The following is a 53615-nucleotide window of genomic DNA, read 5'->3' as shown; positions in this document are numbered from 1 at the left end:
CCGGTTGCGGGGCCAAGCTCATTGTCCGCCAGCCACATAAGCCTGGCGGGACGCCGAAGTTATTGCTGCCTCCCCCGTCAGCTCTTTCTGCGAAGCTCACCCCGCAGCCGTGAACGAATTTTGGCTGGTTCGCGGTGTCAGCAAGTCGCGGCTCGCCGAGACCTCGCTCGCAAAGATGCGCTCGACCAATTGGCTCTGAGGGCGAGCCTCTACAGTATCAGGGTCGACGATCTTGCCGGCATTGCCGCCGAGTCGCCTGACGACCGTGCCTCCACTAGGCATCGAGCCCGCACCTTCCTTCCCCATCGAATAGATACAGGACCCGATGGGTTGCGCGGATTTTGCTTCAGCCCAAGCCAGCGGATGGCAGTCGGACGCAGAACGATTGGCATCGCGCTGCCACGGCGCGGGAAGCGTCTCGCGAATCGGCGAGCTGGCCGAATCGCAAGACGTCCGTTCAGTTGGAACTGGCGACGGGCGCTACAAGCGGCGTGATGCGGCGAATAGCGACACGCCGGTTTTGGCGTTCCGGCCCTGTCGTGTTCACCTTAAGATAGCGCTCGCCGTAGCCTTGAGTCGTCAGGTTCTCTGGCGCGATGCCAAAGGTGTTGGTAAGGGCCTCGGCAACTGCCTCGGCTCGACGGTCGGACAAGGCCAGGTTTGCGTTGTCGCTGCCGACCGCATCGGTGTGGCCCTCGATCAAAAAAGTCTCCGCCGGGTTCTTCTTCAGCAACCGCTCCATTGCGTCCGCGACACCTTGCAGCTTTTTGACTTCGCTATCCGAGATCGTTGCCGATCCGGACTCGAAATTCAACGTGTCGAGATCAACGCGCCGGGCGATGTCGCGCACACGGGCGGAACGCTTGACCTCGTCGACCGAATAGAGGCGCTGGACCTTTTCCACTGGGGGTTGTTCGAGGAAGGTGTAGTAGTCACCCGGATCTTCGACCAATTCCGAGTCCAGAATATACTGGTTGCGCGGGATGGCGAGGCGCATCGCTGGCAGGTCATCTCCGGGGTCGCGCCAATCGTGCAAATCCTGATAATACCGCTCGTCGACATAGCTCAAGACATACTCGTGGCCGTCAGGCGTGATGCGCGAGCGCTGGATGACGTCACCATAGCGGTTGCGGATGGTGACGATTTGGTTGCCGTTGTCGCGAATAATCGTCTCGCGGGTGCGGCCGCCCGGCAAATCCTCGTAGTACACGTCCTTGGCACCACGGTTCATTCGCGGAGCTTCGTTGCTCTCGACTATCGTTTGGTTGTTGAACTGGATGATAATCCTCCCGCCAATTTCCGTGAGGACATCAGCGCCTTTTGGGCGATCCGGCGCTTGGCTTTCTGGCGCCTTGTCACGGCGTGTCCCCTTTTCGTCCGTTACCGGAACGATCTTCTCCGGCTTAATCTCCTGCTGGGCTGCCTTATCGTCAGCAGGCGGTGGTCCGGCCTCTACTGGGGCAGCCGTAGGCGCGGTCGTCTGACCGCCATCGCTCTGAGCAGCCGGTTTGCCGTCCTTGCCCGGACGTTTTGCATCCTTTTCACTATCGAGGATGGGCGCGGCGTTCGGATTTGCTGGCGCCTCGCCCTGGACTGGCTTTTCGCTTTGGGCGGGCTTCGCCGGCTCGCCACTGGCTGGCTGCTCGGAGGATGAAGGCTGCTGACCGGTTGAAGGTTGCTCTCCAGTCACCGGCTGTTTTGGTGCAGGCTCGGCGGCCGGGGCAGGCTCGTCGACTGTAGCAGGGGCCGAGGCAGGCGGGTTGACCGCGGGCGCCTGACCGGCAGGCTCGACTTGCTTGGGCGCCGATTTGTCGGCTTCCGGCGCCTGTTGGTCGGTGGAAGCCGGCGCAGGCTGGGATTGTGGTGTGGTCACGGCCGGCTGGGCAGGCTGTTCCTTCGCGGACGGGTCAATTTGGGGAGCAGATTCTGGAACTGGACCTGCCTCAGGCGCTGGGGCTGCCTCAGGCGCTGGGGCTGCCCCCGGCTCCACCTGCGGTTCCTGGGCTGGCTGCGGTTCGGTCTCTGGAAGCGGAGCAGCGTTTTCGGCCGGAGCCTGCTGCCTCAGCGCGCAGGCTTCGGCGGACTCGCCCTCCTTGCAGTTTAGCTTGATCAAAATTGGCGGTTCAGATGCGACGAACCGTGCGGCACCAAACGCTATGCTGCTGAGCGACGGGAAGACCCCGAACGGCGTCGAGGCGATCACCAAACCGAGAGCGGTGCTGGCCAAAATCTTTGGTCGTCTTGTCATTTCAATTTCTCCGTGAGTGTCCCGTCGCTATTCAAACTAAGCGCCGCATTCGTTCCAGATCATTTCAAACGAAGCGCTGCCAAGGACGGTTTAGGGACTGCTAGGCAGCTGTCGCGTCACGACGAGTTGCCTGCCTTGACCCGCAAAGCGGACGGTCGTTTTCGATGGTACGCCGCAAGCTCGTCTCCTCTTGGTGGGACGGGCTTTGAGCCAATTTCTCACGTGTCGGCCAGCTCTTGAGAAGCCTGGACCGACAGATCCGCTACCGCTTCCTGTTCAAGCTTGGTCAGTTTGGTTTTGATCTCGTGCGGGTCGGCATGTTCGAGCCCAACCACGTCGTTGCGCGCTTCTGCCACCGCAATAATTAGCTCATCCAGCTTAGCGTGTATGGCCGCGGTGTCGCGATAGCCCTGAATCAGCACAACGCCCGTGATGATAATTGCCGCAACCGACAGCGCGTAGGTAACGGCATTTGTAAGACCGAACGGCACCAGAACCGTACAGAGAACCATAGCCACGACCAACACATAGAAGCCGGGCGGACGCGACAGAAAGTCAGCGGCAAGAAACAGAAATCGGTTCACGACAGCAAGAACCCTACAAAAAGCAACGTCCGCGCAAGTGACGCGTGCCCCGCCAACAGCCACGCTGCTCCGATAAGGCTGTTGGTTTCGCCACTGCTCGAGAAACGAAGCGCCAGGCGAAGACAATGAGGGTCGCTATCTCCCATGAGTTCCCGCTTTTGATCTTGAAAGTGCTGACAAAACGGCTGATTAGCGGGTTGGTTCCCGCCAAAGGCTTCAGTCTTAGGGGGCACGCGACTTAGGTCCTATGCGCTGTTGTGTCGGCTCAAGGTCCCTATGGGCCTTAAGGACTACCGCGCCTCGCCCGAAACCCACTTATGGAAGGCGATACGCCGTGTCGGTCTGATCCGTCTGATCCGCACGCGGAACTTAGCGCGGGCTCTGAAGTTCACACTGAGCCAGCCTGCTAGGTGTTCATTGGACAAGCACAACACGAAACTACAACCGCGCCGGTCCAAATTCGCTGGAAATCTGTGTTCGCCAGTGCTCAAGAAATTTGGAGCCAAGTTGATTAGCACGATCCGCCATCGCAAGGTGAATGGGACGGTGCCCGAGCCAAGCATGACAACATCTCAGTCCTTGATCGCTGAATGGCCCTTGCGGACATCCGCGACGCTCGGGTCTTCAGTGCGCGCCAAGGGGATCGAACGCGAAGTGCGGGCGCGCCTGCCATGGGCGGTGCGCAAGCACGTCAAGGCTGAGACTGGGCGCATTGCATTGCAAATGACGGAGGTCGAGGCGAGCGAGTTTGAGACCGCTTCGGCCGCCATTACCAAAACGCTTGAGGGGATCGACGAACTGCCCGTGTTGCCTCGCGAGGTCGAAGATGTCCTGACGATCTCGTCGCGCGAACGACACAAGTGGGTCAAGGACGGCAGGCTGCAAAGCATCGGCACGCGTACCGTGAAGATGCGCGGCCGATCAAAGAAAGTCACCTTCCACGTTTTCGATCCCCGCCACATCGAGGACGTCCTGGATCGCGACTTGCCTACCGTCTGGCGCGAGGAGGATGCGCGGCAAGTTGCCGAAAACAGGCGGCGAGGCGCCGGCAAGGCCGCGCGGACGCGCGCGGGAAAGGGCAACGCGAAAGCCCGCGTCGCCAAGAGTAACTTTCCAGCAGGTGACCCATCGCCAAGACTGGAGGGATGGGAGAAGTTCGAGGACGAAGGCCTGCTGCGCTAACCGTCGGGGTTGCGCCCTGACCGTCGCAACGCCAAGCCAGGCCTCAATTTGTCCTGTTGATCGACGTAACTGCAAGGTTCGTCAGCTTGTTGTTGGTGGCTTTCTCCTGGTCGAGGATTTCGCTAAGCAGCTTGTGCGCCTCGTCGTGCCCAAGGTCCTTTGCCCATTCCCGCAGCGAGCCGTACCGGGAAATTTCGTAGTGCTCAACTGCCTGGCAAGCCGCCAGCAAGCCGGAATCGAGAGCCGTCCCCGACGCTTCTTTCATCAGTCCGTCGGCTTCCTTGAGGAGCCCCTCGATAGCGTCGCACTTCTCACCAGAGGCCTTCTTGCCAATCGACTTGAACACCTGATCCAACTTCCTGATCTGCCCCTTCGTTTCCTCAAGGTGGTCCTCGGCTGCCTTCTTTAGCTTGGCGTCCTTCACGGCCGCGGCCACTTTCGGCAAAGCCTTGGTGATCGCGTTCTCCGCATAATACATGTCCTGAAGGGTATGCTCGAAAATGTCGGCCAGCGTTTTCATTACAATGCTCCTTGCCCGAATTGGCTTCAGAAGAAAGAGCGGGCGAAGCGAATGGTTCCGTCCGTAAAAGCAAACGGGACATCCTCCATGAGAGTTGCGCCGGCATTGCCCTAGCTGCCGCATGCTCAGCGGCGAAGACCCAGCATCAACGACGTCAGCGTTGCGCTCGCACATGCCACTGCAAGCAGCACGACAACGCCCGCACTGTTGGAATGTTTCTCTGTGCGAGATACGACAACGCGTCTGGCAGGCACATCATTGTGAACCAGCGCGTCAAGATCGGACCTGCTGCCGTGTCGAACGGAATAGGCGCGAGTGAATTCTGCCCCGAGAAGAAAAATTTCCGATGAGTAGTAAACCCAAAGCAGTATGACGAGCAGCCCACCGGCGGCCCCATATGAGGACGCGATCGCGCTGGAGCCGATATACCAACCGATAAGCGATTTTCCCATCGTGAAAAGGGCAGCGGTCACAACGGCCCCTATCGCGACATCGCGCCATTCCAGAGATCGATCCGGCAAGATCTTGTAGATGGCAGCGAACATCGCTGAGATCAGGACAAACGAAACCACCGCATTGATCACGCTGAGGACGATTGTGCCAAACGCCAACTGAGCGTTCATGACGTTGCTTAGGGCCGAGATCGCCGCGCTCGCGACGAGAGAGACGAGCAGCATGAAACCAAGGGCCGCGACCAGCCCCAAACTTGCAGCACGCGCGCGCACAAGGCGTGACAACGAACTGCCCTGTGGCTCAACCTTCCATATTGTGTTCAACGACTGCTGCATTTCGCCAAAGACACCAGATGCGGTCAGGAGCAAGGTAACGATGCCTACGACCGCCGCCCAGGTGCCGGATGATTTGACCGACGCGCTCTCGAGCGCGGTTTGAAGGAGACTTGCGCTTTCTGGACCCAATCATTCCTGATATCTGGGCAGACAACGCCAATTGCGCGGCTTCATGACCGAATGCGAGACTTGCGATTGCGACTACTATGAGCAGACTTGGCGCCAGCGATGTGGTGGCGTAAAAAGCCATTGCAGCGCCATGGCTAAGCGCATTGTCGGCCACAAAGCCCACTACGCTCTCCCGCAACAGATCCCATGCAATTTTGATCGCGCGTCGCATGTGCCCGTCGGCAATTCCATTGGCGTTCACCAGCAATGCACCAGCATCGCTTGTTCCACTTGCGAGCGACGCGTTCGAGGACGAGGACCTGGTGTTCCAAGCTAGCTTGACAGACGCGATGCCCTTTCGGAAATTTCGCAACGCCTCCGCCTCACCGCTTCTGTCGAGACACGAGCTCCGAAAAGACCGCTTCTCGATCTCCCTTGTGTTTTTGCAAGAGGGCCAATGCTTCCTGGTGATCGATGCGGCCGAGCTTGCCGATGAAATCCAATTCGTGCCGCGGCACGGACACGCGGGTCATCCGTCCAAGATCGAACCTTGCACCGCTTTCTGGCGCTGCTTTGTCAACCATTAAAGCCCTCTTGCTATCTTTTCATGGGAGTGTGGCCCGCCCCGACGGGTCGGCGCGGGCCATTTCGGCTACTGGCTGATGACGATCCGCTGCTTGTCGCGGTTCTGGGCGTAGGTGCCCTTGTCATAAGCGGTCTGCGCTTCCAGCTGGGCCTTGGTGAAATTGGTGTAGAGATAGCGGTTTCCGTCCTTGTCGGACATGAACTTCAATTTCTCCAGGCCCACGGCCACTTCCTTTTCCCCCATGCCGAGGAAGCCGCCGACATCGACGACTACTGCATCCACCTTCTTGTCGCCGCTGAGAACGACGTCGCCGATCTCACCAACTTTTGCATCGTCAGCGCCGTAGACGGTCGTGCCGATGAAGTCCTTGGTGCTGATTTTATCCATCGGCAGCTCGGTCAGCGACGCCTTGTCGATGGCAGCCGTTTTTGTGTTGTCCGTCGTGGTCGCAGCAGCCGGTTCGTTGTTGGCTGTGGTAGGGGCGGCACCATTCGAAGCCGTCGCCGGATCATAGACCTTGAGGTCGAAATCGGGCTGCGCCTGGAGGTCTTCCTTGGTGGTCTTGGCGACCAGCCAGCGTTCGCCCTTTTTTTCGACCCATTCAGCCTTGCTGAAATCATAGGCGACGTTCTTTTCGCCAATGCCCAGAAAGCCGCCAACGCCGATCACAATGTATTTGGCTTTGCCGTCGTTGGAGAGGACGATGTCTTTCACGTCGCCGATCTTCGCGGCATCGTCCGCAGCGCTGTCGTAGACGTCGGCGCCGATGATCTTGGTAGCAAGGCTTCCGTCCGCCATTGTCGACGGGACGGCCGTTGTTGTCTGCGTTGTGCTGGCAGGCTTTGCAGCGTCCTCGGCTGCGGCACCTGTGGCCCAGACTCCGGCGGTGAGGAGCGTTGCGACGGCTGTGGTAGCCAAAAGTTTGCGGATCATGATACGTTTCCTTGTGCGTTATGTTGATGCACGCCGCGTTCGGCTTAACCATTGCACCGGTGGCTGAACGCGGCACCGTTTGCGACTGCACAACGGGCCTTGCGGATCGAAGTTCCATCATTATTCGAGCCAAATGGGTTGCCTCGCATTCGGCTCGCAGTCCCGGCAAATCGTCGACCTTCTGGCGGAACTAGTTGGCCCACCAAGCGTTTCCGGCCGGAACCAATTGCGGTTCAAGGAAAGGGGAACACAATGCAGAATCCTGGCGTCGGTTGGATCGCAGCGATCATCATAGGCGGCCTTGCCGGATGGCTCGCCGAGATGTTCATGAAAAGCAACATGGGCGTGCTCATGAACATCATTTTGGGGATCGTGGGCGCCGTTATTGCCAACGTCCTTCTCGGGGCGCTTGGTGTCTCGCTGGCCGGCTGGCTTGGCTATCTGGTTGCTGGCTTTATCGGGGCTTGCATCTTGATTGCAGTGGCCAGGATGATCAAACGCCCAGGATGATCAAACGCTGAGCCAGATTTTCTTGCAGGGCCTCCCTCTCGGGAGGTCCTTAGGCGTGCTTGCCGTGGTAAAGATGATACCGCCTGAAGTCATGGCGGAACACAGGGCGGCGGCGGCCTTAGCCGTAGATAGACCCGTGAGCCGCGCCGCTGCGGTGATCATCGCTTGTATATGGGCCGGATCGGTCGCGCTGGCTGGGTGGCTGGGGTATCGATATTTCGTCGCCTAATTCTGGAGTCGCGCCCAACAGCGGTGGGCTGGCACAGCACAATCGTTCTAGAGGATTTTGGTCACTAGGTTGTCCAGCCGGGAGTTCTCGCGGTAGGTCAATCGCACCACAACGGCACCAATGATGCCGGTGATGGCACCGCCGATAACGTCGGTAAGGTAGTGGGTGCCAATGTAAATTCTCGACCAACAAATCAGAAATGCCAGCAGGGATAGCACCACCGTCCGGCGCGGCAGAGCTTGCATCGCAAAGGCCGCAACGATTGCAATGGCTGCGGTCGCATGATCGGATGGGAATGACCAGTCCGCGCTTGGCGCGATCAAAAGGTGCGTCACACCGGCGTCGTAGGGGCGGACGCGATGCACGAACAGAAGAATGAGTTGGTTGACCGCCAGACCGAGCAAGAACGCCAGACCGGCCGACACGGCGGCGTGCCGAACGTGGTAACGGTCGACTTTGGCCCACCATTGCAGAACCACAGCCAGCACCATGACCGGAACGCCGACTTGTGAGACGCCAATCATTGCCTGATCAAGCACCGGGTGAAATCCGGCTGACGCGTTGATCCACTGGGTGAGAGTTGCATCCATTCTTACTTGCTTCCGTTGTTGTCGATCGCGAGGTAAATTTTGTGAAAGCAATCGACGAACGCCGCATCCATCAGATTTTTGAAGTCAGCGTCTGGCTGAAGGGTGCGCACGCGCTGATCGAATGCCTTGGCGGTGTCCTGCTTTACCTCGTCACCACAGACACCATTGCCTCGTGGGTCAATGCTCTCACCCAAGACGAATTGATCGAAGATCCGAACGATTTCATGGCTGGCCATCTGTCGCAGATGGCCAGCCACTTTTCGATCGCGAGTAAGCAGTTCTACGCCTTCTATCTGCTCAGCCACGGCCTGATAAAGCTGCTCTTGGTCGTCGGGCTTCTGCGAGGCAAACTGTGGTCGTATCCGGCCTCCCTCGTCGCGCTGGGCGCATTTATGGCCTACCAGGTCTACCGCTATTCCTACACCCACTCTCCGGGCCTGCTCGTACTGACCGTCTTCGATGCGGTCGTCATGCTGTTGATCTGGCACGAATGGAGTGTAATGCGCCGGCACAAGCCCGCATAGCGATCGGTCCTGTGGGATTTTGTTGGTCTCACAAACATCGACTGGTTCCCATGAAACGTGGCAACCGTTGCCATCGATGGATCGAAAAACTCACTGGCGCATTTAATCTCCGGCTAATTAAAGCCCAGGAGAGTACGAATGAAAAAGACACTACTTTTGTTGAGCCTGCTCATTCCGCTGGGAGCATGCTCCCGTACCGAGCAAGGCGCTGCAGTGGGCGGCCTGGGTGGCGCTGCAATTGGTGCCGCTGTGGCCGGCGATCCCGTACAGGGAGCTGTTGTTGGCGGAGCGGTCGGTGCGATCGCCGGCGCGGTGATCGGCCACGCCAGCGAGGCCGGCCAATGTCGATATCGCGATCGCCACGGCCGCGTCTACATTGCACGTTGCCCTGACGGCTATTGAAATAGGGCGCGTGATCGGTTGCGATCACGCGCCTGCTCTGGTTAGGATAATTATATGCGCCGTATCACGAAGACGCTGATTGGTTTTGGATTTATCCTGGGCGGCGCTGCCACTATCAACATGGAACTCGCGCATGCGGTCTCAGCCGCACCTGTTGAGCCGCAGCAGATCGCCGATCATTTCTCATCAGTAAAATCGATGTCCGGCGACTTTGTTCAGTCGGGGCCGAAGGCGGAAAAGACAAGCGGCAGGTTCTTTTTCCAACGCCCAGGCAGAATACGATTCAACTATGCGGGCCACTCAGGGGTCAGCGTAATTGCTGATGGCAAGTCGTTGGTCGTTTACAACAAGAAGCTCAAGACATCGCGGCTCTATGCGCTCGCGAAGACGCCGCTCAAGTTGCTCCTCGACAACAAAGTCGACTTCTCTGGCAGGCGCTTCAAAAGCATTAAGGAAGACGGAAACCAGGTAACTGTCAGGCTCGCCGACAAGTCAGCCTTCGGCAATTCAGATATTACCATGACGTTCGACCGAAAATCGCTCGATTTACGCAAATGGAGCCTCACCGACGAGAGAGGACTGACGACGACGATAACTATCTCAAACGTGAAGCAGGGCGTTCGCGTTGCCGATGAAACATTCAAGATCGATTATGCGGCGAACCGTGAATACAACACCACAACGAAATCACGTTGAACTGGACATACCCCCTGCGGTCAGAGCGGAGTAGTCAATTTCGCTTGTTGATCGACGTGACCGCGAGGTTCGTCAGCTTGTTGTTGGTCGCCTTCGTCTGCATCACCACACCCATCTCCCCATGGTATTTAGCAAGCCCTTGCTTCTAGAAAAGGGCGGATCATGGGTTGGCCCGCGCCGTTTGGCGAAGACGCGGGCCGACCAAGTTTGCCGCCGTGGCCAGCAGCCCGAACCGGTACGAACCGCTGCTGCAGCTCAACAACCTTGGTTGGCGAAGTTCCCAGCCGCAGACAAAAAAAGCCCGCCTACCTAGGCCCTTGCCATACCGATTTATTAGCTGGCGGCGGCAGCCGATCGTCTGAAAACGATGGTGACCTTTGTTCCCTCGCCGGGGCTTGAAGTGACGTTAAATTCCGCCTTGGCGTTCTCGGTCAGCGAGCGCGCTATTAGTGCGCCGAGCTTGCCGGGTTTTGGCCATGTCTCGCCTTCCGGCAAGCCGACTCCATCATCGGCGACGGTGACCCGGCAGCCGTCGCCATTGACGATGCTGTGCAGTGTTATCGTGCCACCCTCGCGGCCCTGAAAGGCGTGCTTGAGCGCATTTGTCAGCAACTCGTTCACAACCAGCCCGGTCGGCATGGCGACGTTGATCGAGACCGGATAGGTGTCCACCTTCATATCAAGGCGGATACCTTCGACCGCATGTGAGCTCATCACCGCTGACGCGATCTGGCTGAGATAGACACCGAGATCGACCTCATCCTTCTGCTCGTCAGCCGAAAGCGTCTGGTAGAGGATCGCCAGAGCATCAACACGTCCCGCGAGCCTCTCGAAACGCTTCTGGTCCGGTTCGGTGGCGTTCCGGGTTTCCAGACGGATCAATGCAGTGATCATTTGCAAATTGTTTTTGACCCGGTGCTGCAGTTCGCGCAGTAGAGTGTCTTTCTCACGGACGCGTTCCTCGCCCGAGCGCGCATCCGCCGCCCCACCATGTGACGACACGTCGACCAGCGCTACCAGCCGGAAGCAGATCTTGCCGTTGTCGTCCTCGATAACGTTGGAATAAACGTCGACGATCGCCGGCTTTTCCTCGCCGCGCTCCAGCCGGAAAGTGCCGACGAAATCGGTTTCATTCGCCACCGCCTCGGCAAGTGGGCGGTCCTCCTGCTGGTGAATTCCGATGCCGGGCAGTGCTGCCCAGTTTTCCCGGGCAAGCCGTGCCGCCTTCAGGCCTGACAATTTCTCGAATTCCGGGTTGGCGTAGACGACGCGCTCCATCGCCCCAAGATCGGAAACAGCAATGGCGATCGGCACCTGATCAAGGAATTTCTTGAACTGCTCGCTCTCCAGCGCGGTCGCAAGATCAGGCGTATCGAGCAATTGCTCGATCGCCTCGGCCTTCTCGGAATCCGATGTCATCTGACCAGCCTAGCTATGCGCGGGTGCCATAATTGTACTGCGTGCCCCGACACCGACGCGCTGCCCATCACTTAATGCAAGAGAGAATAAATTCGGCAAGAAAGACCGTAAGCACGAACGAAACAGGCAACGCCAGCAGCCACCCGGCTTCCAGAATGTTCAGGCTATCGAAGCCCAAAAAAAGCTTAGCACCGCTATGAGAATGACAACAGCGCCGACCAACCAGACAATGTTGTTCATCACGCTCTCCCATTCCGCTGAGCATAGCTCGGCGACCCATCAAAACGTCCAGTGTGCGTGTTCGTTCCGCTTGCTGCATCGGGCGACGGGACGGCAACGGGCGAATGGAGATGTCTCAAGCTTTGCGAGTCGGTTTTGCAGCTTCAGTTGCAACGACTGCCTCTAGCGTCTGGGCATGTTCCGTCGCGATTTTCAAGAGAATTGCAATCGTTTCACGATGCGTCCAACCCTGCGCCTCCGAGGCGGCCACCAAGGCTTTGAACGCGGCCTCAAGCGCAACTTCGCAGTTGACTTCCCTGTCTGGGCTACCCTCTGGCAAAATCGGTGGTTCTACGGTTTGGGACATCAAATGGAAGCCTCCCGCGAACCAAAGGTTCCGACATCCGCAATAATTGATCGCGAATGCTGGGCCAGCGTGGCTGATGCTGCGCAGCCTGGCTCTGAAGGGTCATTCTGTCCGGCCGTCAAACCCGGCAGGCCGGCGCAAAAGTCCGCCTCTGACTACATCTGGTCGTTATATGGCTTTTGGTGAGGCCAACCATTTTCGCCAACTCGGAAAATGGCGGCACGTTAGATTCCGACTGCCCGTTGTTTGCAAGCTGCAGCAGGCTTATCGGAAAGCAGATTGCATCCCGGTTTGACGGGGCCATGTCCTCACGGATGCGCTCATCCCCAACCAACTATGCTTCAAGCCTTCCGCAGGGCAATGTCGGTGTCGTCGATCGACGGAGGCGATCGCCATAAGGGGCCTTCGAGCGGCAGGTTTGCCACGCTCATCTGGTCAATCCTCGGTTGGGCCACCCGGCCGCGTGGGAACGTTTTGGCCGTCGGATTGATGCGTCTTTTCTTCCACTTCGCCCCGTCGCCTGGTCAATCCGATCCCGTCTTTAGGTTTTTTGTTTCCGGCCGCATCTTGAGAAAACTGGTCGGAGGGATCAGAGCCAGTTCTCGCGGGATATTTCGTCGCACCGATTTCCCTGCGGTTTTCGCTGTCAGCCATTTTTTGCACTCCGGTTCAAAGGTTGGTGATTAACTTCCGCTCGCCCCAGTGGTTCCTCGGGCGCATGCACCATTGGCCCCCGGACGCGATCTGAATTCCTCCTGGTCGGACTCGCGGCGCGGAAGACTGGCGGCGATGCAGTTTCACGTTCACCCAGACCCGTGCCGCTTAAATTTTCGCAAGGCATGGTCGCGGCCTCGCGAAGGACCACAAAGCCAACTGCAACCTCGTCCCGGTTTGAACGTTATCACAGTCGGACAGGAGGGCTACATGGACGACAAACAGTTTGACAGGCCGGTCAAGGTTCGCCTCTCCGAGAGCGCGAAGCCGCTAACCGTAAGATCCGCCCACCAGGCGTCCGCGTTGCTTGCCAGCACTGACTGGCCAGGTCAGGGGACCGAACTCCATCGTGACGCATTCGAAACCACGGAGAAGGTGCTGGAAGGGAGCCGCTCCACGATCGACAGCCGCACTCGATTCGAAGAGGCCGCTCGTGAAGCCGGCATATTTGTGGAAAGCGACGACGACGATGACCGCAAAGCGAAGCGCATCCATTTCGAAAGCAGCGTAAAAATCCGGCCTTATGGCAGCTCGTCTGTGCGCGAGGTGAAATCCGTTCAGGGTGCGAGCGAAGTGCTCGTTGATTGGCCGCACTCAAAGCGGGGGCCTTTCTACCAATCAGCGAGAGAGATCGTCGAAGCCGCGATCGACGGTAAGTCATTGCCTTCCCAGGCGCGGGAGGCTTTTGTCGCTCTCGCCGAGCATGCCGGAATTCTAGAGTCGCGAGCCTGAGCCGCAGGCGCAAAGATCCGACACATCACCAAGCTTTCCGATGCCAACAACGAAAAGGGCCGCCGAGTGGGCGGGCGAGTTGGATGTGGAGAAGCAAGAGTAAGCCGGCGCTGGGGAAGCGGGCGAGGAACGATCTTGTTGGTTCTCTCAGGTTCCGTCGCGGCGCGATTATGTTTCGTATTTCCGAGCCGCCTACGCTTTTCACAGCCGTCGGCGCACCACAGTGCGGTCCGTTGCTGCTGACGTTAGGTGCGCTGCTTCAGTTGGTCGCCAGCGTCGGCTAATCTTATCGACGACCCGACGTGTCGGCATGCAGAGTTACTTTCGAACCACTCCAAATTCAGCGGAATGACTCCCCTGCTCCGCGGTCAAAAAGCCGTCGGCGGCCAGGCCCCTGCGGAGCAGCTCCCTCACAGCTGCAGCGCGGCTTGGCATTCGCTTGTCGAACCGCCAAGTGTCCAACGCCGCCAACTCTTCAGCGGTCAGCATCACTTGAAGACGCTCTTCTCTCTCCAGACCAGCCATTTTTAACCCCTGCGTTTTGCCTTGAGCAAAATGAGTAGGTGGTGCAAGCCGCTAAGAAATAGCCATTTGCGTGTTCGACTGCAACGGCTCGGCGCACTGCATCAACTCAATTGGATCAACCACAGTCACATGATCATATTAGCAACTCTGCTAACTAATTGAAAAAATTATATAATTTGCAAATTATATTTGCTTTTTTCGATCGTCAAGCGCATACGTTGAACCGAGGGAAAACCCGTCTTTGGACAGGAGTTGACCATGAGTTATTCCAGCAGCCTTTGTGAGGACGCCAACAGAACTATCCTCCGATCGATATCCAAGATCGGGATTGTCAACATTCCCGTGACGGCGGCAGAAATTCTGGGACGCCACCAATGTGAAGCACTAAGCCAGGATGACGCCGAGCGACTGGTGCTTGGCTTGGCTGAGCTCCACTCAGCGGCCATTGAATTCGACCGAATGCCATCCAATGAGACCACATACGCCGGGGGTCTGCTTATTGAGATTGTGCAAGGCGATTTCGATGAAAGCTCGGAGGGCGAGCTATGAAATCGCGCCGCGAAAAAGTCCTCCTTGCCGAGGACCCCGGATACGATGCCGCCTTTTTCGCTAGCAGACATGGCTTAGCCCTACAGGCAGCCCGGGTCATTCTTGCAGCCAACGGACCCTCGCGCATCGCCTGCGATGCGGCGGCGAAAGCATTCCTGGTCGCCATTGCGACGCGCCGAAAAGCGAGATGAAATGAACAAGCACCAAGAGCGGCACGACATTTTTGTCGAGCAGCCGGAAGAGGTCGAGAAGACAGTGCCCGTCGTCCTTGTGCTCGAGGACGAGGTGTTCATAGGCATTGAACTCGAAGCAGCGTTGGCAGAGGGAGGTTTTGACGTCACGCTTGTGCATTCATGCACGGACGCGGCGGCGTGGTTGTCAGCTCATCGCCCGGAAGCTGCCATTCTGGATGTGCAACTGAGGGACGGGGACTGTGTTGGCATTGCGGAGACTTTGACCGCAAGCGGCATACCCTTCGCTCTTTATACGGGCGACACACTGGAAGGCGACTACGCAGCCCTGCAGCCGCGACATGTGATCTACAAACCTGCCAATGCACTCGACATCGTGGAAATCGTTCAGTCGATCGTTTTCAATCGCCTCTGAGGCCATCTCGAGATGAGGCTCTGGCGATCTCAGCTGGGTCTTTCACCAACGTTGGCCTAGCGTTTGCGCAGCAACTGTCGCGCTTCGCGCAAGATCGACGCGCGATCGAGCCCGATCAAAGATACAATTTCGCGAATTTGTTCCTCAGTAGCCCCTGACTCCCGCGCCAGCGCCCTAACGCCCTCGGGCGTCATTTCGGGCGGCTTCGTCTCTTCGGCCATCAGGACTGCACTCCCATCACAAACTAAAGTCTTCGGCGCCCATCAAGTTCCCGAATTCTTCGACTACATTCATTTGGCGCAGTGCCTGGGGTGACGCAGCTCGCGATTGTCGCCGAACTAATCGCCTGCTGCAGATGGTTCGGGTGCCGGGATGCAGCGACGCGCTTGGCGGTACTAGACCTTTGCCGCAAAAACCAGGCAGCTTGGGGAACAAAATCCGTGACCCGCAATTTAGGAACAGACGTCGACAACTGGTCGATAGCCGTTACCGGGAGGTTCAAATGGGTTTTTTCGGAAAGTTGTTTTCAGGGTCGGCGGGCAAGAAAGGGGTCGACAGCAAAACCGGCGACATGAGGAAGGCCACAGGAGCTGGACCTGCCATAGCCGCACACTCAAAGGATGCCAAATCGACCTCCCCCACGGGAAATAATCCGGCGGCTGCAGCGAAGAAGAAGTGAGCGATTCGGGCGCCATGGCGTTCGCATGGGCTCGTCCGCGTCTACAAAGTCGGGCGTCGCCACAAACGACGGTCGCTGTATTTTGGGATCGCCTGTGCCACTCAAAGCCTGTGGAGTGGCGCGTTTAAACACCACGGTACCTTTGGCGACGGATTGAACGTTGGGGCTGTCTGTTTCGCTCCAGGTGAGCCTGGCCAAGCGTTTCCCCTCTACCAGGCTGGCATCCCGGCCAACTTTCATCTTGTCCGCAATTGCCGGACAGAACACCCTATTTGGCGCAGTTGTTGGCGACGGTCCAGGGAAGTAGGTCGCGGGCATTCTTGCGATCCGCGCCAGGCGTCTCCAGCGAAAAACCGTCGTCGTCCTTGGCGACTCAGGCAGCCGCATTGCCAAATCGCTATATCGCTTTTCCGCCGGAACAAAGCCTGCGCACCGTGGTTACTCGTTCATCGCACAGTCGTGCAACAACGAGGACAAACTCATGAAAACACGTCACTTAATGGCCTGCTTGGCCACTGCCACTGCTATGGCTTTTGCTACGCCGGCCTTCACCGCTGAAAATGCGCAGGAGTTCGTCAACAAGGCTGCAGCCGGCGGAGTGTTCGAGGTCGAATCGAGCAAAATCGCTCAAGACAAAATCTCTGACCAGAGCGTCAAGGACTTCGCGCAAAAGATGATTGTTGATCATGGCGCGGCCAACGCCAAGCTGGAGTCAATTGCCGGTGAACAGAAGCTGAAGGTCCCCAGCGAGCTCGATCCTCAGCACAAGGCCGAATTGGACAAGCTTCAGTTATCCGAGGCACCGCTCGATCAGCCTTATGTCGAGGCGCAGCGCAGTGCCCATACTGACGCGGTTAGCCTGTTCGAGGCATATGCCAAGGACGGCGACAACGCCACACTCAAGTCTTTCGCGCAGGAGACGTTGCCGACCCTCAAGATGCACAAGGACATGATCGAGAAGATCGCGACTTCGACGGGCGCGAAGTCGACGGACACCACTTCGGCAACACCCGCCGTCACGACCAGTGAGACCAATCCATCAGCTCCGATCCCCGGCGCCAACAGCTTCACCGAAGAACAGGCGAAAAGCCGCATCCAGGACGCCGGCTATACCGACGTGTCGGCGCTGACCAAGGACGACCAGGGCATCTGGCGCGGCGAGGCCAGCAAGGATGGCAAGAGCGCAGCAGTTGCCCTCGATTACCAGGGCAACGTCGTTGCCGGTACGAACTGAAACAAGAAGGAGAACGACCCTATGAAAACGCTAACAGGGCTATTCGATGACTATGGCGACGCCAAGGATGCGGTGAGCGAACTGGAAGCGACGGGGATCCCCAATTCCGACATCAGCATTGTCGCCAACAATTCGAAGGACTGGTACGACAATGACACTTCCAAGGCATCTGAGGACGCCGCTGGTGGAGCTGGCCTTGGTGCACTGGTTGGCGGCGCCGGCGGATTGCTCACTGGGCTGGGCATTATGGCCATCCCGGGCGTCGGGCCGGTCGTGGCTGCTGGTTGGCTGGCGGCAACTGCCGCTGGCGCGGTGGCTGGTGCTGCCGTTGGTGGTGCCGCCGGCGGCATTGTCGGTGCACTAACGGATTCGGGCGTTCCTGAAACGGATGCTCATGTCTATGCCGAAGGCGTACGTCGCGGTGGAACTCTTGTGACCGCAAGAGTCGATGAAGAACTTGTACCGGACGCCGAACGAATTCTTGGACAATCCACTTCGGTGGACGTGGCCGACCGCCGCAGGAACTACCAGGCGGAAGGTTGGACCGGGTTCGACGCCGGCGCAGGCAACTACACCCAAGACGAGGTCGACACGGAGCGTGCGCGAGCCGCCAACCGGCTTTGATACATATGCCCCGCTGTCGTAAGGTGGCGGGGCATTTGCACCCCTAAGATATTGAGCAAACAGGCTCTTCCCTGCGCAAACCGCATCGAAGCCAGCCGCCGTCAGGGGAACGAATAATCCATCTGCGAATTGTTATCGTGCGCTGACCAACTTCAGGGGGGCCCCCAATGGGCCACGGCATCTTGCTTGGCTTCTTGGAATTCCAATCATCATTCTCATCATGCTTTTCGCTCGCTAGGATCACCTCTGAATTGAGGGCGATCGCAATTGGCACATGAAAGGCCCCTTAGAGTGCTTGTTGTCGAGGACGAAGCGCTCGTCGCGATGCTCATCGAAGACATGTTGATGGAGTTGGGATTTGAGGTTCTCGGCCCGGCGATGCGCCTTGAGAGCGCGCTAAAAATGGCAACAGACGAGAGTTTCGATCTCGCCGTCCTGGACGTAAATTTGGCAAATGAACAATCCTTTCCTGTAGCAAAAGTGCTCCAGGGCCGAGGCATCCCATTCCTTTTCGCCACTGGCTATGGTCTGCGAGGGCTGGATGAGCGTTACAAGCAAGTCGTGACGCTTCAAAAGCCATTCGAGTCGCACCAGCTTGCGGATGCAATTTATCATGTCCTTGCCTCCGACTAGAACGCTCACAACAGTGTGGGGGTAGAAGTTGCCTCGTCTGTCAGCTCGATTGTATCTGCTGGGCTTGATTACCGCCGTTGTCGTTCCAGTCTGGCTGTTTGCTGCCTATCTCCTTGCCCAATATGCTTTCAACGAACGGGCACGGTTCGAGAGCGAGGCTCTGCAGGTAGCTCGTCAAATGTCATTGGTGGTCGAAGGCGAAATCACCAACCTCGCTACAGTAGTTCAAGGCCTGTCCAAATCCTCCTCTATGGCTGGCGGCGACCTCATGGCCTTGCATGCGGAAGCAGCTCGCTTGGTACAGGGCACGCATCGCATCATCTTTCTGCGCGACCTGGGCCGGCAGCAACTGGTCAACACCCGGATACCCTATGGAACGGAGCTGCCGCCCGTCTCTCCACTGTCGACGCCGGATCTAGCCAAGCTCAAATCCAATCTGCCGATCGTCAGCGGCGTCTATGCCGTCTCGGGCGAATATCGGATCGCAGTCGCAGTTCCCGTGCGCGGCCCGAAAGGCGAAGACTGGCTTCTCGCCATATCGGTCCCGACGGCCGACATTCGCGACGTCATGATGCCGGCTGTGCCTGAAGGCTGGACGATTGGCGTCGGCGACCGCGAGGGCGCCTATGTGGCACGATCCTCGCTGCACGAGGAAATGACAGGCAAGCCGGGTTTGCCAGAATATCTGAAGAAGGTTGCAGGCCGCTCTGGCACGTTCACCTCGCGCAACTTTCAGGGCGTAACGCTGCTCGCCGGCTATTACCGGTCCGGTGCCTCCAACTGGTTCTACACTGCAAACGTGCCGCTCTCGGTCGTCCAGGCACCCTTCTGGCGATCTCTGGCTGCGATTGCCGCCCTCGCCCTTGTCGCGATGCTAATCTCTTCCGCACTCGCCTATGTCGTCGGCAAGGGGTTCGCCAAGGCGGCCCGCGATCTGGCGAACCGCGCCGATGCCTTGGGGCACGGCCGACCGGTCAAGGCCATGTCTACCGCGATCTCCGAGTTTGCAGTGATCGCTGACGCGCTTCTCGCCGCCGAGCGCGCACTGGCCGAACGCGAGTTCGAACTGCAAGCCGTTCTGGAGACAGCCCCAGCGGCAGTCTGGTTCACATATGATCCGCAAGCGCGCCAGGTAATACGCAATCGTTTTGCGGCCGAGCTCATGGGATTGCCTACCGACACACGCAAAACCTTCGGCGCTACCGACTTGGTCATCGACACGATCGCTTTGCAGGATGGGCACACCGTGAGCCGAGAAGATCGGCCGCTCAGCAGAGCAATGCGCGGGGAACAGACTGACAACCAGGAATTCGCCTACATCCTTCCGAATGGCGTTCAGCGCACACTTCTGTCAAGTGCGCGGCCAATCCGAGGTACCTCTGGCAAGGTTATCGGTGCGGTGCAGGTCAGCCTCGACATAAGTGAGCGCAAGCGCGGTGAAGAACAGCGCAAGCTTCTCGTCAATGAGCTCAACCACCGAGTCAAAAACACCTTGGCAGTCGTCCAGTCGATTGCGAGCCAAACCCTTCGCAATGCGACGAGTTTGCCTGAAGCAGGACAGGCGCTCGCAAGCAGGCTCGTGTCGCTCGCCAAGGCGCACGATATCCTGACGCAGGAGAACTGGAGCGGCGCCGACCTCAGGGAGGTCGTCACAGCGGCGCTTTCACCGCATGCAGATGCAGACCGGTTCCAACTCTCAGGAGACTCGGTGTGGCTTTCCCCCACGCTGGCGCTGTCGCTGTCATTGGGTTTCCACGAGCTGACTACCAATGCAATCAAATACGGGGCTCTCTCGGACAAGGACGGAACCGTCTCGATATGCTGGACCGTAAGCGGGCAAGCCGGGCAAAGGCGTGTTCGAATAGAATGGCGCGAGCTGGGCGGTCCGCCGGTTCCGGCTATTGAGCGGAAAGGGTTCGGCACACGCATGCTTGAAAGGCTTCTTGGGCCCGAGTCTGCAGGCAACGTCACCATCACGTTCGACCCGACCGGGCTGGTGTGCGCTTTTGACGTTGCCCTTGAAGAAACCAGAGGGACAGCCGCTGCTTCCTGAGCTCGGGGCGAAAATGTCCCCGCCTCGGAGGATCGAGCGCCGGCGGTGCTCCCGTAGCTCCCAGGGCAGGCTCAGTGCCGCTTCTGGCCGCGGCCTTTGGGCCTCCAAGCGCAACCGGGGGAGCAGCGAGGTTTTGTCAGCAGACGATGCGATCGGGTCGCAGACCACCTCCACGATCACTGCGCTGGTGTTATGGTGCACCGGCAGTCGTCAGCCGGCAAGGATATGAGGCATGGCGGCAGTCACCCGCCTTACATTTCTAGCGTTCACCGCCGTTGCGTCTGTCGCTGAACCGGCGTTTGCTGAGGGAGAAAATACCTCACGCCAATTGCAGGCGCTGATCGCAACCCATGAGACGGGCTATGCCGAGCTCCATAGGGTCCGTCGAGCTGGCAGCAGCTGGTACGACCGCAAGACAGCAGACCGATTTGAAGAACAAGCATTGCTGGCCATCCTATCCCGCGACCAGCAGAGGCGATCGCCGGACCAAAGCCCACTACCTGTTGACTGTCGAGGCACGGGGCGAACTCGACCTGGAAGAGCACATGCAGGCCATCTTGCACTCCATGATGCAGGGCTGATTGGCGTGAGTTGGCGCAGGCAGGCCGACCGGGCTTACGGAAGGTCCAAGCCTGCCCTGGAGGTCAAGCGGGTCGTAATTGAACTTTCGCTTTTGTACCCCAAGTGCGGACTTCCCAGGTGAAGGCGCGCTTGACTGCCTTGCTTCTCGAAGCGATCGTTGAACATTCTGCTCCGGATAGAGCACATGTTCCCGTGGACTTGCTTTTCAATTTTCTGTCCCGGCCATCACGGCCTACTTCATCTCACGCCGAGAACCAGAGCCCCACAAGGCGCGCGTGAGCAGGTTCCGTTTGCTTTTGAGCGGCACAAGCTCGATATCGCTGACAAGCTTGGCGCCGCCCTTGCGCCGCTCCAGTGTGATCTTGCGGCTGTGGAAGGCTTCCAACTCGGCGCGATGCGCCACGCTGATCATGGTGACCTTCGGCAGTTCGTGGACGAGCATCTCCATCATTTTGCCTTGGCTCTTCTCGTCGAGTGCCGAGGTTGCTTCATCCAGCACGACGATATCGGGGGCGTGCAGGAGGAGACGCGCGAAGGCGAGCCGCTGCTTTTCGCCGCCCGACAAGGTCTGGTCCCATGGTGCGTCTTCCTCGATCTTGGCGGCGAGATAGGCGAGGCCCACCTTGTCGAGGGCACCCCTGATCTCTTTGATCGACCAGTTGTCGGCGGCAGCGGGATAGGCGACGGCGCGGCGAAGCGTGCCTGAGGGAATGTATGGGCGCTGCGGCAGCATGAACAGCCGCCTGTCGGCATGGAAGTTTACGCTGCCGTCGCCCCATGGCCACAGGCCCGCGATGGCCCGCACCAGCGTCGACTTGCCCGAGCCGGATTCGCCGGCCACGAGCACGCGCTCGCCTGGGTCGATCGCGACCCCGGTTTCCTTGACTACGGCGGTGCCGTCGTCGAGCGTCACGGAGAGATTGTCCAGGCTGAGCATCGCCCCGTCTTCAGTTTCGCCTCGATTGATGCGTCCGAGCGCATCGCTCTGCTCGGCGCGCTCGAGCCCGTCGAGCGACATCATCAGCGAGGCGATACGCCGCGCGGAGGCGTTCCAGTCGGCAAGACGCGGGTAGTTGTCGACCAGCCATCCGAACGCGCCTTGCACGATGCCAAAGGCAGACGCTGCCTGCATGACCTGGCCGAGCGACATCGAGCCTTCTAGAAATTTTGGCGCGCAAAGCAAGATCGGCACGACCGGTGCAAACAGGCTCGACCCCTGCGACACCAGCGCGGTGCGCATGTGCTGGCCGGTCAGCAGCGCCCATTGCCTCAGCACATGGCCGAAATTCCTGTCGATGCCGCTGCGCTCCTCCTCCTCGCCGCCCAGCAAGGCGATGCTCTCGCCGTTTTCGCGCACGCGCGTCAGCGTGTAGCGCAGTTCGGCCTCCGCCTGGTTCTTCCGCTCGGAAAGGCGGACGAAATTGCGGCCGACGACCACCATCGAGGTGGAAGTGATGGCGGCATAGATGATCGCCGTGATGACCAGGAAGCCGGGAACGGTGACGCTCGACCCTCCGATCGGCAGGGTGAGCGCGCCGCCGATCGTCCACAGCACCACGATGAAGGTCGACGCCACGAGGAATGCGTTGAGGACACCGGCGATAAAATCGACGGGCGACTCGGTGGCGATGCGCAGATCCTCGGTCATGCGGGCCTCGGGGTTCTGGTGGTCGCCGCCGACGAGGTTCAGCTGGTAGTAGCGGCCGTTTGCCAGCCAGCGCGCGATAACCGTCGTAGTGAGCCAGGAACGCCAGCGTCGCTGGATCGTCATGCGCAGGTAGACTTGTGCAACGACAAGGCTGCCGCTACCGAGCACGAGCGGCACGAATACGGCGCTCAGGAAATAGACTGTGCGGGCATTGCGCTGCTCAATGGCGTCGAAAATCGAGCGGTGCCAGACATTGATCCCATACTGGAAGCCGATGTTGATGCAGATCAGCACCAACACCCCGATTGTGAACGGCCAGGCGAGCCTGTCGGCGCCGCGGCCCCAATAACCGCGTGCGCTGATCCAGAAACGCGTCAGCAGGTATTTCTTGCGCGCCTGCTCAGCCTCCTCGGGCGTCAGCTGCGGATCGGGCTCGACGGCATCCGGCGGCGGTGCGGCCTGGCCGTCCACCTCAGGCGCGGTTTGTATTGTCGATGCCGTTACCTGGCGCGCCTTATCGGCACCCCGTGGCTTGGCGCCGTTGGCCGGTTTCGGTTTGAGTTTAGGCTCGGACATCGGCCGACAACGGCTAGAAAATCAAAAGGTTTCATGATGTCTGCCCGAGATCCACTCCCAACAGAGCTAAGGCTCCCTCTGGTGCTTCGCACGAGCCTCGCCACCCGGCAGCATTACGGAACGAAATTAGAGCTGAACTATTGTTGAATGCGAACCAATCGAGAATGTTCGCATGCCAAAATTCAATGACGAGTGGAAGGTCGGGTCGCACGGTCGGCTTGAAAAACTCGACGACGGCCTGCTAACTGTTGCGGGCGAAATCCAAATGCCGTTGGGCAACTTTCCTCGGCGGATGACGGTGGTCAGACTCAGGGGACGGCGCACCGCTATCTGGAGCGCCATCCCGCTCGCCGAGCCCGAAATGCGAGAAATCGAAGCCCTTGGCGACCCCACCTTCCTTATCGTACCGGGCACAGCTCACCGGCTCGACATCAAGCCCTGGAAGCTGCGCTACCCCAAGGCGAAGGTTGTCTGCGCTCCTGGTGCGGTGGACGCCGTCGAGAAAGTCGTCAAAGTCGATGACACGGGAGATATCCTGAATGATCCCGCCGTCCGCCTTGAGCCAGTGCCAGGCGTTGCAGAGAAGGAGGCCTCGCTACTTGTACGCCGTGAGGGTGGTACGACCCTCGTTATCAACGACATACTCGCCAATGTGCGTCATCCGCATGGGATTGGAGCTCACATTCTGGCACGCGTGCTGGGCTTCGGTGTCAATCGGCCGCGGATACCGCGAGTTGGCAAATGGCTGTTTGTGAAGGACCGGAAGGCGCTCGCCGGGGCTTTCCGCAAATGGGCAAAAGAACCCGGACTCGCACGCGTCATCGTCAGCCACGGTGACGTGATCGTCGACGAACCGCGAAAGGCGCTCGAAAGGGTTGCAGCTGAGTTGGATCGTTGACCTGGATTCCTCGAAAAAGGGCCAGCGTAGATCCGCTGACCCTTCTTGAAGCTCACAGCTTCTTGTTGATGGCTGCCGCCGTCTTGTTTGTGGCGTCCTTGACTGCGGACTTCACGTCGCCAACAGCCTTCTGGACTTTGCCTTTTGCTTCCTGGGCTGCGCCCTCAGCTCTCAGCCTGTCATTGCCAACGGCCTTGCCGACGCCCTGCTTCACGTTGCCGGCTGCCTGGTTTGCAAGGCCAGCCGCTTTGTCGCTTGTGCTTCCCATGACGATGCGCGCTCCTTTTGGGGGTGATCAACTCATTCAGAACGCTGCGGAATCGGAGAGGTTCCTCCAAAGCTCAGATTGTGTGAGCGATTTAAGCGCCTCGGAACATGAGTGGTTTAGCCGGCTTCATGCCTGTTGGCCGACTTCACAAGAGCGCTGGCCGACTGGCGAGACTCGTTCCCAAGTCGGCTTTCGTTTCAACGATGCAACCAGGTTGGTCCTTCGGCGTTATTGCCCGTTCAAATGAAAACCACGCCCAGACGCATCCAGGGAACCAGGTCATGAGTAGATTTCTTCCTCTCAAAATCCGTTTTGTAGACGGAACCACGATGGTGGTTTCATCCATCCCAGATGCACAGAAAGCGCTGGCGTGCCAATGGCGGAACAAAGAGGCCGCAACATATCACGAAGCCGCTCGTCTGCTGGCAGCTGCGAAAGACGGAATTTGCAAGCCAGCAGTGGCCTTCGATGCTTTCAGGAACGCGGCTTCCAAACAGGGACTTCTCCAGCCGACCAAACCCAGCACGGCACTCGGTATGCTGGATGATTTGACGTTGCCGGTAGCCAGGTGACGGCCGATGGTGGGAAGCGGCGTTCGCCATCTGCCTTCTACCGGGAAACGGACCGATGAAGCGACCTCTGCAGATGACCTGAAGAGATCACCAGTATCGCCCCAGTTATTCGCCAAAAGGGCGGAACCGCTTGCAGGACGCAGCATTGTGAAGAGGTACAATCCCGCACCGTTCACAAGGAACATGCCATGGCCAAGTCGTCGCGCAACCCGAACGGCACACTTGCTGTCATTCACGATCAAAAGCTGATGCGGGGTGACGGCGGCGAACTTCACCAGACGGCCGAAGGCGATGTGCCCGTGCTGACCACCGCCCAGGGCGGGCCGGTGTCGGATGACCAGAATTCGCTGAAGATCGGCGCGCGCGGCCCGACCGTCCTCGAAGATTTTCATTTCCGCGAGAAGATCTTTCATTTCGACCACGAGCGCATACCCGAGCGCGTCGTCCATGCGCGTGGCTACGGCGCGCACGGCTATTTCGAAACCTATGAATCGCTGGCCAAATACACCCGCGCCGATATCTTCCAGCGCGCCGGCGAAAAGACGCCGGCCTTCGTGCGCTTCTCCACCGTCGCAGGCAGCAAGGGATCAGCCGATCTGGCGCGCGACGTCCGCGGGTTCGCCGTCAAGCTCTATACCCAGGAAGGCAACTGGGACATTGTCGGCAACAATATCCCGGTTTTCTTCATCCAGGACGCCATCAAGTTTCCCGACCTCGTCCATTCCGTCAAGGAAGAGCCAGATCGCGGCTTCCCGCAGGCGCAGTCGGCGCATGACAATTTCTGGGACTTCATCTCGCTCACGCCTGAAAGCATGCACATGATCATGTGGGTGATGTCGGATCGGGCCATCCCGCGGTCCTTGCGCTTCATGGAAGGCTTCGGCGTCCACACCTTCCGAATGGTCAATGCCAAGGACGAATCCACCTTTGTCAAATTTCACTGGAAGCCCAAGCTCGGCATGCAGTCGGTAGCCTGGAACGAGGCGGTGAAGATCAATGGCGCCGACCCGGATTTCCATCGCCGCGACCTGTGGGACTCGATCCAGGCCGGCAATTTTCCGGAGTGGGAGTTGCAGCTGCAACTGTTCGACCAGGCATTTGCCGATAGTTACGATTTCGACGTGCTCGACGCCACCAAGCTGATCCCCGAGGAGATCCTGGCGCCGGTCCCAGTCGGTCGCCTCGTGCTCGACCGCATGCCCGACAATTTCTTCGCCGAGACCGAACAGGTCGCGTTCATGACGCAGAATGTTCCACCCGGCATTGATTTTTCAAACGACCCTTTGCTTCAGGGCCGGAATTTTTCTTATCTCGACACACAGCTGAAGCGGCTCGGCGGGCCTAACTTCACGCATATTCCGATCAACGCGCCAAAGTGCCCGTTCCATCATTTCCAGCAGGATGGCCACATGGCCATGCGCAATCCGGTCGGACGCGTGAACTACCAGCCGAATTCCTTCGGCGAAGGGCCACGGGAGTCGCCCCAGCGCGGTTTCCGTTCCTTTGCCGAAGCCGAAGATGGTCCCAAACAGCGCATTCGCGCCGAGAGCTTTGCCGACCACTACAGCCAGGCCCGTCAGTTCTACATCAGCCAGACGACGACGGAGCAAGGTCACATAGCGGCCGCCTTGACCTTCGAACTGAGCAAGGTGAAGACGCCGGTCATTCGCGAACGGATGGTGTCGCACCTGCTCAATATCGATGACGGGCTCGCCATGAAGGTTGCTGCCGATCTCGGGCTGAAGGCGATGCCGAAACCCGCCGATGCGGCTGTTGCCACCCGCCACGACCTTGGTGCCGCGCCATCGCTCAGCATCCTGGAAAACAGTCCTCAGGAGTTCAAGGGCCGCAAGCTCGGGATCCTCGTCACCGACGGCACCGACGCAGCACTGCTCAAGGCCCTGACCTCGGCATTGGCCAAGGCCGGCGCCAGCTTCGAGATCATCGCTCCGAAGGTTGGCGGCGCCAAAGCCAGCGACGGCAGCTTGATCGAAGCGGACCAGATGCTCGCGGGCGCTCCATCTGTCCTCTACGACGCGGTGGCGCTGTTGGCCTCGCAGGCCGCCATCGCCAGTCTGGTGAAGGAATCCACCGCCCGTGATTTCGTCACCGACGCTTTCGCTCATTGCAAGTTCATCGGCTACACTGAAGCGGCAACGCCGCTTTTCGAGAAGGTCGGCATCGCGGACAGTCTCGACAAGGGTGTCATAGCCTTGTCCGGCCCGAAAGACGTCGCGGGCTTTCTTGGCGAGTTGGGCGCACTGCGCCTGTGGGATCGAGAGCCGAAGGTGAAAATGTCTTAGGCCCAGCCGCGCTGCCGCGTTCAGGTCCGGTCACAAAAAAGGCAGGTCCGCATTGGACCTCCCCTCCTCTAAGAAAACTGCCAGACTGTTGCGACGATGCAGTTTTTACCCGTTTGGATCTAAACGGGTTTGGGCGAAGTCGACGCGATTGACTGCCCGTCCCCCACGGTGTTTTCGTTCACCTGGAAGGCTTTGCCATGCAGCTTGGTGCGATTTCGCTTGCTGCTGGAATCCTTGGTTTGCGGCACTTGTGGCGGCGCTTGCGATCCGATCGGCTCTCCGTCTTCATCGCTGTTTTCGTTCACCTGGAAGGCTTTGCCGTGCAGCGTCGGCTTCTTGGTCAAGTCGTTTGTTTTGGGCTCTTGCGCCATTTCGACCTCCATTGCTGGAGCACAACTCCTGCCGTAGCGGCGAGTTCCAGTTTGCGTGCGGGCTAGCGCATCAATCCGGCGGCGCGCAGGGCATCCTCGATCACCTGGGTGATGCCGGCAGCCGAGCCACGCGCGTCAGGTCGCGGTGCTCCGGTGTTGTCTACGCGTGCCGCGCGCGGCTTTTCAGGGACGCTGTAAATCCTCAAGGCGGCGCCGGAGACAGGCGCCGCTGAGGCGGCGTCTTTTTTCGCACCGCCCCGCATAGCTGGCTTCGCGAGATCCCAGAAGCGAGCTATGTGGCGTGTCGAGGAAATCCCGACATCCAGCATGAACGTCCCCGCCCTGCCCAGGCCATCATCGCCGGCCGTCTTCAGTGGCGTGCCATGGCCCATGCCGGCCACGCTGTATTTTTCTATCAGCTCCCGGCCACCGCCGTCGCACCAGACCTGTCGTGTCTGGCCATCGACCGTCTCGACGCGCGTCGGGCTGATGCCTACGCCATGCACGCCTTGCCATTGCGCGACGATGGCATCCGCGTTGGATGGCACGACGGTGTTGTCGGCCGAGCCCTGCCAGACCGAAATCGTCGGCCAGGGACCCTCGTGTGACGAGGCCACTCGCAAGCGCCGTTGCAGTTCGGCCTTGGACGGCCCGCCGTGGCCACGCATGCGGTCGAAGGCTTCAGGGATGGTCGCCGCACTGCCGTAGGCCAGTCCGGCGACGATTGCGCCGCTGGCGAACACTTCCGGATAGGCCGCGAGCATCGCCGTCGCCATGGCGCCGCCGGCGGAAAGACCGGTGATGAAAATACGCCTGCGGTCAACACCATGGGTGACGACCACCGCCTCGATCATCTGGCGGATGGACAGCGCTTCGCCGCTGTCGCGCCTGATGTCTCCAGGGACGAACCAGTTGAAACAGAGATTGGCATTGTTGGCGCGCTGCTGCTCTGGGAAGAGGACTGCAAACCCCTGCTCCGCCGCGAGTTGCGACCAGCCGGAACCATGGTCATAAGCGGCTGCGCTCTGGGTACAGCCATGCAGGACCACGACCAGTGCTGCATCCTTCTGCAGGTTTGCGGGCACGTAGAGGCGTGCGCGCAAGGCGCCGGGGTTGGAACCGAACCCGGTCAGATCGGACAGCCGATCGTCATGGCGCTGCCCTGAAGCAACGAGGCGGCCGCGCATCGCGCTCAGCCGCGCGATCGTATCTGATATGTTTCGCAAATCGGTATCCTTGCTGTTCGAAAGCCCAAAGCGCGTGCTCACAACATCGTTGCTGCACTGCACAATGACAAGCTTACGCACGGTGAGCAGAAGGGTAGATCGGCCTCGACCGGCCTAACCAGCCCGTCCCGCCGGCCCGCACCCTCCGACTTCGGTGGATCTTTATGTTCTGATTGGGAACAGACATGGCTTGCGGTCGTTTGCCTTCTTTCGCCACGCTGAAAGGAAGTAAAGATGCCGACTCCTGCCGAACTCGAAGCCAAGTTTTGGAAGTCCCTGAAGTCCGATATGACGATGATGATCGGCATCGATGGTTCCAAGGCTGGGCCTCGTCCAATGACAGCACAGATAGAGGGCGACCAAAACGGCCCGATATGGTTCTTCACTGCCAAAGACACAGAGCTTGTCAAAGACGTGGCAGCCAGTAGCAAGGTAACGGCTACCTTCACATCCAAGGGCCACGATCTGTTCGCCACTGTGCGGGGGACGCTCTGGCTGGACAACGACCGCGCCGCGGTCGATCGGCTTTGGAACCGCTTCGTGGCTGCCTGGTTTGAAGGTGGGAAAGAGGATCCGAAGCTTGCGTTGTTGCGTTTCGATCCGCAGAACGCCGAGATTTGGCTCGATGGCTCGAGTGCGATTGCGGGGATCAAAATGCTTCTCGGGTTCGACCCCAAGGAAACCTACAAAGACAACGTCGCCAAAGTCGATCTGTAGGCGTCAACGCGCAACCTACCAGCTTCAGTTAGCACCGCTCTCAAACGACACGAAGGCTTCCAAGGCTGAACGGAACCATCATGCGATGGACGACAATCCCTCTTTGATCGATATCGAGGCGGCCAGTCGTGCCCAGGCAATGACGGAAGCCAGCGGGGCCACGCTTCGGTCGGAGCACGGAGATCGCGTGCGCGGAGCGGCGTGGCCATCGCAAATCCCGGCGCTCGGCTGGAAGGACATTTTCTGGCGACTGTGGGAAGAGTTCAACAAGGATCGGGTTCTGCTGGTCGCGGCCGGTGCCACCTTCTATCTCCTGCTCGCGCTGTTTCCGGCCCTGGCGGCATTCATTTCGATCTATGGTTTTGTCGCCGATCCAATCGCCGTCGCAGATCATGTGTCGTATCTGGGCGGACTGTTGCCGTCCGGGGGCCTCGACCTCATTCGTGATCAGTTGCATGCGCTTGCCACGCAGAAACCGGGCACTCTCGGGACTGGCTTTTTTGTCGGCCTGGCCATTGCGCTCTGGAGTGCCAACAGCGGTATGAAGGCCCTTTTCGATGCCATGAACATTGCCTACGAGGAGAGCGAGAAACGCAGCTTCATCACTCTGAACCTCATGTCGATCTTGTTCACGGTGGGAGCCTTGATCATCGGCATGGTGTTGTTGTTGACGGTCGGCGTCGTCCCCGCCCTGTTGCGCTTTTTCTACCTCGATGCCTGGACCGAAACGCTTATCGCGTTATCGCGATGGCCCGTTCTTGTGGTGGCAATGCTGACGGGGATTGCCTTGCTTTACCGCTTCGGGCCAAGCCGCGAACACGCCAAATGGCGATGGCTAAGCTGGGGGACCTTTTCCGCGACTGCAGTTTGGATCGCTGCATCTTGGCTGTTCTCGTTCTATCTCCAGCATTTCGCCAACTACAACGCTACCTACGGATCGCTCGGCGCGGTAGTCGGCTTGATGATGTGGACATGGATTTCCGTCATCATCCTCATCGCCGGCGCGGCAATCAATGCCGAGATGGAACACCAGACCGCGATCGACTCGACCACGGGTCCGGCGCTGCCCATGGGAGAGCGCGGTGCGGTCGTCGCTGACACTCTGGGTAAGGTTGCGGACTGACACCGCGTGCTTTCCCAGAAACATCCTTTCTAGCCCTCGGCCTTGAAGTTCTTGGCCTCCTCCTTGCCTTTGTCCTTCCCCAGCTCGGCAACTAGCCTGCTTCGGTGACACGTCGGTTGTCTCCGCGATGTGCATTGCCTCCTTATCGGAGATACGATTGTCCATCTTGCTTTTCTTGGAAGCCATTTCCCAATCTCCTTGTTTGCGCGGAGTAAACGGCTTAAGGCTCTGCCCGTTCCAGAGCCGCAGTTTGTCCCATCAGCCGCCCGCAATTGTAGCCTTCATTGTGATGTCGGCGGCTTCACCTCGCCCATTGGATGGTTACCTATCGAAGGCAGCCAACGGACGAACAGGCAGCACCCATTAGCCCGCCGATCAGGGATTGCCGGATCAGGGATTGCCCATCTTCTCCCCCGTTGCGGCTTGCGTCGATCTCGAATTCTTGGTCAGTGCATATTTAGATTGGGAGTGAGTCCGCAAATGCCCAAGATGCCTGTACATGGCCAGCGCATAGGCTTCCCGACAACAAACGCTGCTCCACGATCCATATTCGTCGACCGATCCGGTGAACATTGTCGGATCCGCACGTTGCGACCAGGCGAAGTGAACGAACGATTTACAAACTGGGTTGGCGATCCAGCCGTCGCTGCCGGGTTAAATATGCCCGCCACGACAATGGGCTTAGATTCGTTTCGCTCCTACATCGGCAGCTTTGACAACCTCCGGCGTAATTTGATGGCGATCCGCATGCTCGACGACGAGCCTATCGGATTGATCATGGCGGAGATCGACCAGAGGCACCGCATCGGATCGCTGCATCTTATCGTTGGAGACACTGCCCATCGACGGCTCCAAATTTCGTTCGAAGCAGTCACGCTCGTGATCTGGCACATGTTTGTTGAACGTGGGATGCAAAAAATGATGTTTGAGCCGCTCTCCCGCAATCAAGCGGCGGTTGCCGCATGCCGACTTGGAATGTTGAGGCAGGAGGGCGAATTGCGGTCTCACCGTCTAGACGCCAAGACAGGCGAAAGACTCGACCAACTGATCTTCGCGCTCACGATCGATGAATTCATGAGCCGAGTGCGTGCTGTCGCCAGACTTCCCAAATTCGAGGGGCCCGGACTGGCCAGAAATTTTGTGCGCGAAACTGCCAGATCTTTTGGGCGTGGAAAGGTCTAGAATCGATAGGCAATCCCAAAATTCAGGGTCCCAAACCGTGGTTTGAAATCAATCGAGTTCGCCACCTCAACCCTATCAAACAGATATTCGATGTATTCGGTTTTGAAAGACCATTGTGGAGCGAAGGCGTATTCAAAACCGGCGCCAAATGCGCCGCCGAAACGTGTTTTGTTTACGGTATTCGTGCCGCCCAAAAAGAAATCCGACGACGTATTGATGCGTGTAACCGCGACACCCGCCGTACCGTAGAGCAGCAACTGGTCCGAAGCTAGGAACCCTGCGCGCGCTCGAGCGGACGCGACCCAATCGAGATCGTAGGCATACGCATTTGTCTTGCCACCGAATATCGGATCTTCGGCCGTCTGTTCGTGGAAGCCGAGGTAGTCAAAACTCGCCACGCCGCCGTAAACAAACTGGCCGGACTGCCAATCATGGCCGACGAAAACGCCGCCGACGAACGCGTTGTCGTTGAAGTCCGAGCCGCTGACGACATTACCGCCGCTGAAGCCTGGATGCGAAAATCCCGCACCGATCTCAGCGCCGGCATAGTAGCCCGCCCAATTGCCATCTTGCGCCATCGCTGGCGCGACGACTGCACCGAAAGCAACCGATGCATAAAAGATCTTGAACATGAATCACCCCAACCGAAACCTACCTTACATGCAGGGTCTTAAAATGCTGTAGCAATACCATCACAGTTGCTCCCTCATCAGTCCGTGGCATTCGGCAAACTCCATGCAGTTGGGCCAGAACGCGAAAAGCCCGCGCCTCTGGCGGAGAGCGCGGGCTTCGATCGAGTTGCGGACCCGATCTTCGACAGATACCGAGGGGTCGTTATCTGCCGCCGATACGAACTCTTAGGACAAGCTAATGTTCCAACAAATCCAGCTGCCCGAGAATTCGATCAATCGCATTTGCTCGGCTGAGGCAGCGTCTTCGCATGGGAGCCTGCTTCGGACGAGATCGAGCAACCAGATATCATTGCTCTCAATTCCCAGCGGTGGAGATCATGAGCGGGCGGTGAAAACCTTTTTGCCCCATGTGCGTTGTCCCTTCGAACCGAAGGAGCCAATTCATGCTGACCAAAACGAAAACCGACACTTCCAAGGCAACGCAGACTCAACGTCGCGTGCAGCGCAAGGTCGACGCTGACGATCGTAGGAAGGCGCAATCACGACCGGATGGCGCCATGCAGGCTGGCGCGCGAAGATACCCCGAGCCACCCTTCCCGAAACAGCACCACCCCAAGCCGGGCGAGGAGTGGCAGATCAAGCCGCAGCCGCTCTACGACGCGCCGTTCTGGCAGGGTTCGCAGAAGCTCGAGGGCAAGGTGGCGCTGATCACCGGCGGTGATTCCGGCATTGGCCGCGCGGTCGCAGTCCTGTTTGCGCGCGAGGGCGCCGATATCGCTATCGTCTATTTGTCGGAGGACAGGGACGCGGAGGTGACCAAGCACGCCGTTGAGGCCGAAGGGCGACGTTGCCTGACGTTGCGTGGCGATGTCTCCCGCCGCGCCTTTTGTCGCCGGGCGGTAGCCGCAACGGTCAAGCAATTGGGTGGGCTCGACGTGCTGGTCAACAACGCCGCGTTTCAGGTGCATTCGGCCGAATTCGCGGACCTCACCGAAGAGCACTTCGACACCACGTTGAAGACCAATCTCTACGGCTATTTTCATATGGCGCAGGAAGCGATGGCACACATGAAGCCAGGCTCGGCCATCGTCAACACCGGTTCAGTCACCGGTATCGACGGCTCGAGGGAATTGGTCGACTACTCGATGACCAAGGGTGGCATCCACGCATTCACGCGGGCACTTTCCGGCAACCTCATCGCAAAAGGTATCCGCGTCAACGCCGTCGCACCGGGGCCGGTGTGGACTCCTCTTAACCCTTCCGAAAAAACTGCAGAGGACGTCGCGCAGTTTGGGGCAAAAACGCCCATGAAACGACCCGCCCAACCCGAGGAGATCGCGCCTGCGTATGTGTTTTTGGCCTCGTCGCAATGTTCGAGCTATATCACCGGCGAGATCCTGCCGATCATAGGCGGGTATTGAGCGAGCGACCCGGCGCAGGCAGAGACAGGTGCAACCTTGTGGTAGTCTCGGCTATAGCTGAGACTCGATGGGTAGGTGGCGGACCAGCGCCGCCAGGATACGGCGAAAAACTCCGGCTTCCGGTTCATGGGTGTAGTCCTGCAGCTTGCCTTCATCGCAGCCGTGCCAGTGCAGAACATTTCTTTTCAACTATAGCCGATAGCTCGCTTCCGGCGCTATCTCGGCTTGAAAACGCTGCCGCAGTTCAGCAACCAATTTCTCATCTTCAAACAGAACGCCCATTTCCGAATTCAACGACACTGACCGTGGATCAAAATTAAAGGAACCGACGAACCCGGTCTTGTCGTCGACGGTGAACGCTTTCGTGTGCAGGCTGGCACCCTTGGAGCCAAATACCGAGATCACCGGTTGACGGCTGAACGGCTGAAGCTCGAAAAGCTTGATGCCATTCCTGAGCAATCGCTTGCGGTAGTTTGCATAGGCACCGTGGACCGCAGCGACATCTGTAGCCGCCAGAGAATTGGTCAAAACCGAAACATCAACCCCTTTGCTGACCAGGTCCAGCAGTACGGCCGAACCCCTTCTGCCGGGAATGAAATAGGGGGATACAATTTCAAGGCAATTTCGCGCAGACTGAATGATGGGGAGCAACTCCTTCATCAGCCAGCTCCGACGCCTCCAGCCGCGAACCTTTTCTGGGGGATCGGAAATCACCCGAGCGCCTGCTGTCCAATGCACGTCATTGCTTGCCGCAATAAACTCGGCGATGGAAACCCGGTCCCCAATGGCATTCAGGAGTTTTGACTCGGTTTCGGCATCACTTTTTTCAAACAGAGTGGCAGGCAGGGCCTCGGTCACTGAACCGAGCGCGCCAATGGGTATTGCTTCCTTGCAAGCCCAGAACGCCTCAAAGATTTGCGCGGTTTGCTGCACCGCAGGCCCGAGCAGCAGGACGTCGAGGTCTCGGAAGTTGGTTTCGGCCGCATCGAAATAGGCATCGCCAACATTGCGTCCGCCGACAATAGCGATCGTTTCGTCCGCGATCCACGCCTTGTTGTGCATCCTCCGGGTCAAAGCAAAAAGTCGCAAAAGCACTTCCACGCCGCGCATGACGCTGGACCGTCTGATGCCACTTGGATTGAACAACTTCACTTCGATATTGGGATGATTGCTCAGCGCTAGATAGGTGGACTCGCTTCTGCACGGGTTGACGTCGTCAAGGAGCATGCGCACACGAACGCCGCGCTCAGCGGCCCGGAAAACCTCTTGAAGAAGCAGGCGACCGGTGTGGTCATCGTGCCAAAGGTAGTACATCAGGTCGAGAGTGCGAATGGCGCTTCTCGCCGCCAGAACGCGTATGGCGAAGGCGTCATAATTGTCCGGGACGAGCAGCAAGCCGCTCCGCCCAGCGGCGATATTGTCGTCAGCAATTCGCGAAACAGAAACGTCCATAAAAACTCGCACAGCCGCCGATCGGCACCGGCCTTTCTCAAAATCATAGCAAGAACCCTTCAGCCTCGATCTGGTTGCATCCCACCGCTTCTAGGAAAGCGCGAGCGGCCGCATCACACGCCTGGCGACCCTCAACGCGAGTGACTGAGTTCGCGACGTCACGGTAGAGAGTTGCCAGTGGGGTCACGCGGTTCAAGATGTCCCCGCCTGCTCGATCGAACAGGCATGGAACCTTTGCGAACAACAAGCCTTCTTCCTGTACCCCAAGGGAGGAAACCAATGGCAAATCTGGGAAAACTGGCTGTCGCAATACTTGGCGTTCTGGCCTACCAAAATCGCGATAAGATTGGAGACCTGATCCGAGGCGCGGGAAATCGCGATCCAAACAACCCGCAAGGGGGGATCATGGATCAGCTGTCCAAGGGCGTGTCTGGGACGGCGCTTGGGGACATACTGGACCGCTTCAGAAATGCAGGAGTGGGGTCGAAGGTAGATTCTTGGGTTGGTACCGGACCAAACGACCCGATTGAAACGAAAGACGTTGAGATGGCAATAGACGAGGACACCCTCACTTCCCTTTCGATGCAAACCGGTCTGTCGCGCGATGAACTGGTAGCCAGAATCTCGAAAGAATTGCCCGACGCCGTAGACAAGCTCACGCCAGACGGTGCGCTGCCGGCAGAAAATCCCAGTCAAGGGACCGGTAAAACAACACTCCTCGACTAGGTGCCGACACTTCCCCCGATCGGTAGGCTGAGGGACTACAGTTTTTCCCAGCGCGCCTGCGATCTGCGAAACTTACGCGAGCGTTACTTCATCGCATCCACGCGGTAACCGGCTAGCATGCGGTCCCCATCCCATGCGCTTGCAGGTCATCTACTCCTGATGCCCAAAGTGGATTCAAGGGTGGTTGCCTCGCCACGCCACGTCTGTGTCAACTTGGTCATGGCGGCCGCTTCTCCAAAGCAGGTGATCCGCGCCGAGTGTCACGACGTACAATGCGAATAAGGCGTACGGAGACCTGCCCAATGAGAGGGATAACTGCATTCGCCGCGGTTACACTTATTTCAGCAATGGCACGTGCCGACGTTTTGTCCGACGCCGGCGGGGTGTGGTTAAGGGACGACGGCAATGCCCGCGTCAAGACTGCTCCCTGCGGAGAGAAACTGTGCGCAACCAATCTGTGGATCAGGGATACCAGCAAAGGCGAAGACGTTGGCGATAAGCTGATTATGACGGTCAAGCCGAATTCCAGCAACTCGTTGAAGGGGACCGCCTATGACCCCAAGCGAAAGCTCACCTTTTCGATGACCCTGCGGGTCGCCAGCAAAGGGTTGACGACGCGCGGCTGTGTCATCGGTGGATTGATTGCAAGAATACCAGTTGGACGCCGGCAAAGTGAATCGGGCCAAACAATGAACGGCAGGTCAGCTTCGGCGCCGACCATTGTCCTGTTTCGGCGCGACCTGCGCGTTAGCGACAACGCTGCCCTTGCGGCAGCGGCCAATCGCAAAGGACCTGTTCTTGCGCTCTGCATCCTTGACGAAGAGAGCGAGGCCATTAGGCCTATGGGTGCAGCAAGCCGCTGGTGGCTACACCATTCGCCAGCCGCGCTTAGCCAGAAGTTGCGTCGCCCAAATCTAACCCGCGCTTACCAGGTACATCAACACGCCTAAAATGGCAGCCAATGACACGCCGCCTAATGAGCATTGAGCGACGCTACAGTTTGACGCGAGAGATCGGCTTCGCCTTGATGAAGGCGGACTTCGCGGCCTCGGGAGCCTTGGTGGCCTTCGCACCATCATGGGCGCTATGGAGCCGCCGGCCGTCTCTCCGAACCGTCGCTGTTCGGATATGCTTTGTTGGACCGCCTGGGCTTCTGTTGTAGCGAGGCCAGTGGATGCCCGGGATGATGGCTTGCAAAAGCCCGCGCCATGGAGGGACCAATGACGCGGGCCGGCTCCCACCAGCCTTTGCTCCCGATGCCAGTGACAACATCGGAAGCATGAACCAAAACTAATCGAAACAGCTAATGTTCCCACAAAGCCAGGCGGTTCATCGCTTCGCCACTTTTCTGGACACTCGCCAAAACGGTCGCATCCTCTCATTCGGGGAGAAGGGGCGTGGGCAAAGTCCAGCGTCGGCAAGGTCCCAATAAGGCATGCAAGATCAGCTCGCTCAAGGAAGTCCCGCAGGCGGTGACGGAGTTCTCCCATGTCTATTCGAACCCTGGGACGACCTACTGCAATCGGTACGGCACGATGGTGAGCTGCAATACTTAGATGGAACTAAAACCCTTGGTGGCCGTTTGCGGGCTCTAAGGGGACAATCAATGAGCGACGGTTCGGTTCTGGTCGTTGAAGACGAGGCCCTCATATTGCTCGACTTAGAGTCGGCGCTTGAAGAGGCGGGCTTTCAAGTTGTGGGTGCAGGCAGCGCTTCGAACGCCATGGCCACCTTCGATGCTGATCCGACCTCGTTCAAGGCTCTGATCTCGGATATCCGTCTAGGAGACGGCAAAACCGGCTGGGAAGTTGCGCGGCATGTGCGTCAAGCCAGCCCACCCTTCCCGTGATCTATATTAGCGGGGATAGCGCCATACATTGGGGTGCGGAAGGCGTTCCCGAGAGCGTCATGATTACGAAGCCGTTCGTGTTGGTGCAGATCATTACGGCACTATCAACGCTCCTAAACCAGCAAGTCCCCGTAGCCCTGCCAAAGCCCGAAAGCTAATCGGGTCTGTCAAACTATTATAGTAGGCGAGCTAGGTCTCCTCCCGAAATCCTGCAGCGATGCGTGGCGTAGGTTTCTTCGCGCGCAGGTGTTCCACGCGGCCAACCAACCCCGGCTTGAGGACGGGCACCGACAAATTGTGAAACTCTTCAAAATGGCCAGGAAAATTGCGCGCCAGATATCGCACCACTTTGGAATTATCCATTAGCCGGTGAAAATAGCGGCTGGCTGCGACAAGCTCCAGACCCACTCGGCTGCGTTGTTCCAAGGCGCTTAGAACCGCAAGGCTCAGCCTGCCCAACTCGAGCGCCATCGCGCCTCGCTGGCCTTCAGGCAGGTTGGCGATCGTTGCGGGATGGAAATCCTTGGCCAGCAGGGCTTGTGGTGTGAGAGCGACGAGCATCCTTGCATAGGTAAGCCTGACCCGGTCCATGGCCACCATCAGGTAGGAAATTTGCAATTGCCTGGATGGAAGCACCCTCTGGAGCAACCCGAAGATTTTTGTTTTCACTGGGCTGTCCCGAAGCACGTCGAGGACGTCCGGGCAAACTCCGCTGACACGTTCCCGGTTTTCGCCTGCGTCGGAAAGGGGTTTTCCGGGAGGGCAAAACACTTGCGGCTCGCGAGTCGCGCCTTGCAACCTGTGAGCCAATAGCCTCGGCATAGTGTCAAGCCCCTCGGAGACCAGCAGTACGCAAAATTGCTTGTCGCGCATCATCATGCGAAGCGCCCCGACGATGCGGTCCAGACGCCGTTCAGACATTTCTGCTTCCGTTATGAAATCGCGCATGCGTCTGCATTCCGCCTCGTAGGTCGCCAAAAGTTCGGGCGCAAAGAGCTTCGCCTTGGACCCTGGTTGACCAGCAGCAATATTCCTCGCGTGTCTGTTGCCGCTGTCCTCAAGCGCGCGGTAGGCGGCCTCTTTGGTCAAACGTTTCAAATCCAAACCGCGCTCCCCACAGTCGCTCGCTCCGCCAGCCTGATAAGCGGGCTAAGCGTGGGAAAAATATAGGTGTCCAGCCGTCCGCCATTGTTGGCATGCAGTTCCGATTTGCCTGCGATCTCTTGGGCAGGAGCAATCAAATAGTCTCGAATGGTGAGGTCGCCGGGATTCATCCGGATCAGGACGAAAATGTCCGCCAGCGGCTGCCGGTCGGCCTTCGAAAGCCAGCGTGGATAGCCGAAGCCGGAAACCCTGCAGCGTGCTATTGTGATCGCCACTGTGATCTCCTGGTTGATCCGCAGGAGGCTCGTCTCGATGTCATGGGTCGCGACCCCGCCACGCTTTTCAACTGCGGCCAGGAGATCCTGGATAACCTGCAGCCTTAGCGTCTCCAGGCGCCGGTTCACAAGGATGTAACGGCAGTTCTTGGGCGGCTCGTATCCGATCAGTTCATAGGCTTTGACGATGGTTCCAAAACGCGACATGTAGCGGGTGGACGGCGGGCAGTTGGGTGCTGCGTCGATAATGAAAGAGGACAAGGCGCCGCGACGGGCCAGGAGTGCCTTGAGGGCGGCCAGCATCTCGTCATTGGTCAGGTGGCGGTAGATGGTCTTAAGGACAATCTGCGCTCGGTTGAACAGCTTGCGGTCGACGATCGGCTGCAGGACGTTTTCCACCCGCATCCACTGTTCCGGGGGATTGCGGACTTGATGACTTTTGAGCCGGGACGAATGCTTATTCCAGACGCTGTTGCCGATATAATTTTCGTTGGTCAGCACCGAATGTACGGACTCTCGCGTCCATGGGCGCCCCAGGTCGCTTAGTACGCCACGCTTGTCGAGTAGCCTTGCCATCTCGAGCTCTGTCTTCCGTGTTCTGACGAAGTGACCGAAAATCCATCTCACTATCGCAATTTCGTCAGGCGGTCCGGGGACCACAACTATCCGGTCCGTCTGCAGGCTCTTGTATTCGTACGTCGAAAGGATGCCCTTGGGGCTGCCATGTTGATCGACAAGCAGGCGCCGCAGGCCAAAGCCGACCTTGGAGCCCTGTCGAAAGCCCATCCGGATCAGCCTCGCTTGGCCAATGAAGACTTTCTGCGAGAGCATTCTGCTTTGCTCGGCAGCCATGCTGCGTTTGATTGCTTTGAGGACATCGGACCCGATGCTGCCGTCGTTTGCGAACTGCTCGGCGCAAAATTCGATCCGGACGCCGGCCATCTGGCACCGGTACTCGTAGGCGGCGCTCTCATCGATATTCTGGAACCGTCCCCAGCGGCTGACATCGTAAACCACGACAGTCTCGAAATCGGCTCTCCCGCTCTCGACATCGGCCAGCAACTGCTGAAGGCCGGGGCGGCCCCCGAGGTTGAGACCACTGCGCCCGGCGTCCTCGTAAGTGGCGACAATCTCGTAGCCCATGATCTCCGCATAGTCGCGTATGGCATCCCTCTGGTTGTCGATGGAGTAAGTTTGCTTGCCGGTGGACATCCGCAGATATTGGGCCGCGCGAACTCTCCTTGCTGTTGGGAGACCGCCGAGATGTTTTCCCATCCACTTGAACCTTCGCGCAGGCGCAAGTGTGCCTGGAACGTCCAACTTATTGGGCAGCGTCCTGCGCTATCGTTAGGAACACCTCGACAGTTTGTGTCGAATGAGCCGATAGTTTGCTAGGGCTTCAAATGCCGTTGTCTAGCGAGAGGTCGACGATGCGCCACTATATCGGACTGATCCACAAAGACGCGGAGAGCGATTTCGGCGTGTCTTTCCCCGACTTTCCTGGCCTAGTCACGGCCGGAGCGACTTTGGACGAGGCATGCATCCTGGGGGAGCAAGCGCTTGCCTTCCACATCGACGGACTTGTCGAGGATGGAGAAGCGATTCCCTCGCCCTCTTCCCTAGAGGAGGTGATGACCGACAGCGAACAGCGTTCAGGCGTGTTCATCGTCACCCCGGTTTGGCGATCATAGCCATCAACGGCGGAGAAACCATGTCTCATTTCGTGAGCCGGCGCGCCGCCGTTTGGCCGCAAAGTCGACCCAGGTGGAACAATTCGCCCCTTTCGTGAGTTCCTGGGGCTGTAAAAAGGAGTATCTCGAATGATCATCAAGAAAGCCGTTGTGGCGGCTCTTATGGCGGCGGCGCTCGCAGGTTGTGCGACTCAGACCGAACAGCAGCAGAGAGCGACGACCGGCGCGCTCATCGGCGGCGGTGTCGGAGCTCTCGCCGGTCAAGCGCTAGGCGGCAACACGGAGAGCACTGTGGTTGGTGCCGCGGGCGGTGCGTTGCTCGGTGCCGTCATCGGCCAGTCGACCACGCCGCAGCGCCGCGGCGAACAGCTCTGCCGCTACCAGGATCGCCGTGGCCGGATCTACACGGCGCCCTGCGACGACCGGTATTACAACGGCGATTATTGATCCACTCTCCGGCCTGGAAGGGCGGTCGTCTGAATGCGCCGACCTTCCAGCGGAGCCAGGACTGAGGTTTACTCGCTACGCTTTGGAGTGGAGCGACATCCAGTTCCTACTCCACAATCTTCCAGTAAGAATCCTTGCGGATCACCTTGCCGTCGCGAAACGTGTAGAAGTCGCAGCCGTGGACTTCCTTTTTCACGCCCTCGCGGGTGGTGCCGGTGAGGGTCCATTTCGACATGCCGGTATCGGCAGCCTCGTCCGCAAAATGCTCGCCATTGCCGTAGTGGACATCGGGCAGGCCTTCGAAGCGTGTCGCCAGCGCGTCTCGTACGTTCTGTTTGCCCTCGAAACGAGAACCCCAGGGCTTGCTGCCCCTCGGCATCTCCAGGACGCAGTCGTCGGCAAAGAACGCCATGATGCGATCGAGATCGTGCGCGTTGAAGGCGTCGCACAGCTCCGTCAGTGTCGATCGAATGTCCATTCGCCCGCCTCGCGTCCAGTCGCATGACCATTATGCCGATATCGGCACAGCGATGGAACACACTAGCCTTCGGCTGTCGCCAAATTGGTGCTGACCTCGAAAGCGAGTCCCGATCCATCGGCGTAGGGGTGCAGCGCGGGCGCACTTTCGCTCATGATGGCCTCCACCATGCGCTTGCGTTCCTCATCGCCCATTTCCCTGCCGACAGCACTCATGCCGACGAGCGCCATCGTGTTCAATCGCAGGAAGGGTGCGCCATCCTGGAAGCGTATTGTGCGCGATATCGTCGTTAACCGGACTTCGTGGAAGCCGGCGTCCCGGAGCAGCGCCTCAAGCGCGGCCGCGTCGCCAAAGCTGTACCGGGGATCCGCGATGGCGCCCAGGCGGCGCTCCGCCACGTGGCGCAGCTCCCGAAAGAACGGAATTTCATCGTCGGATCGCCATGTGGCTACCGCCAGCCTGCCGCCCTTCGCAAGCGCCCGCCGCATTTGCGCCGCCGCCGCGTGCTTGTCAGGAAAGAACTGCAGTCCCTGCTGGCAGACGACAACATCGAACTGCTCTGCGTCATGGAGAGGCAGGGCGCTGGCATTGCCTTCGCGCCAGTCGATGCCCGGTGCCACGGCGCGCGCAACGGCAAGCATATCCGAACTGACGTCGATGCCGACAACGTAACCGGCGTCACCGAGCCGCTCCCTTGCAACGCGGGCCACTACTCCTGTTCCGCAAGCGATGTCGAGGACACGGTCGCCTGGAGACAACTCCACCTCTTCGAGAGTCATTTCGGCCCACGGCCGGAAGAGAGGGCCTGCCAGCCACCGCTCGTACATCTCCGGGAAACTTGCCATCATTGCCCCCAATGGATCGATCTGAGATTAGCATATTTTATGCCGACATGCCGCGCCGGAAGGTCCCGGGAAACTGCCGACGCCGACCATCACCGACAAGGACGTGCAGGCCCGCGAAGCCGCATTGCGGGCTGAGCTCGAGCAGCGCAAGGGCACTGCCGGCACGATCAAGACCGATCTGTCGCCGAGCGATCTCACCGGCCAACGCCGCGTGCTTTTGGGGGTATGACCATGACCGCGATGAAGCGCAGTTTTCGCAGGCGGGCGCTGGCCTGGTGGTATTGGCGAAAGCACGCGAGGTTGCTGAAGCGGCGAGGGTGAAGTCGCCAATCTCCCCCCGTGTGGGGGAGATTGGCACCTTCGACGCTGGTGCTTTCCCTCGAAAACCTCCGTTCATGTTGCACTGCGTTAGATTTGTTGCATTGCGATATGCGGCCGGTGGATCGAAACTCTCCGTGGGCGGGTTTTCGACCTTGCACGAGGATTCATCGTGTCAGCACCCTCCTGGGCACCGCTCCGTGTCGCAGTCGTATCGCCGGCGTTCCTGCTATCTCGGAGCCCGGCATGACAGATATCAGGTCATCGCGCATCGAATGCCTGGACGGGCTTCGCGCGCTCGCCGCGATCTGGGTGCTGGTCGGGCACTGCCTGCTTCTGACCGGCTGGCGAATTCCTATCCTCGGCGAGCCGGATCTCGGCGTCGACCTGTTCATCATGCTGTCCGGCTTCCTGATGGTGTTCCACTACCAGTTGCGCCAGGACAAGGAGCCCTGGCAAAGGCCGGAAACCTGGCTGAAATTCTGGACGCGCCGCTATTTCAGGATCGCGCCGCTGTTCTACGTCATGCTTTTCGTGGCGCTGGCGCTTGGCCCCACTCTCTACGAGTCGAGAATCGTCATCGATGATTTCCTGTCGAGATCGCACCAGGCGCCCGAACGCTACCTCGACGGCAGCCTCAAAAACATCGTCGCCCATCTCACCTTCCTGTTCGGCCTGGTGCCGAACCTCGCCTACCGCACGCCGCTGCCCGACTGGAGCCTGGGGCTGGAAATGCAGTTTTACGCCGCATTCCCGGCCGTCATGCTGCTGGTGCGCTGGCTGGACTGGATCAGGAGCGCCATCATGGTCGCGGCGGTTGGCTGCATCATCGTGTTTGCGATGCGGCAGTTGTCGGTCCATTTTCCGATGCCGTCGTTCCTGCCGCTGAAAATGCAGATCTTCCTGTGCGGGATGCTGTTGGCGGGCGTCGTGCATCAAAGCCAGCCACGGCCGCTGCTCTATCTGGCATTGGCCGTGCTGCTGGCGGCGCTGCCCTTTGGCGGCGACTACGGACTGGGCAAGCTTTTGGTGCGTGAAGCGCTGGTGCTGGGCTTCTTTGCCCTGGTGCTCTACCGCATGCTGCCGGGAACGGCGGGAACGGTGGCGAGAGCGATCGCCGTGACACTCAGCAACCGCTTCTTTCATCTCATGGGCGAGCTGTCCTTCAGCATCTACCTGATCCATCTTTTGGTGCTGCAGCCGGTCGCGGCCTTCGTCATCTCCGAGTACGGCCACGAACTGCCGGCGCCGCTGCGCTTCGCCATCGTCGTCGCCGTCGTCCTGCCGACCGTGACCCTGCTGTCCTGGATCACCTACAATCTGATCGAGGTCCCCGGCCAGAAGGCGGGCCGCTTCGTCGTCCAGCGCTTTGGCCGAAAGGGCGCGCCGACGCTGGAGACGACGCCGGCAGAGTAGGCGCGAAGCCCGCCGATCTCCTCGACTGAATCCACCTAGTCTAAAACTGTGTCACGCTCTCTCGTGCGCGTCGAAGGGAAAGCCATTGCCGGAGCAGGATCCGGATGTTCGTGTCGTAGACGTAGTGGGCGAATGCCGAGACCGCGATGATGAGAATTGATGTTCCCATGATGAACGGCAAGCCGTGCTCGTTCCATGAGACCCCGGTCAAAGATTCGACCGCGGCGTTCGAAAGGCGGATGAGCGGCGTGTGAAGAACATAGATGGCGTAAGAGATGTTGCCGGAGAATAGGGCAATCCAGCGCCAAAACCCGGATAGTCGCAAGCGAGAGGCCACGAGAACGAGCCAGGGCCAGATCAGGACTATGACCGCCAGACTGTATGACTGGAGATGTGCGGCGGGACTGAAGATCATAAGCGCTCCGCACAGCGCCAGGAGAAACAGCATGGTGAGATTGCCGCCCCAGCGATCCCCGGTCGCATACCGGTTGAGAAAGACCCCGAGAAAGAACGAAAACGCGATCCTGGCCGGAGCCGCGATCGTGTCGTCCCAGTGGGCGCCGCCCCCAAGGACGAAACCATTCCAGGCCATCAGCACCAGAGCCAGGCAAGCAACACCGACAATGAGGGCAAGCGAACGCGCAGCCAGCCTTATGGCCAGCGCGCCAAAAATAGCGTTGGCGACCAATTCATAAAACAGCGACCATGCTGGACCATTTAGCGGGAAAAGCAGCTCGGGAAACGTCGAGAGCGACGGCGGCGTGGGTAGAAAAAGAATGGTAAACCCAAAGCTTGCAAGCAAATCCAGCCGCGAATATGCGCTGAGCCCCTGCGTTGCGATGGTTGCACCGACGCCGATCATGGCCAGGCCGATCGCGGCAAAGTATAGCGGGTAGAGCCTGAGAAGACGGGTCTCCGCGAATTGCCAAAATGACATGCCTTTGCGGAACTTGTCGTCATAGGCGTGGGCGATCACGAAGCCGCTCAACAGAAAAAATAGGTCGACGGCGAGGAATCCTGACGGCGCCAGATCAAATCGCCGGCCCGTGAATTCTGTGAAGTGGCCGAGCATGACCAAAACAGCAGCGATGCCCCGGAGACCGTGCAGGGCGTCGAAGTGGGCTGTTTCCGCCTTTGAATCTCGCGTTTCGGTCATCCCGTTCCCGCTAGTTTTACTCTGCCCATCTACGCACTGATTGCTGCAACGCACAAGAAAGTTTTGCGGCGCACACTCAACTCACACCATGCACCAGATGGCTGGTGCCGAAATCTGCGACATGATGTTCGTTATTTTGTTCCAGAGGTTGGTAAAGAACCTGAAGATGGCGACGACCGAAGCGGAGATCCGCCAGTTGGAAAAGGGCGCCCTGCTCGGCCCCGGGCTCGATCACGCGGGTTTTGCTGCCAACCGCGACCGTGAGTTATATCAATCGACGACTATGCAGCGGCGAGGTGTCCTGACGACAGCGGACGCCTTCATCCCGCAGATGCTGCGCGATGACCTTTCATCAATGCCGGGCGACAGATGAGAATGACGAAGAGTCTCGGTGAGGCATCGCCGATGGCGGTGTGAGCCGCGGCAGCAGCGCTGCATTTTCGTTTCAAGCTATTTAAACGCGTCGTTGAGCACGCCCGCAAGCCTTGCCGCAGCGAGCGCCGCTTGGCTTCGGGCAACATTGCGGGCATCGGTTTCGTAGGTGCGGGTCAGCACCGCAACTGTGTTCTCGCTCAAAACCGGTTCGCCATAGGCGAACTTTTTGCCGAGCACGAAACTCTCCTGCGTCCAGACATCCGGGTCCAGGACCTTGGCCTTGGTGCTGTCGACCTGGAGCTTCGAAATGCCCGCCTTGTCGTTGGCGTCGAAGATTGCACCGGGCACCGAGACATAACCTCCGAACATTCGATCCCAATAGGCATGAAGGTCGGTCGTCTCGCCCGTCGCCGGCATCACGTTGACTTCGTTGCCGCCGCGATCACCGTCGGTGTTGATCGGCGAGAAGCGCTCCGTCGCATGCAACGGCTGATGAATGTCGCCGACGAGGTGCAGCAGCCAAACCAGGTCGTAGGACCGCATATCATCGGTGGCGCTGGATGTGGCCGGCAGCGCAGCGATGAACAGCTTCATCTGCGAGACGGCATTGATCGGGTCGGCGTCCGTGAATGGGGTTCCGTCAGTCGAGAAACGGACATCCTTGAAGTGCCAGTAGCGATGCATGTTCTTGTCGGCATAGCCAATGTTCTGGCCCGTGGGCGTATCATCGTCTTTCACATAGCCGCGAGCCGGATCCTTGATGTCGTCGGCCCAAACGGCCGCATGGACAAAGGCGTATTGTGCCTTCTTGTCATCCGGCACGCCGGCAGTCCAACTGGCGTAGTCTGGATTCATCTTGATGAGAGCATCTGCTTTGGCTTTCGCCTGCGGCGTCAGCTTCGAGTAGGCCACCGCAGCAACCTGCATATGGCCGCCGTCCCACCAGGCCAGTGCAGGAGCAGACGATAGGATCAATGAAAGAACGAAACTGAAGACGAGTGCACCACGCATGTATTCCTCCCCTTTCAACTGTTTTTCATGCTGCCAATTCTAGATGACGCCGTAGTGACGAACAATGGCGCGTTCACGGATGTCAGCATCATCGGTCTTGCGAGGTCCTATATTTTAGGATTGAATTAAGGGCTCCGGGGGGCAGGGAGTGGACAACTCTCGCTACAACAATCGATCCGATCAGCGGCGGAAGCGCACTGGTGCAAAGCTACCGCGCGTGTGGCGGCTAACTGGCGTTCCGAAACGTCTGGTCTTTGTCACCCTGGCCGCGGCGACTGCCTATGTGATGCAGTTCGTCATGCAGCACAGTGACCATGCACCTGAGACCATTGTGTCACCCTCGATTGTGTCGAAGCCAGCCTCGATCGCTGGTGTTGCGTCTGTCATCGATGGCGACACCATCGAAGTTCACGGGCAACGCATCCGCTTCAATGGCATCGACGCGCCGGAGAGCGCGCAACGCTGCAGCGATACCAGGGGCGTTGACTATCCATGCGGCCGGCGCGCGGCCGAAGCGTTGAACGCGTTCCTGGCGGCCTCGAGGCCGGTGCGATGCACGTTCGTTGAATGGGACCGCTATCACCGCTTTGTCGGTGACTGCCGGCGCGCTGATGGCGCGAGCGTCGCCGCTTGGATGGTCCAACAGGGTCAGGCACTGGACTGGCCCCGCTACAGTCATGGCGCCTACGCGGCGCAGCAGGCCAAGGCAGAGGCTGCGAAGGTTGGTCTGTGGGCCGGAGCCTTTCAGACGCCTTGGGATTGGCGCGCTGCGCATGCGAACAATGCCCAATCTACAGGCCAGCCGCTCGGTTTGATTGGCCGCCGGCTGGTCGCGCAAAGCGGCTTCTCGTGCGAACCGCGCCGCACCTGCTCGCAAATCAGCTCCTGCGACGAGGCCCAATGGTATCTGCAGAATTGCTCGTGGGGCGGCAAGCTCGACCGCGACAGGGACGGCATTGCTTGTGAAACTCTGTGCTAAGGGGGGGTTCATGCGTATCGACAAGGCTGGTGTTCTGAAAAGGACTGCCTGGGGCCTTTTGGGACTTTTCGCTGCCCTGGCGACCGCGTGCAGTTCGGTCGATTACCAGAAGCTTGTCACAGGCCAGCTATCAGGAAGTCTCTTTGTCATGTGGGTTGGTGAGGGCAACAGTTCGGGCGACGGAAATTTCCTGTTCGTGCCCGACCCGCGGAATCCCTTGATCTTCCACCGCGCAGATCCGTCCTCCCCAGGCAGTACAATCCAGCCAGGCCTCATGTATACCGACGGCGGATCGATCCCAAAAATTGCACAAATCTTCAAAGGCCTTTCGCCTTGGGGCTACGCGCCGGCCTACATGATCCATGATTGGGTTTTTATCGCTCACCATTGCATCGTGGACGGCAGTACGGAGAGCCGCTTTGACCAGGTTCGCGGTATCGAATTCGACGATTCAGCCGCGATCCTTGGCGAAGCCATCAAGGCACTGATCAAGGCTCGACAGGTGGCTTCCAACGATGTGGCGCCAAGTGCCATAACTGGTGCCGTTGGAAGCGTGATTGCCAAGAACCTGTGGGGCGAGAAGGGAGCTTGTCAGTCGCTGCAGGTTAGCGCGAAGGACATCGCTGCTGCGGAGGCAGCCATACCAGGGTCAACCACCAAGGCGAGAAACTTGCGGGTCTTCCGGGTTCCAGAGACGATCGTGACGGCAACGGCAAAGCCCGCCAAGATTGTGGCTCACGTCACATTTTGAGATGTATTCCACAAGTGTCGGCTCTGTAGTGCGCAGGGTTCCTCCCTCTCTGCCAGATTTCTCTCCTAACAGATTGATTTTGTAGGATAGTTGTCTACGTCAATTGCCTCCTTCCCAATGCGTTTCCCAAGGAAAATGCAACCGAAGGAGAATGGAATATGCACCGCTTTTCTGACCAGACCAAAAGCCCGATCCTCGGGAGGCTCTCTCGTCTTCGGGCTTCAGCATGGTCGTTTCGAACCTCACTTTGTCGCCGATCTCCTCGGTTTATCTCAGCTGATCGCCGCTAAAATTAAACACGAGCAGTCCTATAAGAAACTGCTAATATTTATGTCAGCCGGCAGTGACAGAATGCCGGTAGGCCCGATAGCCAGGAGGTCACCCCCGAGCGACTGTCGGGCCGCTAATCTCCTCGATGGGCGGAAAGCAGTCATGGGGAGGCAGCGAATATGCGAAAAATCGATCTTTGTGCGGCCGTTGCTCTGTGCATCTTGCCATCCAGCCTACTGGCGGCCGACGAAGTTTCCGTCGAGCGCGGTTTGTATCTTTCGATCATCGGTGGCTGCCATTTCTGCCACACGGAAGGATACCGTGAAGCCGATGGGAAAATCGACCCGGAGAAAGCATTGAAAGGCTCTTCCATTGGCTGGCAGGGTCCCTGGGGGACGACCTATGCAGCAAACCTCAGGGACTCGGCGATGGGCTTTAACGAGGACAAATGGGTCGACCACCTTAAGAACAAGGTCAATTTGCCGCCGATGCCCTGGTACCAAGTCCAAGCCATGAGCGACAGCGACTTGCGTTCCATCTATCTCTACATCAAATCGCTCGGACCACCCGGCGAATTGGCCCCGTTTTACCGGGAGCCCGGCAAGGAGCCGAGGACACCTTATGTCACACTGGTGCCACCTCAGACGCCGAAGAAGTAACGGTCTACCGGACCGGCCCTGTCCCGTTCCATCTAATGAACGGTGCATCCTTGCCGGTGATATCCTTGACCGTCTTCAGCATGGCCTCATGGGCTCCCTGAAGCGCTCGGAAGTGATCGCAGCTAGGCGAGAGTAGCGGCTGGACAACGCTCCTGTGCAGCGCTTCGGCTGCCACCAGAACGCGCTCGATTTCAGTCTCTGATAGCTGTTTGGAAAGTTTGGTTCTGGCCATGGTAGCGAACTCCGTTTGAGGGGATCGCCGCAACGAAAGGATTATATTCCTGATTTTGATAGGTCTGACAAGAGGCGGATTGTGGATATCGACCCTGCCTTTCGGTCCCTCTCGCTTGTGCTGCCGCCGCAATAGTGCTCTGTAGAAAAGATACTTGGGAGGGCAATAGTATGAAAACAACATTTCTCACTGCTTTGTCGGCTGCAATAATCGCGTTCGCGACCAGCGCCTATGCACACAGCGGCGGCACGGACCAAAACGGTTGCCATACAAACCACAAGACCGGCGAATATCACTGCCATTAAAATGCTGAAAACCATGCTGTCGACGCCTGCCGGAACGGTCCGGCTGATTGCAATCGTGACTGCCATTGCGATGTTGCTGGCCGTTGCGCCCTGGCCTTATGGCTATTACCAACTGCTAAGAGTCATTGGTTTCTTCGCCGGGATCTACTGCGCCGTCGCGCTCCTAAAATCAGGGGACGACAACTACTACCTTGCCGGGGCGCTGTTCACCGCGGCGTTCATCTTCAATCCGTTCCTCCCAGTCCATCTTCCCCGAGGAATTTGGGCGCCGATAAATATCGTCGCGTCTGGCCTCTTTGCGGTCGCCGCCTACAAACATCGCGAATAGCCCAGCGAGGACGCCGGGCGTAGGCGCCGAGTCGGGTCAATCAACCAAGCCGAACTCCTGGAGGCGGCTTGCTGACCGCAGCTTCGTCAAGTTCCGCTTCCAGCTGACCGCTGACAGACTTGGGCGTGTCGGCAATCGGTTCGCCGTCGAAGCCCTTCAGCCATGCATCGGCATATTCGTCCCAGTACTGGGGCACGTCTCGCGCCTTGCCGTCCTTGCGAGCTTGGACGCCGTACATCCACGCATATGCAAACCGTTCGTGGTCCTTTTTAGCCACCGCCATTTTGGTCGTCCTCCCTGAAATCCTGCAGCGAGGCATGCCGCAGGTCTTCCTCGCCGCGCAGATGCTTCACGGTGCCCACCAGGCCCGGCTTGACCCATTGCGTCGCCGGCCGCTTCATGCCCTTAGGCGGGGCTCCTGGGTGCTCCTGGACACGTTTCCAGAGCCGTTCGCGCAGTTCACGGTTCAAGGTGACAAAGGCCGAGCCGACATAGCGCCCGGTGCCGCGCTCGGCCAGTAAGGCGAAAGCCGGCTTGCCGGCCTCGCGCTCGACGCCGAGCAGATCGTATTCCTCGATCGCGTAGCATTTAGCCTTCAGCCAGTTGGTCGACCGGCCGCTACGATACGCACTGTCCTTCCGCTTTGACACCATGCCTTCCAGGCCGGCCTGGTCAACGAGGTGAAAGACAGCGGCGCCGGTGCCTGGCAGCGCTTCGCTGAATTGGATGCGACTGCCTTTCGAGATCATCTCGGCCAGGATCTCGCGCCGGTCTTCTAGCGGCATGTCGCGAAGGTCATGGCCGTTGAGGTGCAGGAGATCGAAGGCGACGAAGTACAGGTCGTGTTGGCGCCTGGTGATGGCTTTGCGTAGCTCGCCGAAGTCAGACAGGCCGGCAGCATTGAGAACGATGATCTCGCCGTCAATGATGGCGGTCTCGATCTCTAGCTCGCCGGCCGCCTTGGCGAGGTCGCGATACTTGGACGTCCAGTCGAGACCGCGGCGGGTGAAGATCCGGACACCGTGGGCATCCCTGACGATCTGGGATCGGTAGCCATCGAACTTGACCTCATGCGACCAGCCATCGCCCTCGGGAGGCTTCTCCACAAGGGTCGGCATCAACGGCTCGACGAACTTCAAACGCATGAACTGACCCGCCCCACGGTGATTCATATTAGCATGCACTGAAATAGTTCCATAAATACAAAAACCCGCTGCCTATCCTCAAAAGGAGCGGCAACGGGCTAAGTGCATTTTGGGAGAGGCAATTAAGCCCGCCCTAATATTAGATCGGTAAGGCGCGCTTGTCGTTAACCGATTGCGTTTCGTCGACGGCTGGGGACTACCTGTGGATAACCCACTGGAGGCAGGGCGAGAGCAAAGCCCCTGAAAGGATGATGACTACCGCACTTAGCCTCAATTGAGCGACTTCTGATGTGGCTGTAGATTCACTCGCGCGGGAGACCTGACCTCCTCCGCAATGGCCGGTGCAAGCTTTAAGTCCGGCAACCCGTCGTCGACTGCGGATGTACCAGCGACGGCGGGAGCGGCGGCAAGAAGCGCGCGTTCCGCTCGGCGGCCGTCCCCCAACAGCGCCGAAGCAAAGGCTATTGTGATCGACCTCTCTGCGAAAACAGCTCGGCAGTGATTTTGTCTCTGTCCCCACTATGCCGAGCGATCAAAGCGAGCGCTTCCTGGCGGCCAATGTTGCCGAGCTTCATGAGGTACGGAAGTTCAAACGTTCTCTTGTTGAAGCGCCATTCTGGCACGTACCGTATTGCCACTTTTCGCGCTGTCGTTCCAACTTGACGCATCATTTGGCTCCTCTCCCTGATATGATGATGCTTCGCAAAATCCGTGCCTCTTGCTCCTGCGCGATATCTGGACTCTCTCGCGCAACGGAAGCATTCTCCCATCGGGGAGAGAGGGCGTGGGCAAGGTCCAGCGTCATCAAGGTGCCAACCAGGCTGACCGCTGGCGACAAAACGCCAGGAAGCGGCGGCTTCGGTTGTGGCGACTGCGATATCTATTTCCGTTGGTGTTGGTTCCCCTGGCCGCTTTTCTCACGGTGAGCCCAAGCAGCCTTGAAGCTATCGCCGGGTTCGTTCCCGCCGGCCTGCTGAACGGAAGCGCCGGCAGTTGCGACATTAAGGGCAACATCAGTATCAACACCGGCGAGCGCATCTACCATGTCCCCGGCCAGGAGCATTATTGGGAAACGAAGATCAGCCCGCAGTATGGCGAACGCTGGTTCTGCAGCGAAGCAGAGGCGCGCGCGGCAGGCTGGCGCAAGGCTAGGCGATGACGGACACCAGTCAATGGCCGGCCGCCCCGGTCTACAGCCCTCGCGATTACGTTCTCATCTCAAGCTTTCGCAAGTTGGTGACCTGCCGCCGACCTGGGATGAGTGGTGGGAGAATTTCAAAGCGTCTGAAGCTGAGCAACGTCGCCAAGGCTTTCCCGCTATCAGAGTGAGCGTCCACGCCGGCAAATTCAAAGCCTGGCTTCAGGAGAACTCGATCTCGTCATCCGAACAGACCCGGCAGCAATTCGCTCAGCAACGGCTGGAAATGAAACGAGAGCGAAAGGCTGCGCGACTCGCTGCGGAGTTACCATTTGGCGAGCGGCTATGGGCTCCAGCACCTCCGCCGCCGCCCGCGCCTTGGTCACATAGAGCGATCGAGATGTGCGCGTCGACCCTATTGGCGATTGCGATCTCTTTCGCCGCGGTCGTTGGCGCGACGCTCGCGACGTCGACAGGCGTTCTCTATCACCAAGACAAAGCGACTGACGGGGTCGTGTGTCACTACTTCACTGGAATTGGGACGTTCACGACGCCGAGCTATTCGGCGACTGGCTGTCAGCGGTTTATCCACAAAGGATCATAGGGGAAGCCACCGGGTTGGCGAAAAAGCGAGGAGAGATGAATCACTCGTCGGGTTGGGCATCGAATGGGTCGTGCAGTTGCTGGATAAAGTGCTCGAGTGACAGAGTTGCATAGCTGATATGCTGCCCAACAGCCAACTTCGTGTCGTCCGGTATGCCTGTCGCAAGAAGTGCCCGCAGCGTGGCATCAAGCTGATCCATGATATCCTGAGCAGCGTCCGCAATCGCATGCTTGCCGTCCATGGTCGCACCCAGTCACCGATCGAGTAGCGGTAGCACGATCGCCATAA

The 53615-nt window shown here is 58.8% G+C and carries 63 protein-coding genes and 1 pseudogene; 36 read left to right on the top strand and 28 right to left on the bottom strand.

The features are described 5' to 3' along the window. Positions 1-457 precede the first annotated feature (457 nt). Complete coding sequence (locus AC1DX6_RS16880; protein WP_477315266.1) at positions 458-2248, bottom strand: OmpA family protein; 1791 nt, start codon at positions 2246-2248, stop codon at positions 458-460. Positions 2249-2466: 218 nt separating this feature from the next. Next, positions 2467-2832 (bottom strand): low affinity iron permease family protein, encoded by a 366-nt coding sequence (locus AC1DX6_RS16875; RefSeq protein ID WP_477315264.1) that lies wholly within the window; start codon positions 2830-2832, stop codon positions 2467-2469. A gap of 561 nt (positions 2833-3393) precedes the next feature. Between AC1DX6_RS16875 and AC1DX6_RS16870 the strand changes: the two genes are divergently transcribed. Continuing rightward, a complete protein-coding gene (locus tag AC1DX6_RS16870) occupies positions 3394-4014 on the top strand; it encodes a hypothetical protein (RefSeq protein WP_477316442.1) in 621 nt (206 codons plus the stop codon). Between the two features lie 43 nt (positions 4015-4057). Here the strand turns inward: AC1DX6_RS16870 and AC1DX6_RS16865 are convergent, their stop codons facing one another. The 4 genes from AC1DX6_RS16865 to AC1DX6_RS16850 all read right to left on the bottom strand — a co-directional run bounded on the left by AC1DX6_RS16865 (position 4058) and on the right by AC1DX6_RS16850 (position 6949). Then, positions 4058-4534 carry a YciE/YciF ferroxidase family protein gene (locus tag AC1DX6_RS16865; RefSeq protein ID WP_477315262.1) on the bottom strand — a complete coding sequence of 159 codons (477 nt, stop codon included), beginning with the start codon at positions 4532-4534 and terminating at the stop codon, positions 4058-4060. A gap of 125 nt (positions 4535-4659) precedes the next feature. Next, entirely contained in the window at positions 4660-5451 is a 792-nt protein-coding gene (locus AC1DX6_RS16860; RefSeq protein ID WP_477315260.1) for a YihY/virulence factor BrkB family protein, read from the bottom strand. A 362-nt stretch (positions 5452-5813) separates the two neighbouring features. Next, on the bottom strand, positions 5814-6014 hold the full coding sequence (locus AC1DX6_RS16855; RefSeq protein WP_477315258.1) for a hypothetical protein: 201 nt from the start codon (positions 6012-6014) through the stop codon (positions 5814-5816). Between the two features lie 68 nt (positions 6015-6082). After that, positions 6083-6949 carry a PRC-barrel domain-containing protein gene (locus AC1DX6_RS16850; RefSeq protein WP_477315256.1) on the bottom strand — a complete coding sequence of 289 codons (867 nt, stop codon included), beginning with the start codon at positions 6947-6949 and terminating at the stop codon, positions 6083-6085. Between the two features lie 252 nt (positions 6950-7201). Between AC1DX6_RS16850 and AC1DX6_RS16845 the strand changes: the two genes are divergently transcribed. After that, positions 7202-7459: a GlsB/YeaQ/YmgE family stress response membrane protein gene (locus AC1DX6_RS16845; protein WP_477315254.1), complete on the top strand. Its 258-nt coding sequence runs from the start codon at positions 7202-7204 to the stop codon at positions 7457-7459. A gap of 276 nt (positions 7460-7735) precedes the next feature. Here the strand turns inward: AC1DX6_RS16845 and AC1DX6_RS16840 are convergent, their stop codons facing one another. Next, the gene (locus tag AC1DX6_RS16840; protein WP_477315252.1) at positions 7736-8278 is read right to left on the bottom strand and encodes a phosphatase PAP2 family protein; all 543 of its coding nucleotides are present in this window, start codon (positions 8276-8278) and stop codon (positions 7736-7738) included. Positions 8279-8328: 50 nt separating this feature from the next. Here AC1DX6_RS16840 and AC1DX6_RS16835 point away from each other — a divergent pair, with 50 nt between their 5' ends. From AC1DX6_RS16835 to AC1DX6_RS16825, 3 genes are all read left to right on the top strand, one after another. Further along, positions 8329-8802, top strand: coding sequence for a DUF2127 domain-containing protein (locus AC1DX6_RS16835; RefSeq protein WP_477316440.1), 474 nt, complete (start codon positions 8329-8331; stop codon positions 8800-8802). Positions 8803-8940: 138 nt separating this feature from the next. Then, on the top strand, positions 8941-9204 hold the full coding sequence (locus tag AC1DX6_RS16830) for a YMGG-like glycine zipper-containing protein (RefSeq protein WP_477315250.1): 264 nt from the start codon (positions 8941-8943) through the stop codon (positions 9202-9204). 54 nt (positions 9205-9258) lie between these two features. Continuing rightward, the gene (locus AC1DX6_RS16825; RefSeq protein ID WP_477315248.1) at positions 9259-9900 is read left to right on the top strand and encodes an outer-membrane lipoprotein carrier protein LolA; all 642 of its coding nucleotides are present in this window, start codon (positions 9259-9261) and stop codon (positions 9898-9900) included. Positions 9901-10233: 333 nt separating this feature from the next. On the opposite strand, the gene AC1DX6_RS16820 is transcribed toward AC1DX6_RS16825, so the two are convergent. From AC1DX6_RS16820 to AC1DX6_RS16810, 3 genes are all read right to left on the bottom strand, one after another. Beyond that, positions 10234-11319 carry a sensor histidine kinase gene (locus AC1DX6_RS16820; RefSeq protein ID WP_477315246.1) on the bottom strand — a complete coding sequence of 362 codons (1086 nt, stop codon included), beginning with the start codon at positions 11317-11319 and terminating at the stop codon, positions 10234-10236. Positions 11320-11674: 355 nt separating this feature from the next. Next, positions 11675-11905, bottom strand: a complete 231-nt coding sequence (locus AC1DX6_RS16815) for a hypothetical protein (RefSeq protein ID WP_477315244.1) — start codon at positions 11903-11905, stop codon at positions 11675-11677. A 435-nt stretch (positions 11906-12340) separates the two neighbouring features. Beyond that, positions 12341-12559: a hypothetical protein gene (locus tag AC1DX6_RS16810; RefSeq protein WP_477315242.1), complete on the bottom strand. Its 219-nt coding sequence runs from the start codon at positions 12557-12559 to the stop codon at positions 12341-12343. A gap of 270 nt (positions 12560-12829) precedes the next feature. On the opposite strand from AC1DX6_RS16810, the gene AC1DX6_RS16805 reads away from it, so the two are divergent. Beyond that, the gene (locus AC1DX6_RS16805) at positions 12830-13351 is read left to right on the top strand and encodes a DUF982 domain-containing protein (protein WP_477315240.1); all 522 of its coding nucleotides are present in this window, start codon (positions 12830-12832) and stop codon (positions 13349-13351) included. Between the two features lie 318 nt (positions 13352-13669). Here AC1DX6_RS16805 and AC1DX6_RS16800 read toward each other — a convergent pair whose 3' ends face one another. Beyond that, entirely contained in the window at positions 13670-13876 is a 207-nt protein-coding gene (locus AC1DX6_RS16800) for a hypothetical protein (RefSeq protein ID WP_477315238.1), read from the bottom strand. Positions 13877-14134: 258 nt separating this feature from the next. Between AC1DX6_RS16800 and AC1DX6_RS16795 the strand changes: the two genes are divergently transcribed. Genes AC1DX6_RS16795 through AC1DX6_RS16785 form a run of 3 tightly spaced genes read left to right on the top strand, consistent with a single transcriptional unit; the run spans position 14135 to position 15031 of the window. Continuing rightward, entirely contained in the window at positions 14135-14425 is a 291-nt protein-coding gene (locus tag AC1DX6_RS16795) for a hypothetical protein (RefSeq protein ID WP_477315236.1), read from the top strand. After that, positions 14422-14616: a hypothetical protein gene (locus AC1DX6_RS16790; protein ID WP_477315234.1), complete on the top strand. Its 195-nt coding sequence runs from the start codon at positions 14422-14424 to the stop codon at positions 14614-14616. The genes AC1DX6_RS16795 and AC1DX6_RS16790 overlap by 4 nt, the downstream gene beginning before the upstream one ends. A gap of 1 nt (position 14617) precedes the next feature. Further along, positions 14618-15031, top strand: a complete 414-nt coding sequence (locus AC1DX6_RS16785) for a response regulator (RefSeq protein ID WP_477315232.1) — start codon at positions 14618-14620, stop codon at positions 15029-15031. 56 nt (positions 15032-15087) lie between these two features. Here the strand turns inward: AC1DX6_RS16785 and AC1DX6_RS16780 are convergent, their stop codons facing one another. Continuing rightward, positions 15088-15252 (bottom strand): hypothetical protein, encoded by a 165-nt coding sequence (locus tag AC1DX6_RS16780; RefSeq protein ID WP_477315230.1) that lies wholly within the window; start codon positions 15250-15252, stop codon positions 15088-15090. Between the two features lie 281 nt (positions 15253-15533). On the opposite strand from AC1DX6_RS16780, the gene AC1DX6_RS16775 reads away from it, so the two are divergent. The 5 genes from AC1DX6_RS16775 to AC1DX6_RS16755 all read left to right on the top strand — a co-directional run bounded on the left by AC1DX6_RS16775 (position 15534) and on the right by AC1DX6_RS16755 (position 20254). Then, positions 15534-15710, top strand: coding sequence for a hypothetical protein (locus tag AC1DX6_RS16775; RefSeq protein ID WP_477315228.1), 177 nt, complete (start codon positions 15534-15536; stop codon positions 15708-15710). 481 nt (positions 15711-16191) lie between these two features. After that, positions 16192-16944 carry a DUF4142 domain-containing protein gene (locus AC1DX6_RS16770; protein WP_477315226.1) on the top strand — a complete coding sequence of 251 codons (753 nt, stop codon included), beginning with the start codon at positions 16192-16194 and terminating at the stop codon, positions 16942-16944. Between the two features lie 21 nt (positions 16945-16965). After that, on the top strand, positions 16966-17568 hold the full coding sequence (locus AC1DX6_RS16765; RefSeq protein WP_477315224.1) for a hypothetical protein: 603 nt from the start codon (positions 16966-16968) through the stop codon (positions 17566-17568). A gap of 291 nt (positions 17569-17859) precedes the next feature. Beyond that, positions 17860-18201, top strand: coding sequence for a response regulator (locus AC1DX6_RS16760; RefSeq protein ID WP_477315222.1), 342 nt, complete (start codon positions 17860-17862; stop codon positions 18199-18201). Positions 18202-18229: 28 nt separating this feature from the next. Then, positions 18230-20254, top strand: coding sequence for a sensor histidine kinase (locus AC1DX6_RS16755; RefSeq protein WP_477315220.1), 2025 nt, complete (start codon positions 18230-18232; stop codon positions 20252-20254). Positions 20255-21068: 814 nt separating this feature from the next. Here the strand turns inward: AC1DX6_RS16755 and AC1DX6_RS16750 are convergent. Then, positions 21069-23060 carry an ABC transporter ATP-binding protein/permease gene (locus AC1DX6_RS16750; RefSeq protein ID WP_477315218.1) on the bottom strand — a complete coding sequence of 664 codons (1992 nt, stop codon included), beginning with the start codon at positions 23058-23060 and terminating at the stop codon, positions 21069-21071. A 172-nt stretch (positions 23061-23232) separates the two neighbouring features. Between AC1DX6_RS16750 and AC1DX6_RS16745 the strand changes: the two genes are divergently transcribed. Then, on the top strand, positions 23233-23958 hold the full coding sequence (locus AC1DX6_RS16745) for a hypothetical protein (RefSeq protein ID WP_477315216.1): 726 nt from the start codon (positions 23233-23235) through the stop codon (positions 23956-23958). Between the two features lie 52 nt (positions 23959-24010). Here AC1DX6_RS16745 and AC1DX6_RS16740 read toward each other — a convergent pair whose 3' ends face one another. Next, positions 24011-24226, bottom strand: coding sequence for a CsbD family protein (locus AC1DX6_RS16740; protein ID WP_183445348.1), 216 nt, complete (start codon positions 24224-24226; stop codon positions 24011-24013). Positions 24227-24507: 281 nt separating this feature from the next. Between AC1DX6_RS16740 and AC1DX6_RS16735 the strand changes: the two genes are divergently transcribed. Together AC1DX6_RS16735 and katE are read left to right on the top strand one after the other, a co-directional pair. Further along, on the top strand, positions 24508-24798 hold the full coding sequence (locus AC1DX6_RS16735) for a DUF982 domain-containing protein (protein ID WP_477315214.1): 291 nt from the start codon (positions 24508-24510) through the stop codon (positions 24796-24798). 188 nt (positions 24799-24986) lie between these two features. After that, positions 24987-27101, top strand: coding sequence for a catalase (katE, locus tag AC1DX6_RS16730; RefSeq protein WP_477315212.1), 2115 nt, complete (start codon positions 24987-24989; stop codon positions 27099-27101). Positions 27102-27220: 119 nt separating this feature from the next. Here the strand turns inward: katE and AC1DX6_RS16725 are convergent, their stop codons facing one another. Both AC1DX6_RS16725 and AC1DX6_RS16720 read right to left on the bottom strand, forming a co-directional pair. After that, the gene (locus AC1DX6_RS16725) at positions 27221-27484 is read right to left on the bottom strand and encodes a hypothetical protein (protein ID WP_477315210.1); all 264 of its coding nucleotides are present in this window, start codon (positions 27482-27484) and stop codon (positions 27221-27223) included. Between the two features lie 50 nt (positions 27485-27534). Beyond that, complete coding sequence (locus AC1DX6_RS16720; protein ID WP_477315208.1) at positions 27535-28698, bottom strand: extracellular catalytic domain type 1 short-chain-length polyhydroxyalkanoate depolymerase; 1164 nt, start codon at positions 28696-28698, stop codon at positions 27535-27537. A 234-nt stretch (positions 28699-28932) separates the two neighbouring features. Between AC1DX6_RS16720 and AC1DX6_RS16715 the strand changes: the two genes are divergently transcribed. From AC1DX6_RS16715 to AC1DX6_RS16705, 3 genes are all read left to right on the top strand, one after another. Beyond that, on the top strand, positions 28933-29415 hold the full coding sequence (locus AC1DX6_RS16715) for a pyridoxamine 5'-phosphate oxidase family protein (RefSeq protein WP_477315206.1): 483 nt from the start codon (positions 28933-28935) through the stop codon (positions 29413-29415). Positions 29416-29554: 139 nt separating this feature from the next. Continuing rightward, complete coding sequence (locus AC1DX6_RS16710; protein ID WP_477316438.1) at positions 29555-30538, top strand: YihY/virulence factor BrkB family protein; 984 nt, start codon at positions 29555-29557, stop codon at positions 30536-30538. A gap of 480 nt (positions 30539-31018) precedes the next feature. Continuing rightward, positions 31019-31720, top strand: coding sequence for a GNAT family N-acetyltransferase (locus tag AC1DX6_RS16705; protein ID WP_477315204.1), 702 nt, complete (start codon positions 31019-31021; stop codon positions 31718-31720). Here the strand turns inward: AC1DX6_RS16705 and AC1DX6_RS16700 are convergent. Then, entirely contained in the window at positions 31717-32352 is a 636-nt protein-coding gene (locus AC1DX6_RS16700; protein ID WP_477315202.1) for an outer membrane protein, read from the bottom strand. The two genes, AC1DX6_RS16705 and AC1DX6_RS16700, sit on opposite strands and share 4 nt — an antisense overlap. Positions 32353-32795: 443 nt before the next feature. Here AC1DX6_RS16700 and AC1DX6_RS16695 point away from each other — a divergent pair, with 443 nt between their 5' ends. Next, a complete protein-coding gene (locus AC1DX6_RS16695; RefSeq protein WP_477315200.1) occupies positions 32796-33773 on the top strand; it encodes an SDR family oxidoreductase in 978 nt (325 codons plus the stop codon). 189 nt (positions 33774-33962) lie between these two features. On the opposite strand, the gene AC1DX6_RS16690 is transcribed toward AC1DX6_RS16695, so the two are convergent. Further along, the gene (locus AC1DX6_RS16690; RefSeq protein ID WP_477315198.1) at positions 33963-35225 is read right to left on the bottom strand and encodes a phospholipase D-like domain-containing protein; all 1263 of its coding nucleotides are present in this window, start codon (positions 35223-35225) and stop codon (positions 33963-33965) included. Positions 35226-35504: 279 nt separating this feature from the next. Here AC1DX6_RS16690 and AC1DX6_RS16685 point away from each other — a divergent pair, with 279 nt between their 5' ends. The 3 genes from AC1DX6_RS16685 (at position 35505) to AC1DX6_RS16675 (ending at position 37800) form a co-directional block, all read left to right on the top strand. Beyond that, the gene (locus tag AC1DX6_RS16685; protein ID WP_477315196.1) at positions 35505-35951 is read left to right on the top strand and encodes a YidB family protein; all 447 of its coding nucleotides are present in this window, start codon (positions 35505-35507) and stop codon (positions 35949-35951) included. A gap of 302 nt (positions 35952-36253) precedes the next feature. After that, complete coding sequence (locus AC1DX6_RS16680) at positions 36254-36901, top strand: DUF2147 domain-containing protein (protein ID WP_477315194.1); 648 nt, start codon at positions 36254-36256, stop codon at positions 36899-36901. A 656-nt stretch (positions 36902-37557) separates the two neighbouring features. After that, complete coding sequence (locus AC1DX6_RS16675; protein WP_477315192.1) at positions 37558-37800, top strand: response regulator; 243 nt, start codon at positions 37558-37560, stop codon at positions 37798-37800. 189 nt (positions 37801-37989) lie between these two features. Here AC1DX6_RS16675 and AC1DX6_RS16670 read toward each other — a convergent pair whose 3' ends face one another. Continuing rightward, complete coding sequence (locus AC1DX6_RS16670) at positions 37990-38904, bottom strand: plasmid partitioning protein RepB C-terminal domain-containing protein (protein WP_477315190.1); 915 nt, start codon at positions 38902-38904, stop codon at positions 37990-37992. Continuing rightward, entirely contained in the window at positions 38895-40454 is a 1560-nt protein-coding gene (locus AC1DX6_RS16665) for a recombinase family protein (protein WP_477315188.1), read from the bottom strand. Before AC1DX6_RS16665 ends, AC1DX6_RS16670 begins: the two co-directional genes overlap by 10 nt. Before the next feature lie 155 nt (positions 40455-40609). Between AC1DX6_RS16665 and AC1DX6_RS16660 the strand changes: the two are divergent. Both AC1DX6_RS16660 and AC1DX6_RS16655 read left to right on the top strand, forming a co-directional pair. Continuing rightward, positions 40610-40858, top strand: a pseudogene (locus AC1DX6_RS16660) (type II toxin-antitoxin system HicB family antitoxin); the annotation flags it as partial. A 141-nt stretch (positions 40859-40999) separates the two neighbouring features. Further along, a complete protein-coding gene (locus AC1DX6_RS16655) occupies positions 41000-41317 on the top strand; it encodes a YMGG-like glycine zipper-containing protein (protein ID WP_477247687.1) in 318 nt (105 codons plus the stop codon). Positions 41318-41423: 106 nt separating this feature from the next. Here AC1DX6_RS16655 and AC1DX6_RS16650 read toward each other — a convergent pair whose 3' ends face one another. Beyond that, complete coding sequence (locus AC1DX6_RS16650; protein WP_477315186.1) at positions 41424-41795, bottom strand: nuclear transport factor 2 family protein; 372 nt, start codon at positions 41793-41795, stop codon at positions 41424-41426. 62 nt (positions 41796-41857) lie between these two features. Then, positions 41858-42640: a class I SAM-dependent methyltransferase gene (locus AC1DX6_RS16645; RefSeq protein ID WP_477315184.1), complete on the bottom strand. Its 783-nt coding sequence runs from the start codon at positions 42638-42640 to the stop codon at positions 41858-41860. 103 nt (positions 42641-42743) lie between these two features. Between AC1DX6_RS16645 and AC1DX6_RS16640 the strand changes: the two genes are divergently transcribed. Both AC1DX6_RS16640 and AC1DX6_RS16635 read left to right on the top strand, forming a co-directional pair. Beyond that, positions 42744-42869, top strand: a complete 126-nt coding sequence (locus tag AC1DX6_RS16640; protein WP_477315182.1) for a hypothetical protein — start codon at positions 42744-42746, stop codon at positions 42867-42869. A 335-nt stretch (positions 42870-43204) separates the two neighbouring features. Continuing rightward, complete coding sequence (locus AC1DX6_RS16635) at positions 43205-44374, top strand: acyltransferase family protein (protein ID WP_477315180.1); 1170 nt, start codon at positions 43205-43207, stop codon at positions 44372-44374. Positions 44375-44414: 40 nt separating this feature from the next. Here the strand turns inward: AC1DX6_RS16635 and AC1DX6_RS16630 are convergent, their stop codons facing one another. Then, the gene (locus tag AC1DX6_RS16630; RefSeq protein WP_477315178.1) at positions 44415-45530 is read right to left on the bottom strand and encodes an acyltransferase family protein; all 1116 of its coding nucleotides are present in this window, start codon (positions 45528-45530) and stop codon (positions 44415-44417) included. 97 nt (positions 45531-45627) lie between these two features. Between AC1DX6_RS16630 and AC1DX6_RS16625 the strand changes: the two genes are divergently transcribed. Then, positions 45628-45903: a hypothetical protein gene (locus AC1DX6_RS16625; RefSeq protein WP_477315176.1), complete on the top strand. Its 276-nt coding sequence runs from the start codon at positions 45628-45630 to the stop codon at positions 45901-45903. A gap of 77 nt (positions 45904-45980) precedes the next feature. Here AC1DX6_RS16625 and AC1DX6_RS16620 read toward each other — a convergent pair whose 3' ends face one another. Then, complete coding sequence (locus AC1DX6_RS16620; RefSeq protein WP_477315174.1) at positions 45981-46916, bottom strand: S1/P1 nuclease; 936 nt, start codon at positions 46914-46916, stop codon at positions 45981-45983. Positions 46917-47064: 148 nt separating this feature from the next. Between AC1DX6_RS16620 and AC1DX6_RS16615 the strand changes: the two genes are divergently transcribed. From AC1DX6_RS16615 to AC1DX6_RS16605, 3 genes are all read left to right on the top strand, one after another. After that, positions 47065-47895 (top strand): thermonuclease family protein, encoded by an 831-nt coding sequence (locus AC1DX6_RS16615; protein ID WP_477315172.1) that lies wholly within the window; start codon positions 47065-47067, stop codon positions 47893-47895. A gap of 10 nt (positions 47896-47905) precedes the next feature. Beyond that, entirely contained in the window at positions 47906-48646 is a 741-nt protein-coding gene (locus AC1DX6_RS16610) for a hypothetical protein (protein ID WP_477315170.1), read from the top strand. Between the two features lie 449 nt (positions 48647-49095). Further along, entirely contained in the window at positions 49096-49575 is a 480-nt protein-coding gene (locus AC1DX6_RS16605; protein ID WP_477315168.1) for a hypothetical protein, read from the top strand. Positions 49576-49579: 4 nt separating this feature from the next. Here the strand turns inward: AC1DX6_RS16605 and AC1DX6_RS16600 are convergent, their stop codons facing one another. Next, entirely contained in the window at positions 49580-49807 is a 228-nt protein-coding gene (locus AC1DX6_RS16600) for a hypothetical protein (RefSeq protein ID WP_477315166.1), read from the bottom strand. 170 nt (positions 49808-49977) lie between these two features. On the opposite strand from AC1DX6_RS16600, the gene AC1DX6_RS16595 reads away from it, so the two are divergent. Continuing rightward, positions 49978-50112 carry a YHYH domain-containing protein gene (locus AC1DX6_RS16595; protein ID WP_477315164.1) on the top strand — a complete coding sequence of 45 codons (135 nt, stop codon included), beginning with the start codon at positions 49978-49980 and terminating at the stop codon, positions 50110-50112. A 1-nt stretch (position 50113) separates the two neighbouring features. Beyond that, on the top strand, positions 50114-50440 hold the full coding sequence (locus AC1DX6_RS16590) for a DUF6804 family protein (protein ID WP_477315162.1): 327 nt from the start codon (positions 50114-50116) through the stop codon (positions 50438-50440). Between the two features lie 40 nt (positions 50441-50480). On the opposite strand, the gene AC1DX6_RS16585 is transcribed toward AC1DX6_RS16590, so the two are convergent. Then, entirely contained in the window at positions 50481-50723 is a 243-nt protein-coding gene (locus tag AC1DX6_RS16585; protein WP_477315160.1) for a hypothetical protein, read from the bottom strand. Then, the gene (locus tag AC1DX6_RS16580; RefSeq protein ID WP_477315158.1) at positions 50710-51585 is read right to left on the bottom strand and encodes an ATP-dependent DNA ligase; all 876 of its coding nucleotides are present in this window, start codon (positions 51583-51585) and stop codon (positions 50710-50712) included. The genes AC1DX6_RS16585 and AC1DX6_RS16580 overlap by 14 nt, the downstream gene beginning before the upstream one ends. Positions 51586-52369: 784 nt before the next feature. Here AC1DX6_RS16580 and AC1DX6_RS16575 point away from each other — a divergent pair. Together AC1DX6_RS16575 and AC1DX6_RS16570 are read left to right on the top strand one after the other, a co-directional pair. After that, positions 52370-52744: a sunset domain-containing protein gene (locus AC1DX6_RS16575; protein ID WP_477315156.1), complete on the top strand. Its 375-nt coding sequence runs from the start codon at positions 52370-52372 to the stop codon at positions 52742-52744. A 13-nt stretch (positions 52745-52757) separates the two neighbouring features. Then, a complete protein-coding gene (locus tag AC1DX6_RS16570) occupies positions 52758-53327 on the top strand; it encodes a hypothetical protein (protein WP_477315154.1) in 570 nt (189 codons plus the stop codon). Between the two features lie 40 nt (positions 53328-53367). On the opposite strand, the gene AC1DX6_RS16565 is transcribed toward AC1DX6_RS16570, so the two are convergent. Continuing rightward, entirely contained in the window at positions 53368-53568 is a 201-nt protein-coding gene (locus AC1DX6_RS16565) for a hypothetical protein (protein ID WP_477315152.1), read from the bottom strand. Between the last annotated feature and the right edge of the window lie 47 nt (positions 53569-53615).

Source organism: Mesorhizobium sp. P2_C4, from assembly GCF_056404575.1.
This window is presented reverse-complemented; position numbering and strand designations above follow the sequence as displayed.

Bases quoted from the DNA above. Each gene is read 5' to 3' on its own strand.
- AC1DX6_RS16735 (WP_477315214.1), top strand. From the start codon at position 24,508: ATGAGTAGATTTCTTCCTCTCAAAATCCGTTTTGTAGACGGAACCACG.
- AC1DX6_RS16780 (WP_477315230.1), bottom strand. From the start codon at position 15,252: ATGGCCGAAGAGACGAAGCCGCCCGAAATGACGCCCGAGGGCGTTAGG.
- AC1DX6_RS16715 (WP_477315206.1), top strand. From the start codon at position 28,933: ATGCCGACTCCTGCCGAACTCGAAGCCAAGTTTTGGAAGTCCCTGAAG.
- AC1DX6_RS16775 (WP_477315228.1), top strand. From the start codon at position 15,534: ATGGGTTTTTTCGGAAAGTTGTTTTCAGGGTCGGCGGGCAAGAAAGGG.
- AC1DX6_RS16705 (WP_477315204.1), top strand. From the start codon at position 31,019: ATGCCCAAGATGCCTGTACATGGCCAGCGCATAGGCTTCCCGACAACA.
- AC1DX6_RS16840 (WP_477315252.1), bottom strand. From the start codon at position 8,278: ATGGATGCAACTCTCACCCAGTGGATCAACGCGTCAGCCGGATTTCAC.
- AC1DX6_RS16845 (WP_477315254.1), top strand. From the start codon at position 7,202: ATGCAGAATCCTGGCGTCGGTTGGATCGCAGCGATCATCATAGGCGGC.
- AC1DX6_RS16590 (WP_477315162.1), top strand. From the start codon at position 50,114: ATGCTGAAAACCATGCTGTCGACGCCTGCCGGAACGGTCCGGCTGATT.
- AC1DX6_RS16680 (WP_477315194.1), top strand. From the start codon at position 36,254: ATGAGAGGGATAACTGCATTCGCCGCGGTTACACTTATTTCAGCAATG.
- AC1DX6_RS16585 (WP_477315160.1), bottom strand. From the start codon at position 50,723: ATGGCGGTGGCTAAAAAGGACCACGAACGGTTTGCATATGCGTGGATG.
- AC1DX6_RS16825 (WP_477315248.1), top strand. From the start codon at position 9,259: ATGCGCCGTATCACGAAGACGCTGATTGGTTTTGGATTTATCCTGGGC.
- AC1DX6_RS16855 (WP_477315258.1), bottom strand. From the start codon at position 6,014: ATGGTTGACAAAGCAGCGCCAGAAAGCGGTGCAAGGTTCGATCTTGGA.
- AC1DX6_RS16805 (WP_477315240.1), top strand. From the start codon at position 12,830: ATGGACGACAAACAGTTTGACAGGCCGGTCAAGGTTCGCCTCTCCGAG.
- AC1DX6_RS16765 (WP_477315224.1), top strand. From the start codon at position 16,966: ATGAAAACGCTAACAGGGCTATTCGATGACTATGGCGACGCCAAGGAT.
- AC1DX6_RS16695 (WP_477315200.1), top strand. From the start codon at position 32,796: ATGCTGACCAAAACGAAAACCGACACTTCCAAGGCAACGCAGACTCAA.
- AC1DX6_RS16850 (WP_477315256.1), bottom strand. From the start codon at position 6,949: ATGATCCGCAAACTTTTGGCTACCACAGCCGTCGCAACGCTCCTCACC.
- AC1DX6_RS16655 (WP_477247687.1), top strand. From the start codon at position 41,000: ATGATCATCAAGAAAGCCGTTGTGGCGGCTCTTATGGCGGCGGCGCTC.
- AC1DX6_RS16605 (WP_477315168.1), top strand. From the start codon at position 49,096: ATGCGAAAAATCGATCTTTGTGCGGCCGTTGCTCTGTGCATCTTGCCA.
- AC1DX6_RS16795 (WP_477315236.1), top strand. From the start codon at position 14,135: ATGAGTTATTCCAGCAGCCTTTGTGAGGACGCCAACAGAACTATCCTC.
- AC1DX6_RS16820 (WP_477315246.1), bottom strand. From the start codon at position 11,319: ATGACATCGGATTCCGAGAAGGCCGAGGCGATCGAGCAATTGCTCGAT.
- AC1DX6_RS16690 (WP_477315198.1), bottom strand. From the start codon at position 35,225: ATGGACGTTTCTGTTTCGCGAATTGCTGACGACAATATCGCCGCTGGG.
- AC1DX6_RS16650 (WP_477315186.1), bottom strand. From the start codon at position 41,795: ATGGACATTCGATCGACACTGACGGAGCTGTGCGACGCCTTCAACGCG.
- AC1DX6_RS16880 (WP_477315266.1), bottom strand. From the start codon at position 2,248: ATGACAAGACGACCAAAGATTTTGGCCAGCACCGCTCTCGGTTTGGTG.
- AC1DX6_RS16685 (WP_477315196.1), top strand. From the start codon at position 35,505: ATGGCAAATCTGGGAAAACTGGCTGTCGCAATACTTGGCGTTCTGGCC.
- AC1DX6_RS16675 (WP_477315192.1), top strand. From the start codon at position 37,558: ATGAGCGACGGTTCGGTTCTGGTCGTTGAAGACGAGGCCCTCATATTG.
- AC1DX6_RS16595 (WP_477315164.1), top strand. From the start codon at position 49,978: ATGAAAACAACATTTCTCACTGCTTTGTCGGCTGCAATAATCGCGTTC.
- AC1DX6_RS16630 (WP_477315178.1), bottom strand. From the start codon at position 45,530: ATGACCGAAACGCGAGATTCAAAGGCGGAAACAGCCCACTTCGACGCC.
- AC1DX6_RS16600 (WP_477315166.1), bottom strand. From the start codon at position 49,807: ATGGCCAGAACCAAACTTTCCAAACAGCTATCAGAGACTGAAATCGAG.
- AC1DX6_RS16785 (WP_477315232.1), top strand. From the start codon at position 14,618: ATGAACAAGCACCAAGAGCGGCACGACATTTTTGTCGAGCAGCCGGAA.
- AC1DX6_RS16870 (WP_477316442.1), top strand. From the start codon at position 3,394: ATGACAACATCTCAGTCCTTGATCGCTGAATGGCCCTTGCGGACATCC.
- AC1DX6_RS16800 (WP_477315238.1), bottom strand. From the start codon at position 13,876: ATGGCTGGTCTGGAGAGAGAAGAGCGTCTTCAAGTGATGCTGACCGCT.
- AC1DX6_RS16750 (WP_477315218.1), bottom strand. From the start codon at position 23,060: ATGTCCGAGCCTAAACTCAAACCGAAACCGGCCAACGGCGCCAAGCCA.
- AC1DX6_RS16830 (WP_477315250.1), top strand. From the start codon at position 8,941: ATGAAAAAGACACTACTTTTGTTGAGCCTGCTCATTCCGCTGGGAGCA.
- AC1DX6_RS16665 (WP_477315188.1), bottom strand. From the start codon at position 40,454: ATGGGAAAACATCTCGGCGGTCTCCCAACAGCAAGGAGAGTTCGCGCG.
- AC1DX6_RS16700 (WP_477315202.1), bottom strand. From the start codon at position 32,352: ATGTTCAAGATCTTTTATGCATCGGTTGCTTTCGGTGCAGTCGTCGCG.
- AC1DX6_RS16725 (WP_477315210.1), bottom strand. From the start codon at position 27,484: ATGGAGGTCGAAATGGCGCAAGAGCCCAAAACAAACGACTTGACCAAG.
- AC1DX6_RS16790 (WP_477315234.1), top strand. From the start codon at position 14,422: ATGAAATCGCGCCGCGAAAAAGTCCTCCTTGCCGAGGACCCCGGATAC.
- AC1DX6_RS16740 (WP_183445348.1), bottom strand. From the start codon at position 24,226: ATGGGAAGCACAAGCGACAAAGCGGCTGGCCTTGCAAACCAGGCAGCC.
- katE (WP_477315212.1), top strand. From the start codon at position 24,987: ATGGCCAAGTCGTCGCGCAACCCGAACGGCACACTTGCTGTCATTCAC.
- AC1DX6_RS16770 (WP_477315226.1), top strand. From the start codon at position 16,192: ATGAAAACACGTCACTTAATGGCCTGCTTGGCCACTGCCACTGCTATG.
- AC1DX6_RS16580 (WP_477315158.1), bottom strand. From the start codon at position 51,585: ATGCGTTTGAAGTTCGTCGAGCCGTTGATGCCGACCCTTGTGGAGAAG.
- AC1DX6_RS16635 (WP_477315180.1), top strand. From the start codon at position 43,205: ATGACAGATATCAGGTCATCGCGCATCGAATGCCTGGACGGGCTTCGC.
- AC1DX6_RS16815 (WP_477315244.1), bottom strand. From the start codon at position 11,905: ATGTCCCAAACCGTAGAACCACCGATTTTGCCAGAGGGTAGCCCAGAC.
- AC1DX6_RS16745 (WP_477315216.1), top strand. From the start codon at position 23,233: ATGCCAAAATTCAATGACGAGTGGAAGGTCGGGTCGCACGGTCGGCTT.
- AC1DX6_RS16565 (WP_477315152.1), bottom strand. From the start codon at position 53,568: ATGGACGGCAAGCATGCGATTGCGGACGCTGCTCAGGATATCATGGAT.
- AC1DX6_RS16570 (WP_477315154.1), top strand. From the start codon at position 52,758: ATGGCCGGCCGCCCCGGTCTACAGCCCTCGCGATTACGTTCTCATCTC.
- AC1DX6_RS16645 (WP_477315184.1), bottom strand. From the start codon at position 42,640: ATGGCAAGTTTCCCGGAGATGTACGAGCGGTGGCTGGCAGGCCCTCTC.
- AC1DX6_RS16865 (WP_477315262.1), bottom strand. From the start codon at position 4,534: ATGAAAACGCTGGCCGACATTTTCGAGCATACCCTTCAGGACATGTAT.
- AC1DX6_RS16620 (WP_477315174.1), bottom strand. From the start codon at position 46,916: ATGCGTGGTGCACTCGTCTTCAGTTTCGTTCTTTCATTGATCCTATCG.
- AC1DX6_RS16710 (WP_477316438.1), top strand. From the start codon at position 29,555: ATGACGGAAGCCAGCGGGGCCACGCTTCGGTCGGAGCACGGAGATCGC.
- AC1DX6_RS16625 (WP_477315176.1), top strand. From the start codon at position 45,628: ATGGCTGGTGCCGAAATCTGCGACATGATGTTCGTTATTTTGTTCCAG.
- AC1DX6_RS16610 (WP_477315170.1), top strand. From the start codon at position 47,906: ATGCGTATCGACAAGGCTGGTGTTCTGAAAAGGACTGCCTGGGGCCTT.
- AC1DX6_RS16810 (WP_477315242.1), bottom strand. From the start codon at position 12,559: ATGGCTGACAGCGAAAACCGCAGGGAAATCGGTGCGACGAAATATCCC.